General features: G+C 62.7%; 56 protein-coding genes and 1 pseudogene (2 of these 57 cut by a window edge). 32 read left to right on the forward strand and 25 right to left on the reverse strand.

Annotated elements, in window-relative coordinates; genetic code table 11:
* Positions 1 to 146, forward strand: the 3' end of a protein-coding gene (locus R6G97_RS01555) for an Lrp/AsnC ligand binding domain-containing protein (protein ID WP_043213006.1). 343 nt of this gene lie to the left of the window's left edge; 146 of the gene's 489 nt are visible here — the last part of the coding sequence; its start codon lies off the left edge, out of view; it ends in the stop codon at positions 144 to 146.
* Positions 147 to 149: 3 nt separating this feature from the next.
* On the opposite strand, the gene R6G97_RS01560 is transcribed toward R6G97_RS01555, so the two are convergent.
* Complete coding sequence (locus R6G97_RS01560; RefSeq protein WP_070572132.1) at positions 150 to 503, reverse strand: YkgJ family cysteine cluster protein; 354 nt, start codon at positions 501 to 503, stop codon at positions 150 to 152.
* Between the two features lie 180 nt (positions 504 to 683).
* Between R6G97_RS01560 and R6G97_RS01565 the strand changes: the two genes are divergently transcribed.
* Entirely contained in the window at positions 684 to 1,976 is a 1,293-nt protein-coding gene (locus tag R6G97_RS01565) for an NAD(P)/FAD-dependent oxidoreductase (protein WP_197852547.1), read from the forward strand.
* A gap of 36 nt (positions 1,977 to 2,012) precedes the next feature.
* On the opposite strand, the gene R6G97_RS01570 is transcribed toward R6G97_RS01565, so the two are convergent.
* Positions 2,013 to 2,243 (reverse strand): DUF1127 domain-containing protein, encoded by a 231-nt coding sequence (locus tag R6G97_RS01570; protein WP_043213001.1) that lies wholly within the window; start codon positions 2,241 to 2,243, stop codon positions 2,013 to 2,015.
* 179 nt (positions 2,244 to 2,422) lie between these two features.
* Here R6G97_RS01570 and R6G97_RS01575 point away from each other — a divergent pair, with 179 nt between their 5' ends.
* Positions 2,423 to 3,853, forward strand: coding sequence for an aminotransferase-like domain-containing protein (locus tag R6G97_RS01575; RefSeq protein ID WP_043212999.1), 1,431 nt, complete (start codon positions 2,423 to 2,425; stop codon positions 3,851 to 3,853).
* A 60-nt stretch (positions 3,854 to 3,913) separates the two neighbouring features.
* Positions 3,914 to 5,470, forward strand: coding sequence for a phospholipase D family protein (locus R6G97_RS01580; protein ID WP_317847726.1), 1,557 nt, complete (start codon positions 3,914 to 3,916; stop codon positions 5,468 to 5,470).
* 93 nt (positions 5,471 to 5,563) lie between these two features.
* Here the strand turns inward: R6G97_RS01580 and R6G97_RS01585 are convergent, their stop codons facing one another.
* The gene (locus R6G97_RS01585) at positions 5,564 to 6,703 is read right to left on the reverse strand and encodes an MFS transporter (RefSeq protein ID WP_043212996.1); all 1,140 of its coding nucleotides are present in this window, start codon (positions 6,701 to 6,703) and stop codon (positions 5,564 to 5,566) included.
* A gap of 170 nt (positions 6,704 to 6,873) precedes the next feature.
* Positions 6,874 to 8,367, reverse strand: coding sequence for an aldehyde dehydrogenase (locus R6G97_RS01590; RefSeq protein ID WP_043212993.1), 1,494 nt, complete (start codon positions 8,365 to 8,367; stop codon positions 6,874 to 6,876).
* A 195-nt stretch (positions 8,368 to 8,562) separates the two neighbouring features.
* On the opposite strand from R6G97_RS01590, the gene R6G97_RS01595 reads away from it, so the two are divergent.
* The gene (locus tag R6G97_RS01595) at positions 8,563 to 8,922 is read left to right on the forward strand and encodes a cupin domain-containing protein (RefSeq protein WP_317847727.1); all 360 of its coding nucleotides are present in this window, start codon (positions 8,563 to 8,565) and stop codon (positions 8,920 to 8,922) included.
* 107 nt (positions 8,923 to 9,029) lie between these two features.
* Here the strand turns inward: R6G97_RS01595 and rpmG are convergent, their stop codons facing one another.
* On the reverse strand, positions 9,030 to 9,185 hold the full coding sequence (rpmG, locus tag R6G97_RS01600) for a 50S ribosomal protein L33 (RefSeq protein ID WP_003253507.1): 156 nt from the start codon (positions 9,183 to 9,185) through the stop codon (positions 9,030 to 9,032).
* Positions 9,186 to 9,196: 11 nt separating this feature from the next.
* Positions 9,197 to 9,433, reverse strand: a complete 237-nt coding sequence (rpmB, locus tag R6G97_RS01605) for a 50S ribosomal protein L28 (protein WP_043212989.1) — start codon at positions 9,431 to 9,433, stop codon at positions 9,197 to 9,199.
* Positions 9,434 to 9,795: 362 nt separating this feature from the next.
* Between rpmB and R6G97_RS01610 the strand changes: the two genes are divergently transcribed.
* Positions 9,796 to 11,385, forward strand: a complete 1,590-nt coding sequence (locus R6G97_RS01610; RefSeq protein WP_043212986.1) for an ABC transporter substrate-binding protein — start codon at positions 9,796 to 9,798, stop codon at positions 11,383 to 11,385.
* Between the two features lie 48 nt (positions 11,386 to 11,433).
* Here R6G97_RS01610 and radC read toward each other — a convergent pair whose 3' ends face one another.
* The gene (radC, locus tag R6G97_RS01615; protein ID WP_043212984.1) at positions 11,434 to 12,114 is read right to left on the reverse strand and encodes a RadC family protein; all 681 of its coding nucleotides are present in this window, start codon (positions 12,112 to 12,114) and stop codon (positions 11,434 to 11,436) included.
* 125 nt (positions 12,115 to 12,239) lie between these two features.
* Between radC and coaBC the strand changes: the two genes are divergently transcribed.
* From coaBC to R6G97_RS01650, 7 genes and pseudogenes are all read left to right on the forward strand, one after another.
* A complete protein-coding gene (gene coaBC, locus R6G97_RS01620) occupies positions 12,240 to 13,451 on the forward strand; it encodes a bifunctional phosphopantothenoylcysteine decarboxylase/phosphopantothenate--cysteine ligase CoaBC (RefSeq protein WP_043212982.1) in 1,212 nt (403 codons plus the stop codon).
* Between the two features lie 5 nt (positions 13,452 to 13,456).
* Entirely contained in the window at positions 13,457 to 13,912 is a 456-nt protein-coding gene (dut, locus tag R6G97_RS01625; protein WP_043212979.1) for a dUTP diphosphatase, read from the forward strand.
* Positions 13,913 to 14,046: 134 nt separating this feature from the next.
* A pseudogene (locus R6G97_RS01630) lies at positions 14,047 to 15,420 on the forward strand (phosphomannomutase/phosphoglucomutase); the annotation flags it as partial.
* Positions 15,421 to 15,451: 31 nt separating this feature from the next.
* Positions 15,452 to 16,357 carry an acetylglutamate kinase gene (gene argB / locus R6G97_RS01635; protein WP_043212973.1) on the forward strand — a complete coding sequence of 302 codons (906 nt, stop codon included), beginning with the start codon at positions 15,452 to 15,454 and terminating at the stop codon, positions 16,355 to 16,357.
* 193 nt (positions 16,358 to 16,550) lie between these two features.
* Positions 16,551 to 17,231 (forward strand): CsgG/HfaB family protein, encoded by a 681-nt coding sequence (locus R6G97_RS01640; protein WP_043212971.1) that lies wholly within the window; start codon positions 16,551 to 16,553, stop codon positions 17,229 to 17,231.
* Positions 17,232 to 17,256: 25 nt separating this feature from the next.
* On the forward strand, positions 17,257 to 17,628 hold the full coding sequence (locus R6G97_RS01645) for a DUF4810 domain-containing protein (protein WP_090344208.1): 372 nt from the start codon (positions 17,257 to 17,259) through the stop codon (positions 17,626 to 17,628).
* On the forward strand, positions 17,625 to 18,284 hold the full coding sequence (locus tag R6G97_RS01650; protein WP_043212967.1) for a DUF799 domain-containing protein: 660 nt from the start codon (positions 17,625 to 17,627) through the stop codon (positions 18,282 to 18,284). The genes R6G97_RS01645 and R6G97_RS01650 overlap by 4 nt, the downstream gene beginning before the upstream one ends.
* A 105-nt stretch (positions 18,285 to 18,389) precedes the next feature.
* Here the strand turns inward: R6G97_RS01650 and pyrE are convergent, their stop codons facing one another.
* Positions 18,390 to 19,031 (reverse strand): orotate phosphoribosyltransferase, encoded by a 642-nt coding sequence (pyrE, locus tag R6G97_RS01655; RefSeq protein ID WP_043212965.1) that lies wholly within the window; start codon positions 19,029 to 19,031, stop codon positions 18,390 to 18,392.
* Positions 19,032 to 19,111: 80 nt separating this feature from the next.
* Between pyrE and R6G97_RS01660 the strand changes: the two genes are divergently transcribed.
* The gene (locus R6G97_RS01660) at positions 19,112 to 19,891 is read left to right on the forward strand and encodes an exodeoxyribonuclease III (RefSeq protein WP_317847728.1); all 780 of its coding nucleotides are present in this window, start codon (positions 19,112 to 19,114) and stop codon (positions 19,889 to 19,891) included.
* A gap of 51 nt (positions 19,892 to 19,942) precedes the next feature.
* Here the strand turns inward: R6G97_RS01660 and R6G97_RS01665 are convergent, their stop codons facing one another.
* Positions 19,943 to 20,314: a DUF4870 domain-containing protein gene (locus tag R6G97_RS01665; protein WP_043212961.1), complete on the reverse strand. Its 372-nt coding sequence runs from the start codon at positions 20,312 to 20,314 to the stop codon at positions 19,943 to 19,945.
* A gap of 25 nt (positions 20,315 to 20,339) precedes the next feature.
* On the reverse strand, positions 20,340 to 21,062 hold the full coding sequence (gene rph, locus R6G97_RS01670; protein WP_043212958.1) for a ribonuclease PH: 723 nt from the start codon (positions 21,060 to 21,062) through the stop codon (positions 20,340 to 20,342).
* 226 nt (positions 21,063 to 21,288) lie between these two features.
* On the opposite strand from rph, the gene R6G97_RS01675 reads away from it, so the two are divergent.
* A complete protein-coding gene (locus R6G97_RS01675; protein WP_043212955.1) occupies positions 21,289 to 22,152 on the forward strand; it encodes a YicC/YloC family endoribonuclease in 864 nt (287 codons plus the stop codon).
* Between the two features lie 13 nt (positions 22,153 to 22,165).
* Positions 22,166 to 22,822 carry a guanylate kinase gene (gene gmk / locus R6G97_RS01680; RefSeq protein WP_043212953.1) on the forward strand — a complete coding sequence of 219 codons (657 nt, stop codon included), beginning with the start codon at positions 22,166 to 22,168 and terminating at the stop codon, positions 22,820 to 22,822.
* 39 nt (positions 22,823 to 22,861) lie between these two features.
* Here the strand turns inward: gmk and R6G97_RS01685 are convergent, their stop codons facing one another.
* The 3 genes from R6G97_RS01685 to R6G97_RS01695 form a co-directional block, all read right to left on the reverse strand.
* Positions 22,862 to 24,406, reverse strand: a complete 1,545-nt coding sequence (locus R6G97_RS01685) for an APC family permease (protein ID WP_070572153.1) — start codon at positions 24,404 to 24,406, stop codon at positions 22,862 to 22,864.
* 112 nt (positions 24,407 to 24,518) lie between these two features.
* Positions 24,519 to 25,292 carry a gamma-glutamyl-gamma-aminobutyrate hydrolase family protein gene (locus R6G97_RS01690; protein WP_043209888.1) on the reverse strand — a complete coding sequence of 258 codons (774 nt, stop codon included), beginning with the start codon at positions 25,290 to 25,292 and terminating at the stop codon, positions 24,519 to 24,521.
* A gap of 4 nt (positions 25,293 to 25,296) precedes the next feature.
* Entirely contained in the window at positions 25,297 to 26,679 is a 1,383-nt protein-coding gene (locus R6G97_RS01695) for a glutamine synthetase family protein (protein WP_043209890.1), read from the reverse strand.
* A gap of 209 nt (positions 26,680 to 26,888) precedes the next feature.
* Between R6G97_RS01695 and R6G97_RS01700 the strand changes: the two genes are divergently transcribed.
* From R6G97_RS01700 to R6G97_RS01720, 5 genes are all read left to right on the forward strand, one after another.
* Positions 26,889 to 27,761: a LysR family transcriptional regulator gene (locus tag R6G97_RS01700; protein ID WP_043209893.1), complete on the forward strand. Its 873-nt coding sequence runs from the start codon at positions 26,889 to 26,891 to the stop codon at positions 27,759 to 27,761.
* A gap of 272 nt (positions 27,762 to 28,033) precedes the next feature.
* Positions 28,034 to 28,297 carry a DNA-directed RNA polymerase subunit omega gene (gene rpoZ / locus R6G97_RS01705; protein ID WP_008091595.1) on the forward strand — a complete coding sequence of 88 codons (264 nt, stop codon included), beginning with the start codon at positions 28,034 to 28,036 and terminating at the stop codon, positions 28,295 to 28,297.
* Positions 28,298 to 28,356: 59 nt separating this feature from the next.
* Entirely contained in the window at positions 28,357 to 30,465 is a 2,109-nt protein-coding gene (spoT, locus tag R6G97_RS01710; RefSeq protein ID WP_043209897.1) for a bifunctional GTP diphosphokinase/guanosine-3',5'-bis pyrophosphate 3'-pyrophosphohydrolase, read from the forward strand.
* Between the two features lie 21 nt (positions 30,466 to 30,486).
* Positions 30,487 to 30,867: a RidA family protein gene (locus R6G97_RS01715; protein WP_043209898.1), complete on the forward strand. Its 381-nt coding sequence runs from the start codon at positions 30,487 to 30,489 to the stop codon at positions 30,865 to 30,867.
* Between the two features lie 56 nt (positions 30,868 to 30,923).
* Positions 30,924 to 31,649, forward strand: a complete 726-nt coding sequence (locus R6G97_RS01720) for a hypothetical protein (protein ID WP_090344200.1) — start codon at positions 30,924 to 30,926, stop codon at positions 31,647 to 31,649.
* A 126-nt stretch (positions 31,650 to 31,775) separates the two neighbouring features.
* Here R6G97_RS01720 and R6G97_RS01725 read toward each other — a convergent pair whose 3' ends face one another.
* Positions 31,776 to 32,627 carry an SDR family oxidoreductase gene (locus R6G97_RS01725; protein WP_043209901.1) on the reverse strand — a complete coding sequence of 284 codons (852 nt, stop codon included), beginning with the start codon at positions 32,625 to 32,627 and terminating at the stop codon, positions 31,776 to 31,778.
* 191 nt (positions 32,628 to 32,818) lie between these two features.
* Between R6G97_RS01725 and exbB the strand changes: the two genes are divergently transcribed.
* The 6 genes from exbB to R6G97_RS01755 all read left to right on the forward strand — a co-directional run bounded on the left by exbB (position 32,819) and on the right by R6G97_RS01755 (position 39,592).
* Positions 32,819 to 33,781, forward strand: coding sequence for a tonB-system energizer ExbB (exbB, locus tag R6G97_RS01730; RefSeq protein WP_043210020.1), 963 nt, complete (start codon positions 32,819 to 32,821; stop codon positions 33,779 to 33,781).
* Positions 33,782 to 33,784: 3 nt separating this feature from the next.
* Positions 33,785 to 34,213, forward strand: a complete 429-nt coding sequence (gene exbD, locus R6G97_RS01735; protein ID WP_043209902.1) for a TonB system transport protein ExbD — start codon at positions 33,785 to 33,787, stop codon at positions 34,211 to 34,213.
* The gene (locus R6G97_RS01740; RefSeq protein WP_043209905.1) at positions 34,210 to 34,944 is read left to right on the forward strand and encodes an energy transducer TonB; all 735 of its coding nucleotides are present in this window, start codon (positions 34,210 to 34,212) and stop codon (positions 34,942 to 34,944) included. Before exbD ends, R6G97_RS01740 begins: the two co-directional genes overlap by 4 nt.
* 94 nt (positions 34,945 to 35,038) lie before the next feature.
* Positions 35,039 to 35,965, forward strand: coding sequence for a hydrogen peroxide-inducible genes activator (locus R6G97_RS01745; RefSeq protein WP_043209907.1), 927 nt, complete (start codon positions 35,039 to 35,041; stop codon positions 35,963 to 35,965).
* 3 nt (positions 35,966 to 35,968) lie between these two features.
* Positions 35,969 to 38,047 carry an ATP-dependent DNA helicase RecG gene (gene recG, locus R6G97_RS01750; protein WP_090344197.1) on the forward strand — a complete coding sequence of 693 codons (2,079 nt, stop codon included), beginning with the start codon at positions 35,969 to 35,971 and terminating at the stop codon, positions 38,045 to 38,047.
* 141 nt (positions 38,048 to 38,188) lie between these two features.
* Positions 38,189 to 39,592 (forward strand): aminoacyl-tRNA deacylase and HDOD domain-containing protein, encoded by a 1,404-nt coding sequence (locus R6G97_RS01755; RefSeq protein ID WP_043209911.1) that lies wholly within the window; start codon positions 38,189 to 38,191, stop codon positions 39,590 to 39,592.
* A 117-nt stretch (positions 39,593 to 39,709) separates the two neighbouring features.
* Here R6G97_RS01755 and R6G97_RS01760 read toward each other — a convergent pair whose 3' ends face one another.
* The 4 genes from R6G97_RS01760 to R6G97_RS01775 all read right to left on the reverse strand — a co-directional run bounded on the left by R6G97_RS01760 (position 39,710) and on the right by R6G97_RS01775 (position 42,074).
* Positions 39,710 to 40,084 (reverse strand): helicase, encoded by a 375-nt coding sequence (locus tag R6G97_RS01760; RefSeq protein WP_090344194.1) that lies wholly within the window; start codon positions 40,082 to 40,084, stop codon positions 39,710 to 39,712.
* 155 nt (positions 40,085 to 40,239) lie between these two features.
* Positions 40,240 to 40,539 (reverse strand): HU family DNA-binding protein, encoded by a 300-nt coding sequence (locus R6G97_RS01765; RefSeq protein ID WP_043209915.1) that lies wholly within the window; start codon positions 40,537 to 40,539, stop codon positions 40,240 to 40,242.
* 189 nt (positions 40,540 to 40,728) lie between these two features.
* Entirely contained in the window at positions 40,729 to 41,877 is a 1,149-nt protein-coding gene (locus R6G97_RS01770; protein WP_317847729.1) for an NAD(P)/FAD-dependent oxidoreductase, read from the reverse strand.
* Between the two features lie 29 nt (positions 41,878 to 41,906).
* Positions 41,907 to 42,074: a rubredoxin gene (locus R6G97_RS01775; protein WP_011536423.1), complete on the reverse strand. Its 168-nt coding sequence runs from the start codon at positions 42,072 to 42,074 to the stop codon at positions 41,907 to 41,909.
* 132 nt (positions 42,075 to 42,206) lie between these two features.
* Between R6G97_RS01775 and R6G97_RS01780 the strand changes: the two genes are divergently transcribed.
* Together R6G97_RS01780 and ubiA are read left to right on the forward strand one after the other, a co-directional pair.
* Positions 42,207 to 42,764 (forward strand): chorismate--pyruvate lyase family protein, encoded by a 558-nt coding sequence (locus R6G97_RS01780; protein ID WP_090344189.1) that lies wholly within the window; start codon positions 42,207 to 42,209, stop codon positions 42,762 to 42,764.
* Positions 42,764 to 43,654 carry a 4-hydroxybenzoate octaprenyltransferase gene (gene ubiA / locus R6G97_RS01785; protein ID WP_043209920.1) on the forward strand — a complete coding sequence of 297 codons (891 nt, stop codon included), beginning with the start codon at positions 42,764 to 42,766 and terminating at the stop codon, positions 43,652 to 43,654. The genes R6G97_RS01780 and ubiA overlap by 1 nt, the downstream gene beginning before the upstream one ends.
* Positions 43,655 to 43,742: 88 nt before the next feature.
* Here the strand turns inward: ubiA and R6G97_RS01790 are convergent, their stop codons facing one another.
* Positions 43,743 to 44,114 carry a COG4315 family predicted lipoprotein gene (locus tag R6G97_RS01790; RefSeq protein ID WP_317847730.1) on the reverse strand — a complete coding sequence of 124 codons (372 nt, stop codon included), beginning with the start codon at positions 44,112 to 44,114 and terminating at the stop codon, positions 43,743 to 43,745.
* A gap of 177 nt (positions 44,115 to 44,291) precedes the next feature.
* On the opposite strand from R6G97_RS01790, the gene phoB reads away from it, so the two are divergent.
* From phoB to R6G97_RS01805, 3 genes are all read left to right on the forward strand, one after another.
* Positions 44,292 to 44,981, forward strand: coding sequence for a phosphate regulon transcriptional regulator PhoB (gene phoB / locus R6G97_RS01795; protein WP_003253341.1), 690 nt, complete (start codon positions 44,292 to 44,294; stop codon positions 44,979 to 44,981).
* A 194-nt stretch (positions 44,982 to 45,175) separates the two neighbouring features.
* Complete coding sequence (gene phoR, locus R6G97_RS01800) at positions 45,176 to 46,447, forward strand: phosphate regulon sensor histidine kinase PhoR (RefSeq protein WP_232092121.1); 1,272 nt, start codon at positions 45,176 to 45,178, stop codon at positions 46,445 to 46,447.
* Between the two features lie 244 nt (positions 46,448 to 46,691).
* Positions 46,692 to 48,032, forward strand: a complete 1,341-nt coding sequence (locus tag R6G97_RS01805; RefSeq protein WP_043209925.1) for a hemolysin family protein — start codon at positions 46,692 to 46,694, stop codon at positions 48,030 to 48,032.
* A gap of 66 nt (positions 48,033 to 48,098) precedes the next feature.
* Here R6G97_RS01805 and R6G97_RS01810 read toward each other — a convergent pair whose 3' ends face one another.
* The 6 genes from R6G97_RS01810 to R6G97_RS01835 all read right to left on the reverse strand — a co-directional run.
* On the reverse strand, positions 48,099 to 48,995 hold the full coding sequence (locus tag R6G97_RS01810; RefSeq protein WP_090344185.1) for a peptidoglycan DD-metalloendopeptidase family protein: 897 nt from the start codon (positions 48,993 to 48,995) through the stop codon (positions 48,099 to 48,101).
* A 245-nt stretch (positions 48,996 to 49,240) separates the two neighbouring features.
* Positions 49,241 to 50,155: a response regulator gene (locus R6G97_RS01815; RefSeq protein WP_043209926.1), complete on the reverse strand. Its 915-nt coding sequence runs from the start codon at positions 50,153 to 50,155 to the stop codon at positions 49,241 to 49,243.
* Between the two features lie 164 nt (positions 50,156 to 50,319).
* Entirely contained in the window at positions 50,320 to 51,090 is a 771-nt protein-coding gene (phoU, locus tag R6G97_RS01820) for a phosphate signaling complex protein PhoU (RefSeq protein WP_043209928.1), read from the reverse strand.
* A gap of 130 nt (positions 51,091 to 51,220) precedes the next feature.
* Complete coding sequence (gene pstB, locus R6G97_RS01825) at positions 51,221 to 52,054, reverse strand: phosphate ABC transporter ATP-binding protein PstB (protein ID WP_043209930.1); 834 nt, start codon at positions 52,052 to 52,054, stop codon at positions 51,221 to 51,223.
* Between the two features lie 102 nt (positions 52,055 to 52,156).
* Positions 52,157 to 53,827 (reverse strand): phosphate ABC transporter permease PstA, encoded by a 1,671-nt coding sequence (gene pstA / locus R6G97_RS01830; protein ID WP_317847731.1) that lies wholly within the window; start codon positions 53,825 to 53,827, stop codon positions 52,157 to 52,159.
* A 17-nt stretch (positions 53,828 to 53,844) separates the two neighbouring features.
* Positions 53,845 to 55,254: the 3' portion of an ABC transporter permease subunit gene (locus tag R6G97_RS01835; protein WP_070572176.1), read on the reverse strand. It continues 879 nt past the right edge of the window; only the last 1,410 of its 2,289 coding nucleotides appear in the window; its start codon lies beyond the right edge, outside the window; its stop codon occupies positions 53,845 to 53,847.

Below are 55,254 nucleotides of genomic sequence, written 5' to 3' on the forward strand. Positions count from 1 at the left end.
TGGTGAAGGCGCGCATTTCGGAGATGGCCTCCTACCGCAAGCTGCTCGGCGACATCCTGCTCAAGCTGCCCCACGTGCGCGAGTCCAAGAGCTACATCGTGATGGAAGAAGTCAAAGAGAGCCTCTGCCTGCCGATTCCGGAGTGAGGCTCAGACCAATACCTGGCGGGTGGTGGCAATGAACTGATGCACCAGTTCCTCGGCCTGCGGCTCGATCATCTGCTCAGGCCCCCGCCCTCGCGGGCAGGCCAGCCGTGGCGTGGTGCCGAACAGTCGGCAGATCATCGGGCGCTCTTGATAGACCGTGCAGCCATTGGGACCCAGGTGCACACAGTCGAGGCGCTCGAGCGCGGCGTCCTGCTCGGCGCGGGATTTGCGCGGCAGGCGTGCCATCTCCTCGGCTGAGGTCGTGACCGGGCCGCAGCAGTCGTGACAACCCGGCTCGCACTCGAAGGATGGAATCAGTTCGCGCAAAAAGTGGATCTTGTGGCTGTTGCAGGACATGGCGAGATAAGCAGCAGGAAAAAGTGAGGAAATTATAGGCCTGTTCGCAGGCAAATCTGCTCCCGCGCATCGAACCGGTAAGCGCGGTTTATCCACGAACGACGGCGCAGGCCTCGCAGTTGCCCACCTTGCACCTGCGACTTATCCTCGCCCTTTGGCCTTAGCACCGGGAAACGACAGATGATCCACAGCGCGCAGCACGCCGCCTCTTATTACGCCGCCAGCAGCGTGCCGCACCCCGACTACCCGGCGCTCGAAGGTGAGCACAGCGCTGATGTGTGCATCGTCGGCGGCGGCTATTCGGGCCTCAATACTGCCATTGAGCTGGCCGAGCGTGGTTTGTCCGTCATTCTGCTGGAAGCGCGCAAGATCGGCTGGGGTGCCAGCGGACGCAACGGCGGGCAATTGATCCGCGGCGTTGGCCATGGTCTGGAGCAATTCCTGCCCATCCTCGGCGAGCAAGGCGTACGCAACTTGAAACTCATGGGCCTGGAAGCAGTGGATATCGTCCGCGAGCGTGTCGAGCGCCATGCCATCGCCTGCGACCTGACCTGGGGCTACTGCGACCTGGCCAACAAGCCGGGTGAGCTGGAAGGCTTCGCCGAAGACGCCGAGGAACTGCACAGCCTCGGTTATCGTCATGAACTGCGCCTGGTACCGGCCTCGGACATGCACAGTGTGGTGGGCTCGGATCGCTACGTGGGCGGACTGATCGACATGGGTTCGGGCCATCTGCACCCGCTCAACCTGGCCTTGGGCGAAGCACGGGTCGCCGCCAGCCTGGGCGTGAAGCTGCACGAACAGTCTGAGGTGACGCGCATCGACTATGGCTCGCAGGTGCAGGTCCATACCGCCAAAGGGCGTGTGCGTGCCGGCACCCTGGTGCTGTGCTGCAATGCCTACCACAACGACCTGAATCGCGAGCTGGGCGGCAAGGTGCTGCCTGCCGGTAGCTATATCATTGCCACCGAGCCACTGGGCGAGGAACGTGCCCGCGAACTGTTGCCACAGAACATGGCGGTCTGCGATCAGCGAGTGGCGCTGGACTACTATCGCCTGTCGGCCGACCACCGCCTGCTGTTCGGCGGAGCCTGTCATTACTCCGGGCGCGACCCGAAGGACATCGCCGCCTACATGCGCCCCAAGATGCTCAAGGTATTTGCGCAACTGGCCGATGTGCGCATCGACTATCAATGGGGCGGCATGATCGGCATCGGCGCCAACCGCCTGCCGCAGATCGGGCGCCTGGCCAGCCAGCCGAACGTCTATTACGCCCAGGCGTACTCCGGCCACGGCGTGAACGCCACCCACCTGGCCGGGCGCCTGCTGGGTGAGGCCATCAGCGGCCAGCAGAGCGGTCGCTTCGACCTGTTCGCCCAGGTCCCACATATCACCTTCCCCGGCGGAAGGCTGCTGCGTTCGCCGCTGCTGGCCTTGGGCATGCTCTGGCATCGGCTCAAGGAGTTGGTCTGACTCCAGGCACTACCCCCGCTCCCACAACAATTGCGGTTAGTCCTTCCAGAAGGGTTTGCGCCCTTCTTCGCGAGCCTGCTCCCAGCTCAGTCCCACATCCTTCAGTTGGCTATCATCCAACTGCAACAAGACCCGGCGAGTGCGCCAGCGGTGCAGCATCAACCCCCAGCGCCCCAGCCCGGCCGGGGCGTTGTAGACCTTCGGCCGCAGGCCTTCTTCCAGTTCTTTAGCCAATAATTGCAAACGTACGTCGCTCACGCCGTCCATCGCCACGCTCTCCTGCTCTGATCGAACCCTGGAAAAAGCATGCCGTTTCGCGCCCTCGACAATACAGATCCAATACCGGCTTATTATTCCCATACAGAATTGGCAGAAACAGGACTGAATGGCGTATTTTCCACCCATCTGTACCGGTCCTAGTCGCAGACGGTTCCAAGGAGTATGCCGTGACCCTTTACCTCAACCTTGCCGAACTGCTTGGCGCACGCATCGAACAAGGCCTGTACCGCCCCGGCCAGCGCCTGCCATCGGTGCGTGCCCTGAGCCTTGAGCATGGGGTCAGCCTGAGCACGGTGCAGCAGGCCTATCGTCTGCTCGAAGACAACGGCCTGGTCTCGCCGCGGCCCAAGTCCGGCTATTTCGTCGCCGAGGACCGCAGCCTTCCTGCGCTGCCCGCCATGAGCCGCACCGCCCAACGTCCGGTGGATATTTCGCAGTGGGACCAAGTGCTGGAACTGGTGCGCAGCACGCCGCAAAAAGGCGTGATCCAGCTCGGTCGCGGCATGCCCGACATCGACAGCCCGACCCTCAAGCCCCTGCTGCGAAGCCTGGCCCAGCTCAGTCGGCGCCAGGACATGCCAGGTCTGTACTACGACAACATCCATGGCAACCTGGCCCTGCGCGAGCAGATCGCCCGGCTGATGCTCGACTCCGGCTGCCGCCTGGGCCCGGCCGACCTGGTGGTGACCACTGGCTGCCATGAGGCGTTGTCCACCAGCATCCGCGCCGTGTGTGAACCGGGGGATATCGTGGCCGTCGAAGCGCCCAGCTTCCACGGCGCCATGCAGACCCTCAAAGGCCTGGGCATGAAGGCCCTGGAGATTCCCACCGATCCACTCACCGGCATCAGCCTGGAGGCCTTGGAACTGGCGCTGGAGCAGTGGCCCATCAAGCTCATCCAGCTCACCCCCAGCTGTAACAACCCACTGGGCTACATCATGCCCGAGGCGCGCAAGAAGGCCCTGCTGAACCTCGCCCAGCGCTACGACGTGGCAATTCTCGAAGACGATGTGTACGGCGACCTGGCCTACACCTACCCGCGGCCGCGGACCATCAAGTCGTTCGATGAAGACGGCCGCGTGTTGCTGTGCAGCTCTTTCTCCAAGACCCTGGCTCCGGGCCTGCGGGTCGGCTGGGTGGCGCCCGGACGCTACCTGGAGCGCGTGCTGCACATGAAGTACATCAGCACCGGCAGTACCGCCAGCCAGCCGCAACTGGCCATCGCCGATTTCATCGAAGCCGGCCACTATCAGCCCCACGTGCGCCGCATGCGCAGCCAGTACCAACGCGGCCGCGACCAGATGAGCGACTGGGTGACACGGTACTTTCCGCCCGGCACGCGCGCCAGTCGGCCCCAAGGCGGGTTCATGCTGTGGGTTGAATTGCCGGAAAGTTTCGATACGCTGCGCCTGAATCGCGCTTTACTGGAGCAGGGGGTGCAGATCGCCGTCGGCAGTATCTTCTCGGCGTCGGGCAAGTACCGGCATTGCCTGCGCATGAACTTCGCCGCGCGGCCCACGCCCCAGATCGAAGCTGCGGTACGCAAAGTGGGTGAAACCGCCCTTCGTCTACTGGAAGCGGACGAAGACCCGGCGTAACTTTGCGCCGCCCTCCACGGTCCAAACCATAAAGCCTTTGCTGTACAGGACGTTCTTCACTTGAGACTCCAGCGAGCTCTGCCACTGTTGCTGGCGCTGCTGCTTGGCCTGTCGGGCTGCGCCAGCGTCAGTACGCCCCGCCAGGTCAGCCAGACGCTGCCGGCCAGCGAATCGGCGTTCGGCCGCTCCGTCCAGCGCCAGGCCGCGCCCTATGACGGGCGCTCGGGCTTTCGCCTGCTGCCCAACAGCAACGAGGCCTTTCGCGCCCGCGCCGAGCTCATCCGCAACGCCCAGGCGAGCATCGACCTGCAGTACTACATCGTCCACGATGGCTTGAGCACCCGAGCCCTGGTCCACGAGCTGCTGCGCGCCGCCGACCGCGGCGTGCGCGTGCGCGTGCTGCTCGACGACACCACCAGCGACGGCCTCGACACCATGATGGGCACCCTCGCTGCCCATCCCAACATCCAGATCCGCGTATTCAACCCCTTGCACCTGGGGCGCAGCACCGGCGCCACCCGCGCTGTAGGCCGGCTGTTCAACCTGTCGCGCCAGCATCGGCGCATGCACAACAAGCTGTTTTTGGTGGACAACAGCATGGCCATCGTCGGCGGTCGCAACCTGGGCGATGAATACTTCGACGCCGAGCCGAACCTCAACTTCACCGACATCGATCTGCTCGGCGTAGGCCCAGTGGCCGACCAGCTCGGCCACAGCTTCGACCAGTACTGGAACAGCGCCCTGAGCTTGCCGATCGGCGACTTTCTCTGGCGCCAGCCGGATGCCAACGACCTGCGGGCCAGCCGCAAGCGCCTGGAGATTTCACTGGCGCAAGCGCGGGTCAAGCATAAAGCCTTGTACGACCGCTTGATGGCCTACCAGTCCAATCCACGGCTGGACGCGTGGCGCAACGAGCTGATCTGGGCCCACAGCAAGGCCCTCTGGGATTCACCTAGCAAGGTACTGGCCCAAGGCGAGCCGGATCCACACCTGCTGATGACCCAGCAGTTGGCACCGGAGCTTGCCAATGTGCACCGCGAGCTGATCCTGGTATCGGCCTACTTCGTACCGGGCGAATCGGGCTTGCTGTACCTGACCGGCCGCGCCGATGCCGGTACGTCAGTCAAGCTGCTGACCAACTCCCTGGAAGCCACCGACGTCCCAGCGGTACATGGCGGCTATGCCCCCTATCGCCGCGCCCTGCTCGAGCACGGCGTGCAGCTGTACGAACTGCGCCGCCAACCCGGAGACCCGAGCGCTTACCGCAGCCTGCTTCTGTATGGCAGCTCGGATTCCAGTCTGCACAGCAAAGCCATTGTCTTCGACCGACGCAAGACCTTCATCGGATCGTTCAACTTCGACCCACGCTCGGTGTTGTGGAACACCGAGGTCGGCGTGCTGGTCGACAGCCCCGAGCTGGCCGAATACACCCGTGATCTTGCGGTGCAGGGCATGGCGCCAGCACTGAGCTATCAGGCCAAGCTGGTGGGGGACAAACTGGTGTGGGTGACCGAGGACAACGGCAAACGCCGCCTGCTCACCTCCGAGCCAGGCGGGCTGTGGCGGCGATTCAATGCCTGGATCAGCAAGGCGGTGGGGCTGGAGAAGATGCTGTGAGCCGCCGCCCCGTTCGCAGGTGAACCCTGCCCACAATTCAAGCAGCGCTATAGCGCCGCACCTGTGGCCCGCGAATCGGCTACAAACTCGCTATCAGGCCGAAGCAGGCTCGAAGGCATCGCGCCTGCGAGTCAACACGACCAACCCCGCCGCCCCTGCCGCCATCAGCCACGGCAATGCATGGCCACTGATCCATTGACTGCCGGCGCCAGCGATCAGCGGCCCTAGCAGGCAACCGATGCCCCACAGCTGCGCCACATGCGCGTTGGCGCGCACCAGTTCATCGTCCCGGTAGCGCTCACCGATCAGCACCAGCGACAGGGTGAAAAGCCCGCCGGCACTGGCCCCGAACAACACCCAGACCGGCCAGATCGCAGGTGTGTGCAAGGTCAGCGGAATGGCCAGACTCGAAACGAGCAGGGTCAAGGCGCAACCACTGAACAGCGTCCGCCGCGACATGTAGTCGGCCAGGGCCCCGATCGGCAGCTGCAGCACGGCATCGCCCACCACCACGGTGCTGACCATGAACAATGCGATCTCGGCGGTGAACCCTTGCTGCAGGCAGTACACCGGCAGCAAGGTCAGGATCATCGCCTCGAAGGCAGCGAACAGCGCAATGGCCCAGGCGATCACCGGCAGACGCCGGCAAAACCCGAACAGGTCGCCGAAGGTGACGCTGCATGCCTCGGTGCTGGGTGCACCGCCGCGGCCCAGCAGCAGCAAGGGTGCGAACAGCAGCAGCGCTGTGGCGGCCCAGAATCCAAAGTCATCGTCCGAGCCCAAGAACCCCAGCACCAAGGGGCCAGCAAGCTGGCTCAGGGCATAGCTGCTGCCATACAGCGCCACCAACCGACCGCGCCACTGCTCGACCACCAGTTGGTTGATCCAGCTTTCACCCAGGATGAACACCACCGTCAGGGCCATGCCGATCACCAGGCGCAATGCCAGCCACAGCGCATAACTGGGCAGCACGGCTACAAGGCCGATCGATAACGCACCGCCCCACAGGCACAGGCGCATCGCCGCTGGCACACCGACCCAACCCGCCAGGCGGCTGGCCAGGCTGGCCCCGAGTAGCACACCGAGCGCGGGCATCGCGGCCATCACGCCGATGGCGAACCCACCGTAGCCCCAGCCCTCCAGGCGCAAGGACACCAGCGGCATGCTCACGCCGAGCGCGAGCCCGACACTGAGCACCGACGCCAGCACGGCAAAATAGGTTCCCCAACGCATGACAGCCTCCCAGGCAGATCTTGAACAGCAAAGACGACAAAGCCGGGACGGCATGGGCCGGCCCGGCTAGTTGCTTTCAGGGCTGCTGCGCAGCCCATCGTGGGTAACCGCTCCTACGAATCCTGTGGGAGCGGTCACCCACGAAAAGGGCCGCCCAGCGGCCCGCTGGATTACAGCTTGATCCAGGTCGCTTTCAGCTCGGTGTACTTCTCAAGTGCGTGCAGCGACTTGTCACGACCGTTGCCCGATTGCTTGAAGCCACCGAACGGCGCGGTCATGTCACCACCATCGTACTGGTTGACCCACACGCTGCCGGCGCGCACGGCACGAGCGGTGTTGTGGGCCTTGGAGATGTCGGCAGTCCAGATGCCAGCCGCCAGGCCGTACGGGGTGTCGTTGGCAATCGCCACGGCTTCCTCGGCGGTGTCGAAGGTGATGACCGACAGCACAGGGCCGAAGATCTCTTCCTTGGCGATCTTCATGGCGTTGGTCACGCCGTCGAAGATGGTCGGCTCGACGTAAGTACCGCCGGTTTCTTCCAGAATACGCTTGCCGCCCGCGAGCAGCTTGGCACCATCCTGGTGACCGGCGTCGATGTACGACAGCACGGTGTTCATTTGCTGGGTGTCCACCAGAGCACCGACGGTGGTCGACGGATCCAGCGGGTTGCCCGGCTTCCAGGCCTTCAGGGCCTCGACCACCATCGGCAAGAACTTGTCCTTGATCGAGCGCTCGACCAGCAGGCGCGAACCTGCGGTGCAGACTTCGCCCTGGTTGAAGGCGATGGCGCTGGCAGCGGCTTCGGCGGCGGCCTTGAGGTCAGGGGCGTCGGCGAAGACGATGTTCGGGCTCTTGCCGCCGGCTTCCAGCCAGACGCGCTTCATGTTCGACTCGCCCGCGTAGACCATCAGCTGCTTGGCAATCTTGGTCGAGCCGGTGAACACCAGGGTGTCGACGTCCATGTGCAGGGCCAGGGCCTTGCCCACGGTGTGGCCGTAGCCTGGCAGCACGTTCAGCACGCCTGCCGGGATGCCCGCTTCGATCGCCAGCTGGGCGATACGAATGGCCGTCAGCGGCGATTTTTCCGATGGCTTGAGGACGATGGAGTTACCAGTGGCCAGGGCCGGGCCGAGTTTCCAGCAGGCCATCAGCAGTGGGAAGTTCCACGGCACGATCGCGCCGACCACGCCCACAGGCTCGCGGGTCACCAGACCCAGCTGATCGTGCGGAGTCGGGGCGACTTCGTCGTAGACCTTGTCGATGGCTTCGGCAGTCCAATGGATGGCGTTGGCGGCACCTGGGACGTCGATGGTGGAAGAGTCACCGATCGGCTTGCCCATGTCCAGGGTTTCCAGCAGGGCCAGTTCTTCGACGTTCTTGCGCAGCAGGTCGGCGAAGCGGATCAGGGTAGCCTTACGCTTGGCCGGAGCCTGGCGCGACCAGACGCCGGATTCGAACACGGCGCGGGCATTTTCGACGGCGCGGTTGGCGTCGGCCAGATCGCAGCTGGCAACCTTGGCCAGGAAGCGTCCGTCCACCGGGCTCAGGCAGTCGAAGGTTTCACCGGATGCGGCATCGGTGTATTCGCCGTTGATGAAGGCGCGACCTTCGATCTTCAGTTGCTGGGCACGCTGTTCCCAATCCGCACGAGTCAGGGTGGTCATACGAAACTCCTCCTCTTGTTAAGGTGCAACGCCGTACTGAGGACATCACGGCGTGTCAATAATTCTGGCCGGGTGACAAGCGCACACTGGCACCCGACACCCTAAACCAGCCGGTGGAAACTATCAATATATTTGACACGAAAGGCCTAAACGCCTACTGATGTGCATTTTATTAAACAACAAAAGGGAATCACCATGAGCATCGGCACCATCATCGACTTCGCTCAGGCACTCACCGAGGCCGAACGCTACCGTCCAGCGGCGGAAAAAATCCTCAAGGGCGAGCCCGACCAGGCGGTCTACAACCACTATTCCAGCCCCTGCGGCCAGTTCGCCGCCGGCGTGTGGGAAGGTGAGGTGGGCCAGTGGAAGGTGAACTACACCGAGCACGAATACTGCGAGATCACCCAGGGTGTCTCGGTACTGCGCGACCAACAGGGCAATGCCAAGACCCTGCGCGCCGGCGATCGGTTCGTCATCCCGGCCGGCTTCAAGGGCACCTGGGAAGTGCTGGAGCCCTGCCGCAAGATCTACGTCATGTTCGAACAGAAGTAAGAGTCGCAGGTGAAGGGCATCATCGAAAGTTTCCTCTTCCGCCCTGAACGCCGGACATAAAAAAACCCGCTTCCGAGGAAGCGGGTTTTTTTCAGGTTGCCGATCAATTACTTGATCTTGGCTTCCTTGTAGACCACGTGCTTGCGGACGACCGGATCGTATTTCTTGATCTCGATCTTGTCCGGAGTGGTGCGCTTGTTCTTGTCGGTGGTGTAGAAGTGGCCGGTACCGGCACTCGAAACCAGACGGATCAATTCACGCATGATGTTCTCCCTTAAACCTTGGCGCCAGCACGACGGATGTCGGCCAGAACGGCATCGATACCGCGCTTGTCGATGATACGCATGCCCTTGGCGGAAACGCGCAGACGCACGAAACGCTTCTCGGACTCAACCCAGAAACGGTGGTGCTGCAGGTTTGGCAGGAAACGACGACGGGTTTTGTTGTTTGCGTGGGAAATGTTGTTCCCGGTTACCGGACCCTTACCGGTAACTTGACAGACTCTCGACATGCCTCAGCCCTCTAAAACCACATGCCCAACCCGGCATGGGTTGGCCGCTTAATCTCTCAGTCTATGGCGCCAGGCGCCGTGTTTCCGGGGGTCCTATCGACCGAATCGGCTTGCGCGACAGACCGTGCCCCTAGAAAAGAGCGCTGCTTTATACCAGAAAGACTCGACCACAACAACAGAAGATACGCATCCTGATAGGGCCGAGCGCGCCCGGCCAGCATAGCGACAAGGCTGGCGTGCTGTCGACCGCTCGTCGCCGGGCAGGCGAAAAAGAAGGTGGCCATTTATCAATGCGCACACTAGGGTAGGACCTTTCCTCAGCTGCACAGTCAGATGGGCCCCGGATCAGTCAAGGAGTCACCATGCGTGTCGCCGCCCTATCGTTGTTGTTCACCTCCCTGTTCGCCGCAGGCCTCGCCCAGGCGGCGCCCCTCTCCGTTTGCACCGAGGCCAGCCCCGAAGGCTTTGACGTCGTCCAGTACAACTCGCTGACGACCACCAACGCCTCGGCCGATGTGCTGATGAATCGTCTGGTGGAATTCGATGCCAGCCAGGGCAAGGTGGTGCCCAGCCTGGCTGAAAGCTGGACAGTGTCCGATGACGGCCTGATCTATGACTTCAAGCTGCGCAATGGCGTGAAATTCCATACCACATCCTGGTTCAAACCCAGCCGTGACTTGGACGCCGACGATGTGCTGTTCAGCTTCCAGCGCATGCTCTACCCCGCCCACGCCTGGCACAAGACAGCGCCTGGAGGGTACCCGCATGCCCAATCGCTGCAGCTGGCCAGCCTGATCAAGCTGATCGAAGCGCCGGAACCGCACACGGTACGCTTCACCCTGACCCACCCGGACGCGACCTTCCTGGCGACCCTGAGCATGGGTTTCGCCTCGATCTATTCCGCCGAGTATGCCGACAAGCTGCTCAAGGCCGGCACCCCGGAAAAGCTCAACAGCCAGCCGGTCGGCACCGGACCGTTCGTGTTCCAGCGTTTCCAGAAGGACGCGGTGGTGCGCTATCGCGCCAACCCCGACTATTTCGCGGGCAAGCCCGCCGTCGACCCGCTGATCTACGCCATCACCCCAGACGCCAACGTACGCCTGCAGAAACTCAAACGCGGCGAATGCCAGGTGGCCCTCTCGCCCAAACCGTTGGATATCACCGAAGCTGGCAAGGACGGTAATCTCAAGACCGCAAGTGTCCCGGCGTTCATGACGGCGTTCGTCGCCATCAACAGCCAGCACCCACCGCTGGACAAATCCGAGGTGCGCCAGGCCATCAACCTGGCCTTCGACAAGCCCGCCTATCTCAAGGCCGTGTTCGAAGGCACCGCCATCGCGGCCAATGGCCCCTACCCGCCCAACACCTGGAGCTACGCCAAGGACTTGCCTGGCTACGCCATGGACCTTAAAAAAGCCAAGGCGCTGTTGGCCAAGGCAGGGCTTGCGGACGGTTTTGCCACGACGATCTGGACCCGCCCCTCAGGCAGCCTGCTCAATCCAAACCCGAGCCTGGGTGCACAGATGCTCCAGGCGGATCTTGCGAAGATCGGTATCAAGGCCGAGATCCGCGTGATCGAATGGGGCGAGCTGATCCGCCGGGCCAAGGCTGGCGAGCATGATCTGCTGTTCATGGGCTGGGCCGGCGACAACGGCGATCCGGACAACTTCCTCACCCCGCAGTTTTCCTGCGCGGCGGTCAAGTCCGGTACCAACTTCGCGCGTTTTTGCGATAACCGCCTGGATCAGCTGATCAGCGCCGGCCGCACCACTAACGACCAGAGCGTGCGCAGCCGTTTGTATCAACAGGCGCAGACGCTGATCCAGCAGCAGGCACTGTGGTTGCCACTGGCCCATCCGACTGCCGCCACGCTGCTGCGCCAGGGTGTGGAGGGTTACCAAGTGAGCCCGTTCGGGCGATTGGATTTCAGCAAGGTTTCCGTCACGCGCTAAGTCATTGGCCGGGGCGCTTTGCGCCCCATCGCTGGCCATAAAGCAGCCTTAGGCCTCGAACCACCCCTGCTCGATCATCGACAGCGGCTCACCGTCCCCGACGATGACATGATCGAGCACCCGCACATCGATCAACGCCAATGCCCGTTTGAGCACCAGCGTCATGTGCACGTCATCCTCGCTGGGCTCGCTATGGCCTGACGGATGGTTGTGGCAAAGGATCAGGGCGGCGGCGTTGTGCAACAGCGAGCGCCGCACCACCTCACGCGGGTAGACGCTCGCCCGGTTGATCGTCCCCCTGAACAGGACCTCGAACGCCAGCGGCCTGTGCTTGGTGTCCAGAAACAGACAGCCGAACACTTCGCTAGCTTCGTGACGCAGCCTGGACTTCAGATAACGCCGCACAGACGCCGGATTCTCCAGAACGGCTTCACGCGAGATGGATTCATCCAGATAACGTCTGCCGATCTCCAGCAACGCTTGCAACTGCGCATATTTCACCAACCCCAGGCCCGGTTCGCGCAGCACGGCATCGCGGTCTGCCTCGAGAAACTGCCTGAGTCCGCCGAAGCGCATCAAAAGCCCCCGCGACAGGTCCAGCACATTTCGCCCGGCAACTCCCGAGCCCAGCAGCACAGCGAGTAATTCAGCGTCCGACAGCACGGCCGCACCGCGCTGCAACAGCTTCTCCCGTGGCCGCTCGTCCGCTGGCCATTCCCTGATGTTCATACCCCTCCTTGCGTGTTACTGCGGTGCGTTTAGGCCCTGTGTTAATCTATCCCGCTCCGTAGATGCGACGATCTGCCGCAGGCAGCAGTCGTCGTCGCCCGCTTTCACTGGAAAAAGGCAAGCCTATGCAGCGGCTGTATCGCAAGCGCATCGTTCTCGGCGTGGGTGGCGGCATCGCCGCCTACAAGAGCGCCGAGCTGATTCGCCGACTCCTGGAACACGGCGCGCAGGTGCGCGTTGTCATGACCCGCGGTGGTGCCGAGTTCATCACGCCACTGACCCTGCAGGCACTGTCAGGCCACCCGGTGCACATGGATCTGCTCGACCCCGCGGCCGAAGCGGCCATGGGGCACATCGAACTGGCCAAGTGGGCCGACCTGGTATTGATCGCCCCGGCCACCGCCGACCTCATGGCACGCCTGGCACAAGGCATGGCCGATGACCTGCTGACCACCCTGGTACTGGCTACCGATGCCACTGTTGCCGTGGCGCCAGCCATGAACCAGGCCATGTGGCGCGACGCGGCCACCCAGGCCAACCTCGAACTGCTCAAGAGCCGCGGCATCCAGGTATTCGGCCCGGCCTCCGGCAGCCAGGCCTGTGGCGACGTTGGCCTTGGTCGCATGCTCGAAGCCACGGATCTAGCCTGGTGCGCAGCCGAAAGCTTCAAGCGCCAGTCGCTGACCGGCAAGCATGTGCTGATCACCGCCGGCCCCACCCAGGAAAACATCGACCCGGTGCGCTACATCACCAATCATAGCTCCGGGAAGATGGGCTTCGCCCTGGCCGAGGCGGCTGCCGAAGCCGGGGCTCGGGTGACCCTCGTCACAGGCCCCGTGCACCTAGCGACGCCCGATCGCGTCAACCGGATCGACGTGGTGAGCGCGCGGGACATGCTCGCGGCCTGCGAGGCCGCCATGCCCTGCGACTTGTTCATCGCCTCGGCAGCGGTCGCGGACTACCGCCCTGAAGTCGTTGCCCCGCAAAAGCTCAAGAAAGACCCTACGACCGGCGACGGCATGCTGCTGCAGATGGTGCGCAATCCAGATATCCTTGCGACCATCGCTGGCCGCACCGATCGTCCGTTCAGCGTCGGCTTCGCCGCCGAGACCGAACACTTGCTCGATTACGCCACGCGCAAGCTCAAGGACAAGAACCTCGACCTGATCGTCGCCAATGATGTGGCCAACCCCAGCATCGGCTTCAACAGCGAGGAAAATGCCCTGACCGTCATCGACCGCCAGCAGCACCAGACCCTCTTCGCGCAGACCAGCAAGGGCAAGATCGCCCGACAACTGGTCGCCTTCATCGCCGAACGGCTCAACCAGGTTCAATAAGTTACATGCACGCTCTTCAAGCCAAGATCCTCGACCCTCGCCTGGGCAATGATTTCCCTCTGCCGCAATACGCCACCCCCGGCTCCGCCGGCCTGGACCTGCGCGCCATGCTCAAGGAAGACACTGTCCTGGAGCCGGGCCAGACCCTGCTGATTCCCACTGGCCTGTCGGTATATATCGGCGACCCGGGCCTGGCCGCAATGATCCTTCCGCGCTCGGGCCTGGGCCACAAGCACGGCATCGTGCTGGGCAACTTGGTCGGCCTGATCGACTCGGACTACCAGGGCGAGCTGATGGTCTCCTGCTGGAACCGAGGCCAGACGCCCTTCACCATCGCCATCGGCGAGCGTATCGCGCAGCTGGTGCTGGTGCCTGTGGTGCAGGCGCATTTCGAGATCGTCGAGTCCTTCGACGAGAGCCAGCGCGGGGCTGGCGGCTTCGGTCACTCCGGCAGCCACTGAGACCGCTTGACGACCGTTGGGCCATGGATGGCGAACTCTCTGGCCAAAGCATCGTCCAAGCGTTCAGTTTGCGCCTGCCCAGAAGCCTTTGATTATTGGAGCACCCAGAGATGAACGACATGGCCCACCTGGTACCCGCACTGCCCGAGAGCATCTTCCGTGCCTACGACATCCGTGGCGTTGTCGGCAAAACACTGACCGGCGAGACTGCCTATTGGATCGGCCGTGCCATCGGCGCCCAAACCCTCGCCCAGGGCGAGCCGCAGATCTCGGTTGGTCGCGATGGCCGCCTGTCCGGACCGATGCTGGTCGAGCAGCTGATCAAGGGCCTGGTCGACGCCGGTTGCCAGGTCAGCGACGTCGGCCTGGTCCCGACTCCAGCGCTGTACTACGCCGCCAATGTGCTGGCCGGCAAGTCCGGTGTGATGCTTACCGGCAGCCACAATCCGCCTGACTACAACGGCTTCAAGATCGTCATCGCTGGCGACACCTTGGCCAACGAACAGATCCAAGCCCTGCTGACCCGCCTGAAAACCAACGACCTGAGCCGTGGCGAGGGCCGCGTCGAACGTGTCGAGATCCTGGAGCGTTACTTCCAGCAGATCGTCGGCGACGTGAAGCTGGCCAAGAAACTCAAGGTGGTGGTGGACTGCGGCAATGGCGCCGCTGGCGTCATCGCGCCGCAACTGATCGAGGCCTTGGGCTGCGACGTCATCCCGCTGTTCTGCGACGTCGACGGTAACTTCCCCAACCATCACCCGGACCCGGGCAAGCCAGAAAACCTCGAGGATCTGATCGCCAAGGTCAAGGAAACCGGCGCCGACATCGGCCTGGCCTTCGACGGTGACGGCGACCGCGTGGGCGTAGTGACCAATACCGGCACCATCGTCTATCCAGACCGCCTGCTGATGCTCTTCGCCCAGGACGTGCTGTCGCGCAACCCCGGTGCCGAAATCATCTTCGACGTCAAATGCACCCGTCGCCTGACACCGCTGATCGAACAGCACGGCGGTCGCGCCCTGATGTGGAAGACCGGGCACTCGCTGATCAAGAAGAAGATGAAACAGACCGGTTCTCTGCTGGCCGGCGAGATGAGCGGACACATCTTCATCAAGGAACGCTGGTACGGTTTCGACGACGGCATCTACAGCGCCGCACGCCTGCTGGAAATCCTCAGCAAGGCCGACCAGGACGCCGAAAGCCTGTTCGCGGCGTTCCCGAACGATATTTCGACGCCGGAAATCAACATTGATGTGACCGACGAGAGTAAATTCAGCATCATTGATGCACTGCAACGCGACGCCGACTGGGGCGATGCCAACCTCACCACCATCGACGGTGTGCGGGTCGACTACGCCCAAGGCTGGGGCCTGGTTCGCGCTTCCAACACCACCCCGGTGCTGGTGCTGCGCTTCGAGGCCGAAAGCGATGCCGAGCTCAAACGTATCCAGGCTGTCTTGCGCACGCAGTTGCTGCGTGTCGATCCAGCCCTGCAACTGCCGTTCTGACCGACTATCCGTTCCTTACCTGGAGCCCTGCATGACCCTCGATCGCGATGCCGCTTCCCATGTAGCCGAGGTTTTGTCCGAAGCACTGCCTTACATTCGCCGCTTTGTCGGCAAGACCCTGGTGATCAAGTACGGCGGCAACGCGATGGAGAGCGAAGAGCTCAAGACCGGCTTTGCCCGGGACATCGTGTTGATGAAGGCCGTGGGCATCAACCCGGTGGTCGTGCATGGCGGCGGCCCGCAGATCGGTGATTTGCTCAAGCGTCTCTCGATCGAGAGCCACTTCATCGACGGCATGCGAGTCACCGATTCGGCCACCATGGATGTGGTGGAGATGGTTCTGGGCGGTCAGGTAAACAAAGACATCGTCAACCTGATCAACCGACACGGCGGCAGCGCCATCGGCCTGACCGGCAAAGATGCTGAATTGATCCGCGCCAAGAAGCTCACCGTCACCCGCCAGACACCGGAGATGACCCAACCGGAAATCATCGACATCGGCCATGTGGGTGAAGTGGTGAGCGTCAATACCGACCTGCTGAACATGCTGGTCAAAGGCGACTTCATTCCAGTGATCGCACCGATCGGCGTGGGTGAGAACGGCGAATCGTACAACATCAACGCCGACTTGGTGGCCGGCAAGGTAGCCGAGGCGCTCAAGGCCGAGAAGCTGATGCTGCTGACCAATATCGCAGGCCTGATGGACAAGCAGGGCACCGTCCTGACCGGACTGACCACCGAGCAGGTCAACGAGCTGATCGCCGATGGCACCATCTACGGCGGCATGCTGCCGAAGATCAAATGTGCTTTGGAGGCAGTGCAAGGTGGGGTGAACAGCTCGCACATCATCGATGGTCGCGTACCGAATGCCGTGCTGCTGGAGATCTTCACCGACAGCGGCGTGGGCACATTGATCACCAACACCAAGCGTCACTGACCACTTGGTCTGTCAGATGGCTCTTACCATCTGGCGTCGATTCACGGAAAAAGGCGACCTCTAGGGTCGCCTTTTTTTATTCATCCTCACCGCACCCGCGCTTTAAGCTCCCGCCGCACATAAAGTTATTCTGCTTGGCGCCGAAAAGGTAATAGCATAGCGCCATCGTTTTACTTTCTAATGGAGATATCGCGTGAAATACGCATCACAAGGACTCGTGCTGGTAGCCGCTCTGGCTATCGGGTCCCTTTCCGGCTGCGCAACCGAAACCTCCACGGCAGTTGCCGTGCAGCAGGTAGAAAGCGTCAATCGTCCTTACAGCGGCCTTCGGGCGCCGATCGCCGTGGGTAAATTCGACAATCGCTCCAGCTACATGCGCGGCATCTTCTCCGACGGCGTTGACCGCTTGGGCGGCCAAGCCAAAACCATCCTGATCACCCATTTGCAGCAGACCAATCGCTTCAATGTGCTCGACCGCGACAATATGGGCGAGATCCAGCAAGAAGCGGCGATCAAGGGCCAAGCCCAGCGTCTCAAAGGCGCCGACTACGTGGTGACAGGCGATGTAACCGAGTTCGGCCGCAAAGAGGTCGGCGATCACCAGCTGTTCGGCATCCTGGGGCGCGGCAAGACCCAGATTGCCTATGCCAAGGTTGCACTGAACATCGTCAACATCAGTACCTCCGAGGTGGTCTATTCGAGCCAGGGTGCAGGCGAATATGCACTCTCCAACCGCGAGATCATCGGCTTCGGCGGCACCGCCAGCTATGACTCCACCCTCAATGGCAAAGTCCTCGACCTGGCCATGCGCGAAGCCGTGAACAAACTGGTCAATGCCGTGGAAAGCGGCCAATGGAAGCCACAAGCGCAGTAAGTGGATAGAACAAGGAAGAAGTTACATGACGACCTCACTCTCGGCCTGGCGCGCAGTCGCCGCGCTCTTGCTTGGCTGCACCCTGCTGGCAGGTTGCAGCGGCCCAAAGTCCTTGTACCAATGGGAGAGCTACCAACCCCAGGTATATGAGTACTTCAAAGGTGAGTCCTCGAAAGAGGAACAGGCCATCGCCCTTGAGCGTGACCTCGAAAAGATCAAAGCCAAGAACGGCGCGGTCCCGCCCGGCTATCACGCCCAACTTGGGCTGCTCTATTCCAGCCTGGGCAAGGACGATCAGATGATCCAGCAGTTGCGCACCGAAAAGGCACTGTTCCCTGAATCGGCGCCGTACATGGACTTTCTGATGAACAATGCCAGCAAGGGAACCAAGCAATGATCAGTCGCCTCACCCAACTGCTCGTGAGCGTCTGCGTGCTGGCGCTGCTCACCGGCTGCGCCGAGCGCAAGACCATCGATTACACGGCCTACAAACAAAGTCGCCCCAAATCGATCCTGATCCTGCCGCCACTGAACGAGTCCCCGGATGTCAAAGCCACCTACAGCATGCTGTCCCAGGTGACCTATCCGCTGGCTGAGGCAGGCTACTACGTAATGCCCGTGGCACTGGTTGACGAAACCTTCCGCCAGAACGGCCTGAGCACACCCGCCGATATCCATCAGCTGCCGCCCAACAAGCTGCATGAGATTTTTGGTGCGGATGCAGGCCTGTATGTCACCGTCAGCGATTACGGTACGCGCTATATGGTGCTCAGCAGCGCAACTGTCGTCACCGCCAGCGCCAAACTGGTGGACCTCAAGAGCGGAACCACCTTGTGGACGGGTAGCGCCAGCGCCTCGAGCGAAGAAGGTCGGCAGAATCAAGGCGGCCTGATTGGCATGCTGGTCACCGCAGCGATCAACCAGATCATCAGCAACGTACAAGATGATGCGGGCTACCCGATCGCGGGCATCACCAGCAGTCGTTTGCTCACGCCCCAGCCCAACGGCGGAATCCTCTATGGCCCCCGCTCGCCGAAGTACGGCACGGACTGAGCGCAGCCGCTATTGCGGCGGTTCGCCGCGAACGAGGCCTGAATAGCCTGCACAAAAAAGGCGACCTTCTCACGAAGGTCGCCTTTTTCGTTGCAACGCGGGGCGTCAGATCCCGTATTGCGCCCGATAGGCTTCGACAGCAGGCAGGTGCTGCTTGAGCTGTGGGTCATCGGCCAGGAACTCCAGCACCTGGGTCAGCGAAACGATGCTGACCACCGGGATGCCGAAGTCGCGCTCGACTTCCTGGATCGCCGACAGCTCGCCATTGCCACGCTCTTCGCGGTTCAGCGCGATCAGAACGCCAGCGGCCTTGGCCTTCTGCGCGTTGATGATCTGCATCACTTCGCGGATAGCGGTGCCAGCGGTGATCACGTCGTCGATGATCAGTACGTCACCGGCCAGCGGGGCGCCGACCAGGCTCCCGCCTTCGCCGTGATCCTTGGCTTCCTTGCGGTTGAAGCACCATGGCACATCGAGCTGGTGTTGCTCGGCCAGCGCCACAGCAGTGGCTGCGGCCAGGGGAATACCCTTGTAGGCGGGGCCGAACAGCACATCGAACGGGATCTTGCTGTCGACGATGGCCGCCGCGTAGCAACGCCCCAGTTGCGCCAGTGCAGAACCGGTATTGAACAGGCCGGCATTGAAGAAGTACGGGCTGGTACGCCCCGATTTCAGGGTGAACTCACCGAAGCGCAGAACCCCGCGATCGATGGCAAAACGAATGAAGTCGCGCTGATACGGCTGCATGAAGAGTCCCGGACACCACGGATTTAGCTAAATGAGTTGAGCTCGGGTATCATACACGCACGAGATTTTTGGGGCCATTTATGCGGATCATCAGTGTGAACGTGAATGGCATTCAGGCTGCGGCCGAGCGTGGATTGCTCAGCTGGCTGCAAGCCCAGAATGCCGACGTCATCTGCCTTCAGGATACCCGCGCCTCGGCCTTTGAACTCGACGACCCAGCTTTCCAGCTCGATGGCTATTTCCTTTACGCCTGCGACGCGGAGGTGCCAGCCCAAGGTGGCGTGGCACTGTACTCGCGGATGCAGCCCAAGGCAGTCATCACCGGCCTGGGCTTCGAGACAGCCGACCGTTACGGGCGTTACCTGCAAGCGGATTTCGACAAGGTAAGTATTGCCACCCTGCTGCTGCCTTCGGGCATGAACGGCGACGAGGACTTGAACCAGAAGTTCAAGTTGATGGACGACTTCGCCCGCTACCTGGACAAGCAGCGTCGCAAGCGTCGCGAGTACATCTACTGCGGCTCGCTGTACGTGGCGCAACAGAAGCTGGACATCAAGAACTGGCGCGACAGCCAGCAGTCGCCAGGCTTCCTGCCACCGGAGCGTGCGTGGATGGACGCAATCGTTGGCGACATGGGCTACATCGACGCCCTGCGCGAAGTCAGTCGCGAAGGTGACCAGTACAGCTGGTGGCCGGACAACGAGCAGGCCGAGATGCTTAACCTGGGTTATCGGTTCGATTACCAGATCCTTACCCCAGGCCTGCGCCGTTTCGTGCGCAACGCACGCCTGCCACGCCAACCGCGCTTCTCCCAGCATGCGCCACTGATCGTGGACTACGACTGGACACTGACGATCTAAGTCAGTCTGCCGCCCATTCGCGGGTTTACCCGCGAATGGGCCTCAAAAAACCTACTTGATTGGCCGCCAGATCAGCGGATAGCGATAAGGCTTGCCCTCGTTGGCCCTGACCCCCGCAAGGATGGCCAGGACCAGCACCGCTACCGTCAGGATGGCGAAGAGCACGATCCCCACCAAAACGAACATCAGCAGGAAGCAGATGAACCCTGCGATGGTCACGCTGATCTGGAAGTTCAGTGCCTCCTTGCCCTGCGCGTCGATGAACGGATCCAGCTCACGCTTCCAGATCCACATCACCAGCGGGCCCAGCAGGTGCCCAAGGGGCACCACCAGGCCCAGCAGCGCCGAGAGATGACAGAACATCGCCCATTGCCGGATCTCGGCGTTGGGTGGGGCGACCGGCAGGTCGTCAGGCTCGTTCATGTTCCACACCTCCTTGGCAGCCAGGTCAGTCGGCCAGCGACGCGTTCTGCAGTTCGAAGATCTCGGTCATGCCCTTTTGGGCCAGGGCCAGCATGGCGTTGAAGTCTTCAGGCTGGAACGGAGCGCCTTCGGCGGTGCCCTGGACCTCGATGAAGCCACCGGCGCTGGTCATGACCACGTTCAGGTCGGTCTCGGCGGCGGAGTCTTCCAAATAGTCCAGGTCGAGCACGGCCTCGCCCTGATACATGCCCACCGACACAGCGGCGATCATGTGCTTGAGCGGGTTGCCACCCTTGAGACCACCACGCTTCTTGATCACGGCCAGGGCGTCGCACAGGGCGACCATGGCACCGGTGATCGACGCAGTGCGGGTGCCGCCATCGGCCTGGATCACGTCGCAGTCGACGTACAGGGTGACGTCGCCCAGCTTGCTCATGTCCAGCGCGGCGCGCAGGGAGCGACCGATCAGACGCTGGATCTCCAGGGTACGACCACCCTGCTTGCCACGGCTCGCCTCGCGCTGATTACGCTCGCCGGTGGAACGCGGCAGCATGCCGTACTCGGCGGTCAGCCAACCCTGGCCCTGGCCCTTGAGGAAGCGGGGAACACCATTTTCGACGCTGACCGTGCAGACGACCTTGGTGTCGCCGAACTCGACCAGTACCGACCCCTCGGCGTGCTTGGTGTAGTTGCGGGTGATGCGGATCGAGCGGAGCTGATCGGCGGCGCGACCACTTGGACGTTTCATCTGGGATACCTGTACCGGGACTTGAATCTGGCGAGCATTATAAGGCCCGTCGCCCTGTGAGGACATGCCTATTGTCGCGCGCCGGGGCAGCCTGTCGTCTTTTCCCACCGGCCTTGCAGGCGCTCTGTAGCATGGGTGGATTGGGCGCCCGCACCGCACTGCGTTACAATCCCACGCCTTGGCCGAAAGGCTTTCCCGTTCATTCAGACTTCGCGAGGTACTCACCATGGTGCACAGCATGACCGCTTTTGCTCGCGTCGAGCGCGCTGGCAGCCAAGGCACCCTGGCCTGGGAACTGCGCTCGGTCAACCACCGCTACCTGGAGCCTCACCTGCGCTTGCCCGAGGCCCTGCGCGATCTGGAAGGCGCGGTGCGCGAAGGCCTGCGCCAAGGCCTTTCGCGCGGCAAGGTCGAATGCACCCTGCGCCTGAGCGAAGACAACGCCGGCAAGCCCCTTCAAGTCGACCGTGAGCGCGCCGCGCAACTGGTCGCCGCCGCCGAGACCGTCGCCGGTCTGATCAAGCAGCCCGCACCGCTGAACCCGCTCGAAGTCCTGGCCTGGCCCGGCGTGCTGGTGGCCGACGCCAGCGACCCTCAGGCGCTCAATGCCGAGGCCATGGCGCTGTTCAACGAGGCGCTCGCCGAGCTCAAGGCCGGCCGCCAGCGTGAAGGCCTGGAGCTGGCCCGCCTGATCAACGAGCGCCTGGACGGCATGACCGCAGAGGTCACCACCTTGCGCGCTCTGGTGCCTCAAATGCTGGCGGCCCAACGCCAGCGCATCCTCGACCGCTTCAATGACCTGCAGGCCGAACTCGACCCGCAGCGCCTGGAACAGGAGATGGTGTTGCTGGCCCAGAAAAGCGACGTGGCCGAAGAGCTGGACCGCCTCAGCACGCACATCACTGAAGTCCGGCGCGTACTCAAGTCCGGCGGCGCGGCCGGCCGGCGCCTGGACTTCCTGATGCAGGAGCTCAACCGCGAGGCCAACACCCTGGGCTCCAAGGCATTCGACCCGCGCAGCACCCAGGCGGCGGTCAACCTCAAGGTGTTGATCGAACAGATGCGTGAACAAGTACAGAACATCGAGTAAGGCCACCCCCACCATGAACCACAGCAGCGGCACTCTCTACATCGTCTCGGCCCCGTCCGGCGCCGGCAAGACCAGCCTGGTCACGGCACTGATCAAGGACGATCCACGCATCAGCGTCTCGGTTTCGCACACCACGCGCAACAAGCGCCCGGGTGAAGAACACGGCGTGAATTACCACTTCGTCAGCCATGACGAGTTCAAGGCCCTGATCGAGCGTAACGACTTCCTCGAGCATGCCGAAGTGTTCGGCAACTTCTACGGCACTTCGCGCAGTGCGCTGCAACAGGCCCTGGACCAGGGCCAGGACCTGATCCTGGAAATCGACTGGCAAGGCGCCCAGCAGGTACGCAAGCTGATGCCACAGGCGCTTTCGGTATTCATCCTTCCGCCGAGCCAGCAGGCACTGCGCCAGCGCCTGGACAACCGCGGCCAGGACAGCGAAGAGATCATCGAAGGCCGCATGAAGGAAGCGGTCAGCGAAATGGTGCACTACGACGAGTACGACTACGTCATCATCAACGATGACTTCGCCGTTGCATTGGAAGACCTCAAAGCCGTGTTCCGTGCGAACCGCGATGGTGACTCGCTGGCCACAGAACGCGCCGAGGCGCTCAAGCTGCACAAGCAACAGCAACGCCATGGAGCGCTGCTCAAGCAATTGATCGGCTGAAATCAAAAAGGGGCTGCGTTCGCAGCCCCTTTTCTTTCATTACTCCTGCAGTTGCAGGTTGGCCTGCTGGCGCAACGTTGCGCCCAGGAAGTAGGCCGGTGCGCGCCAGCGCGACAGCACCATCAACACGATCCCCAGTGCCGAGATGATTGCCGCGATCACGAACACCAAGCCAAGACCGGCAACGTGAGAACCGCTGCCGAAATCCGGCGAGGCGCTGTCGATCGCCGTGCGCACGAAGATGATCGACAGGATCACACCACCCACCAGCGGGCACAGGCCGCGCATGAAGAAGTGACGCAGGCTGCCGAACAGACTGTGGCGGAAGTACCAGACACAGGCATAGGCCGTCAGCGAGTAGTAGAAGCAGATCATCATGCCCAAGGCAGTGATGGTATCGGCCAGCACGTTCTCGCTCAGGGTGCGCATGGTCACGTAGAACAGACCAGCAGCAACGCCCGCGCAGATGGTAGCGTAGCGCGGGGTCTGCGAACGCGGGCAGACGCTGGCAAAGCGCTGCGGCACGGCACCGTAGTAGCCCATTGCAAGCAGGGTCCGCGCCGGCGACACGAAGGTCGACTGCAAGGACGCAGCGGTGCTAGCCAATACGGCAATGGACATCAGGATCGCCAGTGGGCCCATGACCGGACCGGCCAGGTGCGCAAAGACGTTCTCCTGGATACGCGGATTACCCAGACCCAGGCCGACATCACTGATTCCGGCGAACTGCAGGGTGGCGATGGCGGTGACCAGGTAGAGACCAAGGATCAGCAATACCGTCCAGGTGGCAGCCTTGCCCGGGACTTCGTCACTGCCGATCGACTCTTCGCTCACGGTCAGGCACACGTCCCAGCCCCAGAAGATGAAGATCGACAACGACAGACCTGCGGCGAACGCCGAGAAAGACTCCACGCCAAACGGGTTGAACCAGGCCAGATCGAATGCCAGCGGTGGCGGTGCGGTGGTCTCGCTGAAGGCGGCGAACGCAAAGCCGATCAACACCAGCAACTGCAAGGCCACCAGGCCGTATTGCACGGTCATCGTGGTGCCCATGCCACGGCAGCAGATCCACACCGCAAGGGCGATGAACACACAACAGGTGGTGATGTTCACCAACAAGTTGTCCGCCAATGCCGCCAGCTCCTGCTGACCGGTGATCTGTGCAATGAACAGATAGAAGAAATCGACGGCCACACCCGCCAGGTTGGACAACACGATGGTTGTGGCCACGACCAGCCCCCAGCCACCGATCCAGCCGATCATCGGCCCGAAAGCCCGCGCCGACCACGTAAAGGAAGTGCCGCTGTCCGGCTCCGCGGCATTGAGCTCGCGATAACCCAGCGCGACCAGCAGCATAGGCAGGAAGCCGACGATGAAAACAGCGGGAAGGTGGGCGCCCACCTCACGCACGGTGGGGCCAAGGGCGCCGGTCAGGGTATAGACAGGTGCAATCGTGGAGATGCCCAGCACCACGCTGGCCAGCAGGCCCAAACGGCCTTTTGCAAGGCCTTTACTGGCGCGCTGGGTGTTGCCTGCATCGGTCGCCACATCGGGTGGGCGGCCGGCTTCGGTGTATTCGCTCATGAGTCTTTGCCGTAACTATTGGTATTGTTTTCACGGACCTTGCGAACAAGGCCCGCTTTCACTCATTGAAAGCTGTTGCAGGGAGCGGGTCATCCAAGACCTTCGGGTAACGTCAGAGTGTTTTCTGGCGCGAACCCTCCCGTGCAGCATGGGCAATGCAGGCCTCGCGGAATGCCTGGAACAGGCGCCGGGAGACCGGGTTTTCGGCGAAACGCCATTCCGGGTGCCACTGCACGCCGAGCACGAAGCCCGGCGCATCAGGCATGGACACCGCTTCGATCAGGCCATCCGGGGCCCGTGCCTCGACGCGCAGGCCAGGGGCCAAACGGTCGATGCCCTGGCTGTGCAGCGAGTTGACCTCGAACTGCGCAGCCAGGCCCAAGCGCTCGAACAGCCCTCCCGGCGCAACGCCGACGGGGTGTCGAGGGCTGTATTGCACCTCAAGCGGTGCATCCTCAGGTTCTCGGTGATCCAGGTAGCCGGGCAGTTCCTGCACGCGCTGGTGCAGGGTGCCGCCGAGGGCGACGTTCAACTCCTGGAAACCACGGCAGATACAGAACACCGGTATACCGGCGGCAATGGCTGCCTGCAGCAACGGCAAGGTGAGACGGTCACGCGCGGTGTCGTGCCGGGTCCCTTCCGCGCTGGGGGCGCCATTGTAATGATGCGGCTCGACATTAGAAGGTGAGCCGGTAAAAAGAATGCCATCGAGCCGAGCGAGCAGCGCCTGTGTGTCGCTGCCACCGTCGCGGGCCGGCAATATCAACGGAAGCCCCGCAAAGCCGGCCGCCTCCACGTACTTGTCGCCCACAGTGTGCGACGAGTTTTTCCCCACCTGCTGGCGGCAGGCGCTGACACCGATCAGAGGGACCGCATTTGCGCTCATGGGCTTATACCGTGTGCAGGTACCAGTTGTACTCGAGGTCGGAGATCGACACTTCGAACTCGGCCAGCTCGCTTTCCTTGCAGGCCACGAAGATATCGATGTAGTCCGGGCTGATGTATTGGTTGAGCACCTCGCTGTCGTCCAGCGCGCGCAGGGCGTCACGCAGGTTGTTCGGCAGGCTCTGCTCCAGCTGCTCGTACGAGTTTCCTTCGATCGGCTCACCCGGCTCGACCTGGTTGGTCAGGCCGTGATGGATGCCGGCCAGAATGGCGGCGAGCATCAGGTAAGGGTTGGCGTCCGCGCCGGCCACGCGGTGCTCGATGCGCACGTTCTCGCTGCTGTCGGTGGGCACGCGCAAGGCGACGGTGCGGTTGTCCAGGCCCCAGCTCGGTGCGTTCGGCACATAGAACTGTGCGCCGAAGCGACGGTAGGAATTGATGTTCGGGCACAGAAACGCCATCGATGCCGGCATGGTTTCCAGCACACCACCAATCGCGTGGCGCAGCGCATCGCTCTTGAGCGGGTCTTCGTTGGCGAAGATGTTCTTGCCGGTCTTCTTGTCCAGCAGCGAGATGTGCACGTGCAAGCCGTTGCCTGCCTGGCCCGGGTAGGGCTTGGCCATGAAGGTGGTATCCATCTCATGGTCGTAGGCGATGTTCTTGATCAGGCGCTTGAGCAGGATCGCGTAGTCACACGCCTTGAGCGGATCGGCCACGTGGTGCAGGTTGACTTCGAACTGGGCCGGGGCGCTTTCCTTGACGATGGCGTCGGCAGGAATGCCTTGCTCCTTGGCCGCTTCCAGCATGTCTTGCAGGCAGTCGGCGTACTCGTCCAGATCATCGATCAGGTACACCTGGGTCGACTGCGGGCGCTTGCCGGAGATCGGGGAGCGCGGTGGCTGCGGACGGCCATTGAGGTTGTCCTGGTCGATCAGGTAGAACTCGAGCTCGAAGGCTGCGCAGATATCCAGGCCCAGCTCGTCGAATTTGGCGACCACTTGACGCAGCACTTCACGTGGGTCGGCGAAGAATGGGGCGCCGTCCAGCTCATGCATGGTCATCAGCAACTGAGCAGTGGGGCGCTTCTGCCAAGGCTCGTCGGACAAAGTGCCGGGGATCGGATAGCAGATGCGGTCAGCATCGCCGATGTCCAGGCCAAGGCCGGTGCTCTCGACGGTCGAGCCGTTGATATCCAGGGCGAACAACGACGCCGGCAGGTTGATGCCTTTCTCGTATACCTTGTGCAGGCTGGCGCGCTCGATGCGCTTGCCGCGTACCACACCGTTCATATCGGAAATCAGCAGATCGACGAACTGCGTGTCCGGATGAGCCTCTAGGAATTCATTCATCTCGCTGGAAGAACTGGCGCACGGGATTACCGACGTCATGGCTGTACATCCTTTGATTCGGGGCGGCGATGTGGAGGGATACTGCTGGCGCCTCGCGGGCGGCGATGGTTGCTACTGTTGTTCTTTTCACTGTCCCATCGTTGGGGATAGGGTGCGACCCGGTGTGCATTGATTCCCGGGGGCCGTTCCACTATAAAATGGCCTCAACGCAACAGACATTGGCATTTCGGCAAGCAGAGCGTGCAACAATGCAATATCAAATTACCCATGCCGACCTTTCGTTGGTCCTGGCCCTGGAGCGTGGTCGCTCGCTGGCCAAAGCCGCCGAACTGCTCAAAGTAGACGTCTCGACGGTGTTTCGCTCGATTCGCCGACTGGAGTCCGCACTGGGCACAGCACTGTTCGTCAAGAGTCGCAAAGGCTACCTGCCCACCGATACCGCCCAGGCCCTGGCAGAGCAGGCCGAGCGCGCCGAGCAGGCGCTCGATGCCGCACGCATCGCCCTGACCAGCGGGGAACAGGTCGTCAGCGGTACCGTTCGTCTGACATGTACTGAAGCCGTCATGCACAGCCTGCTGCTGCCAGCGCTGGCTGACTTCATGTCGAACTACCCTGCCCTGTCGCTGGAACTGGGCACCTCCAACACCTTCGCCAACCTCAGTCGACGCGATGCCGACATCGCGCTTCGCCTGACCAACACACCGCCCGAGCACCTTGTCGGCCGCTGCCTGGGCTCCACGTCCTACGTGGTCTGTGGCCAAGCGCAGTGGCGCGAGCGGCTGGGCGAATCGCATCACAGCGTACCGTGGATCGCCCCGGACGACTCGATGCAGGACCATCCCACAGTCGTCTGGCGCAACCAGCAGTACCCTGGCCTGAACCCACGCTACCAGTGCAGCAGCATGTCGACCATCGCCCAGCTGGTCAGCACCGGGCTTGGCGTCGCGGCATTACCGGACTACATGGTCGATGCCCTGCCCGAGGTTGAAGCCCTGAGCGGCCCCCTGCCCGGTTGCGATACCCAGCTGTGGCTGCTGACCCGCCCGGACTGCCGAGCGCTGCGCTCGGTACAGACCTTGTTCGAAGAGCTCACCCCGCGCCTGCGCGACGCCATGTTGTGATAACGCGCCAAGGAGGGTTGTCTGCCGTCTATGCATCCCGTTATCGTCAGGGTAGAGCGTGCCGGTGTCTGTTCCGGTGCTTTCGCGAACAAGTCCGCTCCCACAAGCACAACGCTGTGTCTGTGGGTTTACCCACGAAGCAGCCAGCACAGGCCCGACAGACCAGCACCTGACAAAACAGCGCTTCCCTATTGGCTGGTGATTTTTTAAACTATCGAGTCCGCCTGCCCACTCTGGGCTGCACGCTAACGCATTTGCTACTGAGGAAGACCATGGCCCGCGTAACTGTTGAAGACTGCCTGGAACACGTGGATAACCGCTTTGAGCTGGTCATGCTCTCGACCAAGCGCGCCCGTCAGCTGGCCACCGGCGGCAAAGAGCCGCGCGTTGCATGGGAAAACGACAAGCCGACCGTCGTCGCCCTGCGCGAGATCGCCGAAGGTATCGTCACTCCAGAGTTCATCGCCGCCGAAGAGATCGTAACGGAAGATCCAGTCTTCGCTGCGTTCGAGGACGAGAACAACGAGGCTGTCTGATCCATGCCCGGTCGACATCGTGCGGCACAAGGCCCTCTCCCTCGGCAGGAGGTGAACCCATGCCGGGTATAGAAGCCCTCGCCGAACGGCTGTCGACCTACCTCGGCCCCGACCAGGTCAATCTGGTCCGCCGGGCCTACTTCTACGCCGAACAGGCGCACGATGGCCAACGCCGCCGCAGCGGCGAGCCCTACGTGACCCATCCGCTGGCCGTGGCCAGCATCCTGGCCGACATGCACATGGACCATCAAAGCCTGATGGCCGCCATGCTGCACGATGTGATCGAAGACACCGGCATCGCCAAGGAAGCCCTCTGCCAGCAATTTGGCGAAACTGTCGCCGAGCTGGTCGACGGGGTCAGCAAGCTGACCCAGATGAACTTCGAGACCAAGGCCGAGGCCCAGGCCGAAAACTTCCAGAAGATGGCCATGGCCATGGCCCGGGACATCCGTGTGATCCTGGTCAAGCTGGCCGACCGCCTGCACAACATGCGCACCCTGGAAGTGCTCTCTGGCGAAAAACGCCGACGCATCGCCAAGGAAACCCTCGAAATCTACGCCCCCATCGCCAATCGCCTGGGCATGCACAATGTGCGCGTGGAATTCGAAGACCTCGGCTTCAAAGCGATGCACCCGATGCGTTCCTCGCTCATCCATCGCGCCGTCAAGAGCGCCCGTGGCAACCGCAAGGAAATCGTCGCCAAGATCGAACAGTCGCTGGCCAATTGCCTGGCCGCGGACGGCATCGAGGGCGAGGTCAGCGGCCGGCAAAAACACCTCTATGGCATCTACAAGAAGATGCGCGGCAAGCGCCGCGCCTTCAACGAGATCATGGACGTGTATGCCTTCCGCATCATCGTCGACAAGGTCGATACCTGCTATCGCGTGCTCGGTGCCGTACACAACCTGTACAAGCCGCTGCCCGGTCGCTTCAAGGACTACATCGCGATTCCCAAGGCCAACGGCTACCAGTCGCTGCACACGACGCTGTTCGGCATGCACGGCGTACCCATCGAGATCCAGATCCGCACTCGCGAAATGGAAGAGATGGCCAACAACGGGATCGCCGCCCACTGGCTGTACAAGTCCAACGAGGACGAACAGCCCAAGGGCAACCATGCCCGCGCCCGGCAATGGGTCAAGGGCATCCTCGAACTGCAGCAGCGTGCCGGCAACTCGCTGGAATTCATCGAGAGCGTCAAGATCGATCTGTTCCCGGACGAAGTCTACGTCTTCACGCCCAAGGGCCGGATCATGGAGCTGCCCAAAGGCTCCACCGCCGTCGACTTCGCCTACGCAGTGCACACCGACGTCGGCAACAGCTGCATCGCCTGCCGCATCAATCGCCGCCTGGCGCCGTTGTCCGAACCGCTGCAAAGCGGCTCGACAGTGGAAATCGTCAGCGCACCGGGCGCACGCCCCAACCCGGCCTGGCTCAACTTCGTGGTCACCGGCAAGGCGCGTACGCACATTCGTCACGCACTCAAGCAGCAACGCCGCTCCGAGTCGATCAGCCTGGGCGAACGCCTGCTGAACAAGGTGCTCACCGGTTTCGACAGCAGCCTGGAGAAAATCCCGCCGGAGCGCATCCAGTCCATTCTCAGCGAATACCGACTGGAACTGCTCGAGGATCTGCTCGAAGACATCGGCCTGGGCAATCGCATGGCCTATGTTGTGGCTCGCCGCCTGTTGTCCGCCGAAGGCGAGCAACTGCCCGCACCGGAAGGCCCACTGGCCATCCGCGGCACCGAAGGCCTGGTGCTCAGCTACGCCAAGTGCTGCACCCCGATCCCCGGCGACCCGATCGTCGGGCACCTGTCGGCGGGCAAAGGCATGGTCGTGCACCTGGAAAACTGCCGCAACATCAGTGAAATCCGCCACAACCCGGAAAAATGCGTGCAGCTCTCCTGGGCCAAGGACATCACCGGTGAGTTCAATGTCGAACTGCGTGTCGAGCTGGAGCACCAGCGCGGCCTGATCGCCTTGTTGGCCAGCAGCGTCAATGCCGCCGACGGCAATATCGAAAAAATCAGCATGGACGAACGCGACGGCCGTATCAGCGTGGTCCAACTGGTGGTCAGCGTGCATGATCGCGTGCACCTGGCCCGCGTGATCAAGAAGTTGCGTACCCTGACCGGCGTGGTCCGCATCACCCGCATGCGTACGTAGTCCGTCAACCAAGGAGTCATCATGACCAAGACCGTCATCAACAGCGACAAGGCCCCAGCCGCCATCGGCACCTACTCCCAGGCGATCAAGGCCGGCAACACCGTCTACATGTCCGGCCAGATCCCGCTGGATCCGAAAACCATGGAACTGGTCGAAGGCTTCGAAGCCCAGACCGTCCAGGTCTTCGAAAACCTCAAGGCCGTTGCCGAGGCCGCTGGCGGTTCGTTCAAAGACATCGTCAAGCTGAACATCTTCCTCACCGACCTGAGCCACTTCGCCAAGGTCAACGAGATCATGGGTCGTTACTTCGAGCAGCCTTACCCAGCGCGCGCCGCTATCGGCGTTGCCGCTCTGCCGAAAGGCTCCCAGGTCGAGATGGACGCGATCCTGGTCATCGAGTGATGCCTCCGGTGGCGGGCGCCCTGCCCGTCACCTTTCCTGCCCCAAGGTTTTACGCCATGCGCCATGCCCTGCCCCTTGCACTGGCAGCCCTGCTCCTGGGCGGCTGTGCCAGTCACAAACCTGAAGACTACAACGGCACCTGGATCAACCAGGACGCCATCGATGCCGCCGACGGCAGCAGCCTGCACCAGGCCCTGAGCAAAAAAGGGCCCGTACTCGAATGGAAAATCGACACCGCCAACCAGCAAGCCAGCTACAGCAACGGCTTCGAGGCAGTGGATGGTTACCTGAGCGCGAAGGAAGACCAGTGGCAGGCCAGCTTCACCGGCGGCCAGACCGAGCAACTGGACCTCAGTGGCGACAAACTGCGCGTCACCTCGCAAAACGGCAACAAGCAGACCTTCGTGAAGGTACCGACGGCCTCCGCCAACACACCGCTTGGCGGCAGTTTTGAAAAGGCCCTGTATACCGCCTATCTGGGTGGCGAGTGGAAGATCGTCGAGGGCCCGGGCAAGGGTGCGACGGTGCGCTTCGCCGACAACGGCAGCGTGACCGGCCTGCCGAATCTGGATCGCTACGCACTCTGCCTGGCAGGTGATTGCGCCGACATGGGCGGCGACAACGACAGCCTGTGGTTGGAGCGCAACCAACGAGGCGCGCCGTGGATATTCAAGCGCGACGGCGACACGCTGGAGATCCATCAAGCGGTCAATCGTGCCCAGCCAGACGAAAAGCCGCAGCTGGCCCCCGGCGCCCGGCAGTGGGTGCTTGAGCGCGACTGATTCGACCTCGCAAGTCCCTCGCTCCCACAGGCACCGCGGCACCCTCGATAACGCCACGGTGCCTGTGGGACGGGTTTAGCTGCGAAAACCCGAGGCGGTCCTGCAAGAAGCAGCCTTGATTGCGGTCTACCCTTTCAAGATCGCGGTGTACCCTTCCCTGTAGCTTGGATACTGCGGCGCCCATCCCAGCGCACGTGCTCGTGCATTGCTGCAGCGCTTGCTGCCGGTACGCCGAACGCGTTGCTCGTCCGACCATTCGCTCACGCCCATGTACTGGCGCAGCCAGCCCACTACCTCGGCCAAGGGTGCAGGGTCGTCATCAACGCCGATATAGCATGCGTCCAGCGCCACGTCCCGGGCGTCGGCCTGGAGCAGGAAGGCCAGCAAACCTGCCGCATCCTCGGCGTGGATGCGGTTGCCATACAGCGGCGGCTCCTCGGCCACCCGATAACCCTGACGCACCTGGCTGAGCAGCCATTCCCGACCCGGGCCATAGATGCCAGTCAGGCGCACGAGCGTTGCGGGCAGCCCGCTGTGCAGCGCCAAATGCTCGGCCTGCAGCATCACGCGGCCCGAATAGCTTTGAGGTTCGGTCACCGCGTCTTCGTCGACCCACTCGCCCTGCGCCTGCGCATACACACTGCTGCTGGACACGAACAGCAGCCGCCGGGGCTGCTGTCCACGCGCCTTTAGCCAATCGAGTACATGACGCAGACCGTCGACATAAGCGGCCTGGTATCCCGCCTCATCGTGTTGGCTGGCGGCCACGCAGTACACCAAATAGTCGGGCGAACGCTGGGGCCAGGCTGCCGGTATCGCAGGCTCGGAGAGGTCGGCGGCAATCGGCACGACGCCCGCAGGCAGGTGCTCGACCGAGCGTCGCAAGCCACTGACCTGCCAGCCCAGCGCCAGCAACTGGCGAGCTAGACGACCGCCTACATCACCGCAGCCAACGATCATCACGCAGGGTTCGGACATTTCAATCGCTCCACAGGCAAAGGTTCAGGCTAACCGGATTAATCGATAGGCGGCTAGACGATGGTTAAAAAAGGCAACTTTATTACTTCTGCTAACAAGAATTACTTGCAATAATGGCGCCCTATCTGTTCTCGGCCCGCCTCGAGGCCTTGGAGAACGTCACCTTTTTATCTTCATCAGGTCCGGCCAGCATGACACGTACACAATCCTCCGCTTCGCCAACCACGTCGCGCGCATGGCGCGCCATCGCCGCGCTGACCCTCAGCCTGGTGCTGGCCCCGGCCGCCATGGCCGATGAGCCTGCCACCGCAGCCACCAGCGCCCCCGCTGCCGCTGCAGCACCTGCCGCCCCGGCTCCAACCGGTGAAACCCAGGCCCCCGCTGCTACCCCCAATGCCCAGGCACCTGCGGACGAGAACGTCCAGGCCCTGGTCGAAGACACCTCTCTGGGCATGGCACACGATCTTTCTCCCTGGGGCATGTATAAGAACGCCGACGTCGTCGTCAAAGCCGTGATGATCGGCCTGGCCATCGCCTCGCTGATCACCTGGACCATCTGGATCGCCAAGGGCTTCGAGCTGATGGGTGCCAAGCGCCGACTGCGTGGCGAAATCGCCTTGCTGAAGAAAGCAGCCAGCCTCAAGGAAGCGAGCGACGCCGCCAACAAGGCAGGCACCCTGGCCCACACCTTGGTCCATGATGCGCTGGACGAAATGCGCCTCTCGGTCAATGCCCGTGAGAAGGAAGGCATCAAAGAGCGCGTCAGCTTCCGCCTGGAGCGCCTGGTCGCCGCCAGCGGCCGCAGCATGAGCAGCGGCACCGGCATGCTTGCCACCATCGGTTCCACTGCGCCTTTCGTCGGTCTGTTCGGTACCGTCTGGGGCATCATGAATAGCTTCATCGGCATCGCCAAGACCCAGACCACCAACCTGGCCGTAGTCGCCCCTGGCATCGCCGAAGCCCTGCTGGCCACCGCCCTGGGCCTGGTCGCGGCCATTCCGGCCGTGGTCATCTATAACGTCTTCGCCCGCTCGATTGCCGGCTACAAGGCCCAGGTCTCCGACGCCTCGGCCCAGGTACTGCTGCTGGTGAGCCGTGACCTGGACCACCAGGGTGGCGAGCGCGTTGCCCCGCACATGGTGAAAGTGGGGTAAGCCATGGGCCTGCATCTGAACGAAGGTGGCGACGACCTCGCCGAAAACCACGAAATCAACGTCACGCCTTTCATCGACGTCATGCTGGTGCTGCTGATCATCTTCATGGTCGCCGCCCCGCTGGCTACCGTCGACATCAAGGTCGACCTACCAGCCTCGACCGCCAAGCCGGCGCCGAGGCCCGAGAAGCCGGTGTTCGTCAGCGTCAAGACCGACAAGAAACTCTATGTCGGCGATGACGAGGTGGCCCAGCGCGACCAGCTTGGTGCAATGCTCGATGCCAAGACCAAGGGTGACAAGGAAACCACGATCTTCTTCCAGGCCGACAAAGGGGTTGATTACGGCGACCTGATGGAAGTGATGAACACCATGCGCGCCGCCGGCTACCTCAAGGTCGGCCTGGTCGGTCTCGAAACGGCAGCCAAGCAATGACAACGACACGGTCCAACCTGGCGCGCTACGGCGTAAGCCTGGCGATCGTGCTGGGCGTGCATGTGCTGGCGGTGCTACTGACCCTGAACTGGTCCGTGCCCCAGGCCGTCGAGCTACCACCGGCAGCCATGATGGTCGAGCTGGCGCCGCTGCCCGCACCGGCACCGCCACCACCGCCCAAGGCCGCACCGCAGCCTCCGGCACCGGTCGAAGAGCCTCCGCTACCCAAGCTGGTAGAGGCGCCCAAGCCGAAGATCGCCATCGCCAAACCACCCAAGCCCAAGGCCAAGCCTCAACCGCCCAAGCCTGAGAAAAAACCTGAGCCGCCGAAGGATTTGCCACCGGCCAAGGAACAGGTCGCGGACACGCCGCCCAGCAACACGCCACCGCAGAAATCGGCGGCACCAGCGCCGAGCATCGCGTCCAATAGCAATGCGCTGCCGACGTGGCAGAGCGACTTGCTGCGCCACCTGGCCAAGTACAAGCGGTATCCGGAAGACGCTCGCCGCCGTGGTCTGCAAGGCATCAACAGGCTGCGCTTCGTGGTAGACGCCGAAGGCAAGGTGTTGTCGTTCTCGCTGGCCGGTGGTTCGGGCAGTGCGGCGCTGGACCGAGCGACCCTGGAAATGATCCGCCGGGCGCAGCCAGTACCCAAGCCGCCGAAGGAATTGCTGAACAATGGCCAGATCGAAGTCGTGGCGCCGTTCGTCTACTCGCTGGACCGTCGCTGATACTTTTGTTTCTGTCACAAAACAGCAAGTCTGATAACGTGCGTCTATCGATTGCAGCCGCTATGCTGGGGCCGCAACTTCATGGACGCACGTTATGACCCTCACAGAATTACGCTACATCGTCACACTCGCCCAGGAGCAGCATTTCGGCCACGCCGCCGAGCGTTGCCATGTCAGCCAGCCGACCCTGTCGGTCGGTGTGAAGAAACTCGAGGACGAGCTTGGCGTGCTGATCTTCGAGCGCAGCAAGAGCGCGGTGCGCCTGACCCCGGTCGGCGAAAGCATCGTCGCCCAGGCGCAGAAGGTTCTGGAGCAGGCCCAAGGTATTCGCGAACTGGCCCAGGCCGGCAAGAACCAACTCACCGCGCCGCTCAAGGTCGGTGCCATCTATACCGTCGGCCCCTATCTCTTCCCGCACCTCATTCCTCAGCTGCACCGGGTCGCCCCGCAGATGCCGCTGTACATCGAAGAGAACTTCACCCACGTACTGCGCGAAAAACTGCGCAACGGCGAGCTGGACGCGGTGATCATCGCCCTGCCGTTCAACGAGGCGGACGTGCTGACGCTGCCGCTGTACGACGAGCCCTTCTACGCGCTGATGCCCGCCGATCACCCTTGGACCGCCAAGAAGACCATCGACACCGCCATGCTCAATGACAAGAGCCTGTTGCTGCTCGGCGAGGGCCACTGCTTCCGTGATCAAGTGCTGGAGGCCTGCCCGACCATCAACAAGGGCGGCGAAGGCTCCAAGCACACCACGGTCGAATCCAGCTCGCTGGAAACCATCCGCCACATGGTCGCCTCCGGCCTTGGCGTGTCGATCCTGCCGCTGTCGGCCGTACACAGCCACCATTACGCCCCAGGCGTGATCGAGGTGCGCCCACTCACGGCGCCTTCGCCTTTCCGTACCGTCGCCATCGCCTGGCGCGCCAGCTTCCCGCGGCCCAAGGCCATCGAGATCCTCGCCGACTCGATCCGCCTCTGCTCGGTCGCCAAGCCGCCTGCGGAAAAATCGGCCTGACCCATGACCGAGCTGTCGACTGTCCCGGTGACCGCCCTCAAGGGTGTTGGCGAAGCCATGGCCGAGAAACTGGCCAAGGTCGGCTTGGAGAACCTGCAAGATCTGCTGTTCCACCTGCCGCTGCGCTATCAGGATCGCACCCGCGTGGTGCCCATCGGGGCTTTGCGTCCCGGTCAGGACGCGGTGATCGAAGGTGTGGTCAGCGGCGCCGACGTGACCATGGGCAAGCGCCGCAGCCTGGTGGTGCGCCTGGGAGATGGAACCGGCGTGCTGAGCCTGCGTTTCTATCATTTCAGCAATGCCCAGAAAGAAGGCCTCAAGCGTGGCACCCATTTGCGCTGCTACGGCGAGGCCCGCCCCGGTGCGTCGGGGCTTGAGATCTATCACCCGGAGTACCGGGCGCTCAATGGCAACGAACCGGCGCCACCAGTCGAACAGACCCTGACGCCCATCTATCCGAGTACCGAAGGCCTGACACAGCAACGCCTGCGCCTGTTGTGCCAGCAGAGCCTGGCCATGCTCGGCCCGCGCAGCCTGCCGGACTGGCTGCCCGAAGAACTGGCCCGGGATTACCACCTGGCGCCGCTGGACGATGCGATCCGCTACCTGCACAACCCACCGGCCGACGCCGACCTCGACGAACTCGCCGAAGGCCAGCACTGGGCCCAGCATCGCCTGGCCTTCGAAGAGCTGCTGACCCATCAGCTCTCCCAACAGCGCCTGCGCGAAAGCCTGCGCGCCCTGCGAGCCCCGGTATTGCCCAAGGCCAGCCGCCTGCCAGCGCAATACCTGGCCAACCTGGGCTTCAGCCCCACCGGCGCCCAGCAGCGAGTCGGCAACGAAATCGCCTACGACCTCAGCCAGCCCGAGCCGATGATGCGCCTGGTGCAGGGCGATGTCGGCGCAGGCAAGACGGTAGTCGCGGCCCTTGCCGCCTTGCAGGCCTTGGAAGCCGGCTACCAGGTGGCCCTCATGGCGCCTACCGAGATCCTCGCCGAACAGCATTACCTGACCTTCAAACGCTGGCTCGAGCCCTTAGGCATCGAGGTGGCCTGGCTGGCGGGCAAGCTCAAAGGCAAGGCGCGCGCCAGCGCCTTGGAGCAGATCGCCAGCGGTGTGCCGATGGTGGTCGGCACCCATGCGCTGTTCCAGGAAGAAGTGAAGTTTCGCCGCCTGGCCCTGGCGATCATCGACGAGCAGCACCGGTTTGGCGTACAGCAGCGTTTGGCCTTACGCCAGAAAGGCGTGGACGGCGCGCTGTGCCCGCACCAGTTGATCATGACCGCCACCCCGATTCCGCGGACGCTGGCGATGAGCGCCTACGCCGACCTGGACACCTCCATCCTCGACGAGTTGCCCCCTGGCCGTACCCCGGTGAACACCGTGCTGGTGGCCGACAGCCGGCGCTTCGAAGTGGTCGAGCGGGTACGCGCGGCCTGCGCCGAAGGGCGCCAGGCGTATTGGGTCTGTACCCTGATCGAAGAGTCGGAAGAACTGACCTGCCAGGCGGCAGAAAGCACCTTCGAAGAGCTGGGCAGCGCCCTGGGCGAACTGCGTGTGGGCCTGATCCACGGACGCATGAAACCGGCGGAAAAAGCCGCGGTGATGGCCGAGTTCAAGGCCGGCAATCTCCAGTTGCTGGTGGCGACCACCGTGATCGAGGTGGGCGTGGATGTGCCCAATGCCAGCCTGATGATCATCGAGAACCCCGAGCGCCTGGGCCTTGCCCAGTTGCACCAGCTGCGCGGTCGGGTGGGCCGGGGCAGCGCGGTCAGCCATTGCGTGCTGCTCTATCATCCGCCCCTGTCGCAGATCGGCCGTGAACGCCTGGGTATCATGCGCGAAACCAATGACGGCTTCGTCATCGCCGAGAAAGACCTGGAGCTGCGCGGCCCCGGCGAAATGCTCGGCACCCGCCAGACCGGTCTGCTGCAGTTCAAGGTAGCGGATCTGATGCGTGACGCAGACCTGCTCCCTGCCGTGCGTGATGCAGCCCAGGCGCTGCTGGCCCGTTGGCCCGACCATGTCAGCCCACTGTTGGACCGCTGGCTGCGCCATGGCCAACAGTACGGACAGGTGTGATACCGATCACGAAATGCACCCAAACCTAGAGGCCTGTTTTGCAGCCTCACGCTGCCTGGGCCACCATCGAAGCATAATGGATCCAGTTATCGCGCCGGGTGGTTATACTTCGCGTTTAAAAGAAAACCTTGGACTCAGACCATGACTGAAGTTGCCCTGGATACTTCGACCCCACACGCACCCTCTGTCATTCGGCTGTTGCTCGACAAGCTCGGCGTGCCCTACCGCGAAGTGCCCGAGCATGCGCAGCTACCGGTCAACGCTCGAGTCCAGGCGATCCTTCTCGACGACGAAGTCGGCGCTTTGATGGTGCTGTTCCCGCAGAGCCAATTGCTGGACTTGAACCGCCTGACCGAGCTTACCGGTCGCAAGCTGGTGGCCGTGCCGGTCGCACGCCTTGCGCACATGCTCGACAAGCATGCCCTCAAGACCCTGCCGGGGATCCCGGCACTGACCAGCTACCCCTGCCTCTACGAAGCCAGCCTGCTGAAAGTCGACAATCTGCTGATCCAGTCCGGTGAGCCCGGCTTGCTGCTTGAGATCCCACGCGAAGCGTTCAAAGGCATGTTGAGCAAAGCCAGCGCGGGTAACTTCGGCGAACAGACCCACGACATCCGGCCCAACCTCGACCGCCCGCACGATGACCCCCAGGAAATCACCCGCGCCGTCCAGGCCTTCACCGCACGACGCATCCAGCAACGCCTCGAGCAGACCATCGAGATTCCTCCGCTGGCGGACACCGCACAGAAAATCATTAAACTGCGCGTCGACCCCAATGCCAGCATCGATGACATCACCGGTGTCGTGGAAACCGACCCGGCCCTGGCCGCTCAGGTGGTCAGTTGGGCAGCCTCGCCTTACTACGCCTCGCCCGGCAAGATCCGTTCGGTGGAGGATGCCATCGTGCGCGTACTGGGCTTCGACCTGGTGATCAACCTGGCCTTGGGCCTGGCGCTAGGCAAGACCTTGAGCCTGCCCAAGGACCACCCTCAGCAAACCACGCCCTACTGGCAGCAGTCGATCTACACCGCTGCGGTTATCGAAGGCCTGACCCGTGCCATGCCCCGAGCCGAGCGACCTGAGGCCGGCCTGACCTACCTGGCGGGCCTTCTGCACAATTTCGGGTATTTGCTGCTGGCGCACGTGTTTCCGCCGCACTTCTCGCTGATCTGCCGCCATCTGGAGGTCAATCCGCACCTGTGTCACACCTACGTGGAGCAACACCTGCTGGGCATCAGCCGCGAACAGATCGGCGCCTGGCTGATGAAGCTGTGGGACATGCCTGAAGAGCTGTGCACCGCGCTGCGCTTCCAGCACGACCCGAGCTATGAGGGGGAGAATTCGGCGTTCCCCAACCTGGTGTGCCTGGCGATTCGCCTGTTGCGGGCCCGCGGTATCGGCTCAGGGCCTCAGGAGGAGATTCCCGAGGCCTTGCTGGAACGGCTGAGCCTGACCCGGGAAAAGGCCGACGATGTCGTGAACAAGGTGCTGGAGGCCGAGGCGTTGCTGCGCGAACTGGCCTCGCAGTTCCATGCCCCGCATTAAGCGGTGAGCAGCTGTGGGAGCAACCGTCTTGTGCATCGGCCTGCTCAGGTAAACCCGTGCCCTCTAGAGGGTCGGGCTTACCCGCCGAGAAGACAACAGGAAAAGCCGCTCCCCGTATCAACCCTTCTTCTTGGGCTTGAGGTATTTCATCAGGCCCTGGAACCAGATGACCAGCGCCGGATTGCCCTTGATCTGGATACTCTTGTCCTGAATGCCTTGCATGAAGGCCAGCTGCTTGTTGCTGGCCTGGAGCGTGGCGAAGCCAAAGGCTGCGTCCTTGAAGGCAATGGCGAAGGCCGGCTGCGGGTGCAGGCCCCCTTTACTGCTGATGCGCTCGCCGCTGACGATGAAATGCCGGCTAATCCGGCCATCGAGGGTCTGCATCTGGAACACCAGATCCTTGTCACGCAATTGTTGCTGGAACGCCGGATTGTTGCGGCTGGCCCTGGCCATCAACAGGCCCATGGCCCAGAGCAGGAAGCGAAACTTCATCAACACGCCTCGACTAAAAAGTGACTGAGCGGCGCAGTTTATCCTTTTATTGGTCGCTCAATGCAAATCTGCTGTTTCGATGATTTTCCAGGTACCTGAATGCACAACGGGCGCCCAGGGCGCCCGTTTGGATAACCACTGTTATCGATGAAGGGTCATTTGCCTTTTTTCGCAGGCTTGGCGGGTTGGTTGACGCTGTCGCGCAGGTTCTTGCCGGGCTTGAAGGCAACAGTGTTGCTGGCTTTGATCTTGACGGGCTGGCCGGTCTGCGGGTTCTTGCCGGTGCGGGCGCCACGATGACGTTTTTCAAAAGTACCGAAACCGACCAGGGTGACCGTGTCCTTGTCCAGCGCACCGGTGATGCTGTCGAGGATCGCATTCAAGACCTGGTTGGCCTTTTCCTTGGTCAAGTCGGCCTTTTCGGCGATAACAGCGGCGAGTTCTGGTTTACGCATAGTGAAGCCTCTTATACGGGATTTCTTGTTGTTATTGCCGTGCTGCTTCGCGAAGCAGCGTTCAAGGCACCGCAGGCTCTAATCTGCGGCAGACGGGAGTGAGAATGGCACGCTCACCGAAGCCGCGCCAGTACTTGGGTGGCCATTGTCGCTTCAAGAACAGGACATACCCGACAGAGCGCCCGCTATTTACGCCATCAGGGGTGGCAACTGCCGATTGAGCGCCAGCTTTTCCATAACCGCCGTGCCGGTCAACGCATAGCCCAGCAGCTGGCCAGAGGCATCGCGGCAGAGCACCTTGAGGTCGGCGCCCTGCCCCTCGACCTGCCAGACACCTTCGCGCCCAAGTGGGGGCGGGGACACCACCAGCGGGCACGCTGGGGTTTTAACGGTCACTGGCATCGGCCCATAGGCGACAGCGGTAGGGTTGCCAGCGAGCGTCTGGGCCAAAGCACGGGCGCAGGTCATCAGCGGCATGACATAGAGCAGGTTGATTCCATCGACCTCGGCGCAATCGCCCAGGGCGAAGATATTGGCGTGGGAGGTGCGCAACTGCCGGTCCACCACCACACCCCGGTTTGTCTGCAAGCCCGCGGCAGCGGCAAGGTCCGTGCGCGGGCGCAGGCCGATGGCCAAGACCACCAGGTCACAGGCGATCACGCGGCCATCGGACAGGTGTGCCTCCAGGCCTTGTTCATCGCGCTGCAGGCGGGTCAGCACCGGCCCCAGATGAAAGCGGACCCCAAGCCCCTCCAGGCCCGCCTGTACCGCACTGGCCGCAGCAGGGTGCAGTAGGGTTGGCATCACTTGCTCACAAGGGGCGACCACATCGACTTCGAAGCCGCCAAGGCTCATGTCGTTGGCGAACTCGCACCCGATCAGGCCAGCGCCGAGGATCAGCACCCGGTGTTTGCCTGCCGCCGCGGCCCGAAAGCGCCCATAGTCTTCAAGATCATTGATGGGGAAGACCAGGTCAGCCGCATCGCCCTCGATCGGCACTTGGACCGTCTGTGCACCCCACGCCAGGATGAGATCGCGGTACTCGACCGCCTCTTCACCGATCCACAGACGCTTGTGGCCAGGATCGATGCCACTGATGGGAGTATGGGTGCGGATTTCGGCCTTGAGCTGTTCGGCCATGGCGCCCGGCTCGGCCATGCACAGGCCGTCGGCATCCTTCTGCTTGGCAAAGCCGGTGGAAAGCATGGGCTTGGAGTAGGAACGGCCATCGTCGGCAGTGATCAGCAACAGCGGCGTATCGCTGTCGAGCTTGCGAAACTCCCGGGCCAGATTGTAGCCCGCAAGGCCGGTACCGATGATCACCACGGGGGACGTCATGTCATGCTCCTCTCGTTGAACAGGTGTGATCAGCCGATGGCGATCATTTCGAAATCACTCTTGCCGACACCACAGTCGGGGCACAGCCAGTCTTCCGGCACGTCTTCCCAGCGGGTGCCCGGGGCGATGCCGTCATCCGGCCAGCCTTCGGCCTCGTCGTAGATCAGGCCACAGACAATGCATTGCCACTTCTTCATCTCGTTCTTCCTCATCTGGATCAGGCGCGGCGGTACCGCAGGGGCTTTGTACTGGCCCTTCCAGCAGTATGCAAGCAACAGCGGCAAACATGCTAAGCTCGCCGCCTCTCTGGCTGTAACAAGCATACCGACGTGCCGTACGAAACCCCGCAAGCAGCCGCTGTCGCGTGGCTGCCGTATTCACAGCTGGCTGCCGGCATCGAACCGTCGATTCTCGACTGGCTCTTCGATCAAGGCTCTCTGACCCGCCGCCTGACCCACCTCTCCCGTGACCATTTCGCCGTCACCCCCCTGTTCGAGGGCTGGCAGCCCCTGCGCGATGACGAATGCCAAGCCTTGGGCCTGGCTCCTGGCGAAGAAGGCTGGGTGCGCGAAGTCTACTTGCGCGGCCATGACCAACCCTGGGTGTTCGCCCGCAGCGTGGCCGGGCGCAGCGCCCTGGAGCGCGGTGGCCTGAACCTCGAGACGTTGGGCAGCCGCTCGCTGGGCGAGCTATTGTTCTGCGACCAGGCCTTCACCCGTCACCCCATCGAAGTGTGCAGTTATCCACAGGCTTGGCTGCCGCCCGAAGCGCGCCATGCCAACCTGTGGGGGCGGCGTTCGCGGTTTGCCCGCGATGGCCTTGACCTGCTGGTGGCCGAGGTGTTCCTGCCGGCCCTATGGCAAGCGGCCAAGGAGGAAATCCGCTGATGTACCTGCAACTGCTCAAGTCGTTCAACCGCCTGCATCCCCGGGCCTGGGACTTCATCCAGCTCAGCCGCATGGACCGCCCGATCGGCATCTACCTGCTGCTGTGGCCCACCCTTTCTGCAGTGTGGATCGCCGGCAACGGCTCGCCGACGCTGGCCAATGTGCTGATCTTCGGCCTGGGCGTGGTACTGATGCGTGCCGCCGGATGCTGCATCAACGACTTCGCCGACCGCAAGGTCGATGGCCATGTCAAACGCACCGCCGACAGGCCGCTGGCCAGCGGCCGGGTAAGGCCTCGCGAAGCGCTGATGCTGTTCGCGATCCTGGTGGGAGTGAGTTTCCTGCTCGTGCTGTGCACCAATGCCCGCACGGTATGGCTGTCGTTCGGCGCGGTGGCATTGGCGTTCTGCTACCCATTCATGAAGCGCTACACCTACTACCCCCAGGTGGTGCTGGGTGCGGCTTACTCGTGGGGTATCCCCATGGCGTTCACCGCCGCAGGGGGCGAGCTGCCGGCCAGCGCCTGGCTGTTGTACATCGCCAATTTGCTGTGGACCGTGGGCTATGACACCTATTACGCGATGGTGGACCGGGACGACGACCTGAAAATCGGCGTGAAATCCACGGCAATCCTCTTCGGCGAAGCCGACCGGACCATCATCCTGACCCTGCAAATGCTGTCGCTGGGCTGCCTGTTGCTGGCGGGCAATCGCTTCGACATGGGGGGATGGTTCCACCTGGGCCTGCTTGCGGCAGCTGGGTGCTTTGCCTGGGAATACTGGTCAACGCGCAAGCTGGACCGGGAATCGTGCTTCAAGGCCTTCCTGCACAATCACTGGGCAGGGATGCTGATCTTCATCGGTGTGGTGGTGGACTACGCATTGCGCTGAGCCCTGCACCATCGCTGTGGGACGGGTTTAGCCGCGAATCGATGGTGATTGCACCTTCGCATTCGCGGGTAAACCCGCTCTGTAAGGTTCAAGGCTTGGCGATATGCCAGACGTCCTTCACGCCGTCACCGGTCTTGTCCCCGGCTTTCTTGTCCTTGATGAAGGTATACAGCGGCTTGCCGTCATAAGCCCACTGCTTGGTCCCGTCATCGCGGGTGACCTGGGTCCACTTGTCCTTGGCGGGCTCGTCTCCGGCCTTGACCATCAACGGCGGCCAGTTCTTGGCGCACTCGCCGTTGCACATGGACTTGCCGTCGGCATCCTTGTCGAAGGTGTAGAGGGTCATGCCAGCATGATCGACCCACATGCCATCCTTTTCCATCGCGTGGTGGGCCGATGCCACCCCCGGTAGCGCCAGCGCAGCGAAAAGGGCCATCCAGCTCAGCGTATGTCGTGTCATTGGAATCACCATGGTTTCGGGGGGTGTAAATGAGGTTTCGCCACCGCCGTGGCGGCCCCTTCAAGCCTAGTCCAGTCATGGAATGTCGCCAGAATCGCCAATGTCCTGTCACACAGCTGCAATAATTCCGTTATCTAATGCGGGCCAAGACACAGTTCCTGGGAGAGGTTTTACGCAATGGTTGGCAGAAACATTCTGATCGTCGACGACGAAGCGCCCATTCGCGAGATGATCGCCGTTGCATTGGAAATGGCCGGCTATGACTGCCTGGAAGCGGAAAACTCCCAGCAAGCCCATGCCATCATCGTCGATCGCAAGCCGGACCTGATCCTGCTCGACTGGATGCTGCCCGGCACCTCGGGTATCGAGTTGGCCCGGCGCCTGAAGCGCGATGAACTGACCGGCGACATCCCGATCATCATGCTCACCGCCAAGGGTGAAGAGGACAACAAGATTCAGGGACTGGAAGTCGGCGCCGACGACTACATCACCAAGCCGTTCTCGCCTCGTGAGTTGGTCGCGCGTCTCAAAGCCGTACTGCGCCGCACCGGCCCCAGCGACAGCGAGGCGCCGATCGAAGTGGGCGGCCTGCTGCTCGATCCGATCAGCCACCGCGTGACCATCGACGGCAAGCCCGCCGAAATGGGCCCTACCGAATACCGCCTGCTGCAGTTCTTCATGACCCACCAGGAGCGCGCCTACACCCGGGGCCAGTTGCTCGACCAAGTCTGGGGCGGCAATGTCTATGTCGAGGAACGCACCGTCGACGTGCATATTCGTCGCCTGCGCAAGGCATTGGGTGAAGCCTACGAAAATCTGGTACAAACCGTCCGAGGCACCGGCTACCGCTTCTCGACCAAGAGCTAGCTGCAAGCGCCAAGCTTCAGGCGGCACGCGCCGGCAGCGCCGAACAGCTTGCCGCCAGGCTTGGAATAAAGGACTGAACAGCACCACCGATCCGCTTCTTCTTGCAGCTTGAAGCACACAGCTTGCAGCTTGAAGCTGGATCCGAAGGATCCCCTCAATTGAACCAGAACTGGCACGCGACCTTGATTCGCCACATGCTGCTGCTGATCACCGTCTGCCTGATCGGCGGGCTGGTCAGCGGCTACTACGGCTGGAGCCTGGCCATCGGTCTTGCGCTCTACCTGGGTTGGACCCTCAAGCAACTGCTGCGCCTGCACGACTGGCTGCGCAATCATCAGCCCGACGAAGCCCCGCCCGATGGCTACGGCCTGTGGGGCGAGGTGTTCGACAGCATCTACCACCTGCAACGTCGCGATCAGCGGGTGCGCGGCCGCCTGCAGGCGGTGATCGACCGGGTGCAGGAATCCACCGCGGCGCTGCGCGATGCGGTGATCATGCTCGACAGCGAAGGCAACCTCGAATGGTGGAACCGCGCCGCTGAAACCCTGCTGGGCTTCAAGACTCCACAGGATGGCGGCCAGCCGGTGACCAACCTGGTGCGCCACCCGCGCTTCAAGGAGTACTTCGAATCGGAGAACTACGTCGAGCCGCTGGAGATCCCCTCCCCGATCAACGACCGGATGCGGGTCCAGCTTCACATCACCCGCTATGGCAACAACGAGCACCTGATGCTGGTACGCGACGTCACCCGCATCCATCAGCTCGAGCAGATGCGCAAGGATTTCGTCGCCAACGTCTCCCACGAGCTGCGCACCCCCCTGACGGTCATCACAGGGTACTTGGAAACCCTGCTGGACAACGTCGACGACGTGAACCCACGCTGGGGCCGGGCGCTCCAGCAGATGAGCCAGCAAGGCGCACGGATGCAGACACTGCTCAACGACCTGCTGCTGCTGGCCAAGCTCGAAGCCACCGACTATCCCTCGGACAATCAGCCCGTGGCCGTCGAGGCCCTGCTGCAATCGATCAAGGGCGACGCTCAAGCGCTGTCCGGCCCACGCAACCAGCGCATCACGCTGGAGGCAGCGCCTGGCGTGCGCCTCAAGGGCAGCGAGTCGGAACTGCGCAGCGCCTTCTCCAACCTGGTGTTCAACGCCGTGAAGTACACCCAGGACGAAGGCAACATCCGCATTCGCTGGTGGGCGGACGAGCAAGGTGCTCACCTCTCCGTGCAGGACTCCGGCATCGGCATCGATGCCAAACACCTGCCCCGCCTGACCGAGCGCTTCTACCGGGTCGACTCCAGCCGCGCCTCCAATACGGGCGGCACAGGGCTTGGCCTGGCGATCGTCAAGCACGTGCTGCTGCGCCATCGTGCACGCCTGGAGATCAGCAGCGTGCCAGGCCACGGCAGCACCTTCACCTGCCATTTCGCACCTGCCCAAGTGGTGACGAACAAAGCCTGAAACCACGGCACCGCAGGCGCGATTTTACCCGCCGACGCCGTCACAGCCGGTGCATGACCTGGTTAGCGGCTGAACCCGCTCCCACGAGGTGCGTGCCAGCCGTGCAGGCGGCGTTGCCACCAACGGGGTGATAGCGCGCCCTTTGCTTTTGCAGCTTCAACCGCTACATTGGATCCCCTGTGCCAGCCAACGCTGGCACTTTTTTTCTCCCTAATTCAAAGACGGACCCTGTAAAAACTCCATCATGGACCCTTCCCCTGGTTTCAGCTTCATCTCCCTCTTCGCCGACTTCGGCATGATTCTCTTTGCCTTCCTTCTGGTGCTGCTCAACGGCTTCTTCGTTGCCGCCGAGTTCGCCATGGTCAAGTTGCGCGCGACCCGCGTCGAGTCGATCGCCGAACTGCACGGCTGGCGCGGCAGCATCCTGCGCAAGGTTCACAACCAGCTGGACGCCTACCTGTCGGCCTGCCAGCTGGGCATCACCCTGGCCTCCCTGGGCCTGGGCTGGGTCGGTGAGCCGGCCTTCGCGCACCTGCTCGAGCCGCTGCTAGCCGCCGTTGGCGTCGATACGCCGGAGCTGGTCAAAGCGATCTCGTTCTTCGTCGCCTTCTTTGTGATCTCCTACCTGCACATCGTGGTCGGCGAGCTGGCGCCCAAGTCCTGGGCGATCCGCAAACCCGAGCTGCTGTCGCTGTGGACGGCGGTGCCGCTGTACCTGTTCTACTGGTTGATGTACCCGGCGATCTACCTGCTCAACGCCAGCGCCAACACCATTTTGCGTATCGCCGGCCAGGGCGAGCCTGGACCGCACCACGAGCATCATTACAGCCGCGAAGAACTCAAGCTGATCCTGCATTCGAGCCGTGGCCAGGACCCAAGCGACCAAGGCATGCGTGTACTGGCTTCGGCGGTGGAGATGGGCGAACTGGAAGTGGTCGACTGGGCCAACTCCCGCGAGGACATGGTCAGCCTCGATGCCAAGGCACCGCTCAAGGAAATCCTGGCGATGTTCCGTCGCCACAAGTTCAGCCGCTACCCGGTCTACGACGCCGAGCGCGAAGAGTTCGTGGGGCTGTTGCACATCAAGGACCTGCTGCTGGAACTGGCCGAGATGGACCACTTCCCAGAAACCTTGGACCTGGACGACCTGGCTCGCCCGCTGGAGCGCGTCTCGCGGCACATGCCGCTGTCCCAGCTGCTGGAGCAATTCCGCAAGGGCGGCGCGCACTTCGTGCTGGTCGAGGAAGCCGACGGCAAGGTGATCGGCTACCTCACCATGGAGGACGTGCTGGAAGTGCTGGTCGGCGACATCCAGGACGAGCACCGCAAGACCGAACGCGGCATCCTCGCCTACCAGCCGGGCAAGCTGCTGGTACGTGGCGACACGCCATTGTTCAAGGTCGAACGGCTGCTGGGGGTGGATCTGGACCACATCGAGGCCGAGACCCTGGCAGGTCTGGTCTATGAAACGCTCAAGCGCGTACCGGAGGAAGAGGAAGTGCTGGAGGTCGAAGGCCTGCGCATCATCATCAAGAAGATGAAAGGGCCGAAGATCGTGCTGGCCAAGGTACTAAAGCTCATCTAACTGCTCTGGGGGCGCTTTGCGCCCCATCGCTGGCTGGCGCCAGCATCCACAGCGCCCCCTGCAAGCTCAAGGGTTGCCAGCGGTGAAGTCTGGCATCCCTCCGATCGGTCGGTCGAACTGGTAGGGGATCGACTCCAGCGCCAACCCCACGTTGCGCTGCACCACGAAATGCAGGTGGGGCCCGGTGCTGTTGCCGGTATTGCCCGACTTCGCCAATGGCGCCCCCTGCAACACCCGCTGCCCTTCGCTGACCACCACCGACCCGCGCATCAGATGCAGATAGACACCCATGGTGCCATCCGGGTGCAGGATCCTGACGAAGTTGCCCGCCGGGTTGTTGCCACGGCCCGTCTGGTTGTTCTCGATCTTCACCACCACCCCGCCCCGCGCCGCGACGATCGGCGTGCCTTCGGGCATGGCGATGTCCATGGCGTAGCGCCCTTTGGGGCCAAAGTGGCTGAAGCGCCCGTTCGGGCCCTGGCTCAGCCGGAACGGCCCTCCTTGCCAGGGGAACGGATAGCGAAACGCCTGTGGGCGCCGCGCGGGGTCACCCAGGGCATAGCGCAGTTTCGAATCGTATTTCACCCGCTCGCCAGGCAGTGCCGCCAGTACCGTCAGCACCTGAGTCGAGCGCGGCGGCACCACGCGCCGGACGATCCGGGGCGCACTGCCGCCCTGGACATTGGCCAGGCGCTGCAAACGCAGCTCGACCTCCACCGGCGCGAACAGATCGTTACGCACGAAAAAGCGCGTACCGCCCGCAAAATCGACTGTACGCAAACGCACCTGGCGCTCCAGCCGCTCGAACATCGGCTCGCGCAGCACGAACGCTTTGGCACCAGGGCTTGGGTGTTCAGAGTAGGAGACCACGCCGTAAGCATCGGTGGTCTTGTACAGCGTCATGCCCACGCTCGACGCCGAGACCGTGAGCAAGGCACAGAACAGCAGCAGACGAGTTGGCATGGCGGTGGCTTTTTGACAGTTATTGTGTCTGGAAGCCTAGCAGTCGGATTTCAAAGGGGTATTGCAGTTGGTCGGGAAATGAGCAATTGGCCATCACTGGCGCCCCGCTTCACCCGCGAAAAGGGGCAAAGCCCGTGGTATCCATGGACGGTGGCTGCTTCACAAGTAAAACCCGCTCCCACACGTGCTCCGCGGATACCTGTGGGCGGGTTTACCTGCGCGCAGCCGCGCTCCGGATTGGCGATCTAGGCGCCGGGGGTGAAGTGCTTCTGCGCGGTTCCGCGGGCGATCAGGCGCGACAGGTAGTCGAGCTTCTGCGCATCCTGGTCGACGAACTTGAACGTCAGTTGCAGCCAGTCACTTTCAGGCTTGGGCTCCAGGGCGGCGATGGCGTGCAGGTAGCCATTTAGCCGGGCGACTTCGGCGTTCTCGCCTTGCTCCAGGTCCAACACCGCCCCTTCGAGCACCTGTGGCAGCGTGGGGCTGCGACGAACCACCAGCAAGGCTTCCTTGAGGCTCAATGCCTTGATCACGCAGGGCTGGGTACCGCTGGACAAGCGCAACTGCCCCTGGCCACGTCCACTCTGGGCGGCGGCGGCGGCCGTCTTCGGGGTCGGCGCGTTGATCAGCGGTTTGCCAGGCGCAGGTGCCGGCGCAGCGGCAGCAGCCACCGGAGCCTTGACCGTCTCGGGGCGACCGCCGGTCAGGGCACTGAGCGAGTCATTGGCAAATGCCGAGTTGACCCGCGCCGGTGCGCTGGCCATCAGGCTGTCGAGCTTGCCGAGCTTGGTCAGCGACTTCTTCACCTTGGTCAGCAGTTGCTCGTTGGTGAACGGCTTGCCCACAAAGTCGGAAACACCGGCCTGGATGGCCTGGATCACGTTTTCCTTGTCGCCACGGCTGGTCACCATGATGAACTGCAAGTCCTTGTACTCCGGCTGCTGCCGGCACCAGGTGAGCAGTTCCAAGCCAGACATCTCCGGCATTTCCCAATCGCACAGGACCAGGTCGAACCGCTCCTTGCCCAGCATGGCCATGGCCTTGCGGCCGTTGACCGCATCTTCGATGACGATGCCTGGGAAGGCATTGCGCAGACACTTCCTCACCAGGTCACGGATGAATGGCGCATCATCCACGACCAGCACATTGACCTTACTCATCGATACTCCTCTTGAACCCCGACTAGCATACCGCCGACTGATGGCCATTTGCCAAACCACTGGTCACGCCGGGACTCCTCTGGTCATTCGCGGGTGCCTGCTGGCTGCTCGACCGCAAACGAAAACGCCCGGCCTAGGCCGGGCGTCGATGCTCGGGAGCAATCCTACTTATCGTCCGATTCGGCCGGAACATTAGCGATTTCGCCATCGTCGGCCGCTTCGCCCAGCACTTCGGCCTTCATGCGTTTGAGGCCCATGTGACGCACGTCGGTGCCGCGCACCAGGTAGATCACCAGTTCCGAGATATTGCGCGCATGGTCGCCGATGCGCTCCAGCGAACGCAGGGCCCAGATCACGCTCAGAACGCGGGAGATCGAGCGCGGATCTTCCATCATGTAGGTGACCAGTTCACGCAGGGCGGTCTTGTACTCGCGGTCGATGGTCTTGTCGTACTGGGCCACCGAGAGGGCGAGATCCGCATCGAAACGGGCGAAGGCGTCCAGCGCGTCACGCACCATGTTGCGGACCTGGTCACCGATGTGGCGCACTTCGACGTAGCCGCGTGGCGACTCGCCTTCCTCGCACAGCTGAATGGCGCGGCGGGCGATCTTGGTCGATTCGTCGCCGATGCGCTCCAGGTCGATCACCGACTTGGAGATGCTGATGATCAGACGCAGGTCAGAAGCCGCCGGCTGACGACGGGCGAGGATGCGCACGCACTCCTCGTCGATGTTGCGCTCCATTTGGTTGATCTGCTCGTCGACTTCACGCACCTGCTGGGCCAGGCCCGAGTCGGCCTCGATCAACGCGGTGACGGCGTCGTTGACCTGCTTCTCGACCAGGCCACCCATCGCCAGGAGGTGGCTGCGAACCTCCTCGAGCTCGGCGTTGAACTGCTGGGAGATGTGGTGGGTAAGGCTCTCTTTGTTGATCATGCTTTCGCTCCGCGAAGTTGCAAGCCCCAAGCTGCAAGCTTCAAGTGGTTCGTGTCGTTCCCTGGCGCCGCGCTAACCGCTTTTTCTGGCAGCTGGCAGCTTGATGCTTGCAGCTGCGCCAAAGGCGCCCTTAGCCGTAACGACCGGTGATGTAGTCTTCGGTCTGCTTCTTCGCCGGATTGGTGAACAGCGTGTCGGTATCCCCGAATTCGACCAGTTTGCCCATGTACATGAAGGCGGTGTAGTCCGATACGCGGGCCGCCTGCTGCATGTTGTGGGTCACGATGACGATGGTGTATTTGGATTTCAGTTCGTAGATCAGTTCTTCGACCTTCAGCGTCGAGATCGGGTCCAGCGCCGAGCAAGGTTCGTCGAGCAGCAGCACCTCCGGCTCAACGGCAATGGTACGGGCAATGACCAGACGCTGCTGTTGACCACCGGACAGGCCCAGGGCCGAGTCGTGCAGGCGGTCCTTGACCTCATCCCACAGGGCCGCGCCCTTGAGGGCCCACTCGACGGCTTCGTCGAGCACGCGCTTTTTGTTGATGCCCTGGATGCGCAGGCCGTAGACCACGTTTTCATAGATGGTCTTGGGGAACGGGTTGGGCTTCTGGAACACCATGCCGACGCGGCGGCGCAGCTCGGCCACATCCTCGCCCTTGCGGTAGATGTTGTTGCCGTACAGGTTGATCGCGCCTTCCACGCGACAACCGTCGACCAGGTCGTTCATGCGGTTGAAGGTGCGCAGCAAGGTCGACTTGCCGCAGCCGGACGGGCCGATGAAGGCGGTCACGCGCTGCTTGGGAATGTTCATCTTCACGTCGTACAGCGCTTGCTTGTCGCCGTAAAACAGGGACAGACCCGGGACTTCGATGGCCACGGTTTCTTCGGCCAGGCGCAGGCTCTGCTTGTCGCGGCCCAGGGCGGACATGTCGATGCCGTGGGCGTGGGATTCGTGCTGCATGTTCTCACTCCGTTCGTAGCTGCAAGCTTCGAGCTGCAAGCTGCAAGTTGGGTCAAAGCGGCAATCTGCTTGGAGCTTGCCGCTTGAAGCTTAAAGCTGAAATCAGCTGTCGAGGGCCTTGTACTTCTCGCGCAGGTGGTTACGGATCCACACCGCCGAGAGGTTGAGGGTCGCGATCACCAGCACCAGCAGCAGCGCGGTGGCGTACACCAGCGGCCGCGCGGCCTCGACGTTCGGGCTCTGGAAGCCGACGTCGTAGATGTGGAAGCCCAGGTGCATGATCTTCTGGTCCAGGTGCAGGTACGGGTAGTTACCGTCCACCGGCAGCGATGGCGCCAGTTTCACCACACCCACCAGCATCAGCGGCGCCACTTCGCCCGCGGCACGGGCCACGGCGAGGATCATGCCGGTCATCATGGCCGGACTGGCCATTGGCAGAACGATCTTCCACAGGGTCTCAGCCTTGGTCGCGCCGAGCGCCAGGGAGCCTTCGCGCACCGTACGTGGGATGCGCGCCAGGCCTTCCTCGGTGGCCACGATCACTACCGGCACTGCCAGCAGCGCCAGGGTCAGCGAGGCCCACAGCAGGCTCGGGGTACCGAGGGTCGGCGCCGGCAGGGCTTCGGGGAAGAACAGGCGGTCGATCGAGCCACCCAGCACATAGACGAAGAAGCCCAGGCCGAACACGCCATAGACGATCGCCGGAACACCCGCCAGGTTGTTCACTGCAATACGGATCAGGCGAGTCACCGGGCCCTGCTTGGCATATTCACGCAGGTAGACCGCCGCCAGTACACCGAACGGGGTAACGATCACGGCCATGATCAGGGTCATCATCACGGTGCCGAAGATGGCCGGGAAGATACCGCCTTCGGTATTGGCTTCACGCGGGTCGTCGCTCAGGAACTCCCACACCTTGCTGAAGTACACGCCCAGCTTGGTCATGACAGACATGCCGTTGGGCTGGTAGGCATGGACCACCTTGCTCAGGTTGATCTCCACTTCGCGGCCATTGCCGTCGCGGGCCACCAGGCTGTCGCGGGCGAATGCCTGGTGCAGGCCGGTCAGGCGCTCTTCGATGGCCTTGTAGCGAGCGTTGAGCTCGGCACGCTCAGCGTCCATGTCCGCCTGGGCGGCAGCGTCCAGCTTGCCGTCCAGCTCGAGCTTGCGAGCCTGCAGGCGCAGACGCTCAAGACCATGGTTGATGGCACCGATGTCTTTCTTCTCAAGGGTCTGCAGCTCTCGGGCCAGCTGGTCGGCGCGCTTGAGGCGACTCTGCAGCTCAGCCCAGGCGGCAGGGCCTTCGGCGACCACACGGCCTTCTTCCTTGACGCTCGCCAGGTAGCCATAGAAATTGCCCCACTCGCGGCGCTCCAGGGCAATCAAGTCGGCCGGCTTCTGCTGGTCGACCAGCCAGTCGCCTACCAACCAGGTGAAGTCGCTGCCGTTGAGGTCGCGGTTACCCACCTTGACCAGCTCGCGGGTCATGAACTCCGGGCCTTCGTCCGGAACCGGCAAGCCGGCGCCCTTGAGGCGGGCACGTGGCACTTCTTCTTTCTGCACCACCTCTGCGATGATCACATGATCGCCCTGGCCCGGCACCTTGTAGGTGGCCTGGATCAGGTCGGCTGGCCAGAAGTGGCCCAGGCCGCGGACGGCGATAACGGCGAGCAGGCCGACGGTCATGATCACCGCCATGGCGACCGCGCCACCGCTGATCCAGACGCCAGGGGCGCCGCTCTTGAACCAGCCTTTGAGGGAATCCTTTTTCACGGATCTCTACCTTTCTATCAAAGCGACGAGTATTTCTTGCGCAGACGCTGGCGAATCAGCTCGGCCAAGGTGTTCATGATGAATGTGAACATCAGCAGCACGAGGGCAGCGAGGAACAGCACACGGTAGTGGCTGCCGCCGACTTCGGATTCGGGCATTTCCACCGCCACGTTGGCGGCGAGGGTGCGCATGCCTTCGAACAGGTTCAGCTCCATGACCGGGGTGTTGCCGGTGGCCATGAGCACGATCATGGTCTCGCCCACCGCACGGCCCATGCCGATCATCAGCGCCGAGAAAATACCCGGGCTTGCGGTGAGGATGACCACGCGGGTCAGGGTCTGCCAGGGTGTCGCACCCAGGGCCAGGGAGCCCAGTGTCAGGCTGCGTGGCACACTGAATACAGCGTCTTCGGCAATGGAGTAGATGTTCGGGATGACGGCGAAGCCCATGGCGATACCCACTACCAGGGCGTTGCGCTGGTCATAGGTGATGCCCAGGTCATTGGTGATCCACAGACGCATGTCGCCGCCGAAGAACCAGTTCTCCATGAACGGGCTCATGAACAGGGCGAACCAACCGATCACCAGGATGACCGGGATCAGGATCGCCGCCTCCCAACCGTCCGGGATACGCAGGCGGATCGACTCCGGCAGGCGGCTCCAGGCAAAGCCGGCGGCGAGGATGCCGATCGGCAGGATCAGCAGCAGGCTGAACACACCTGGCAGGTGCCCTTCCAGGTACGGTGCCAGGAACAGGCCGGCGAAGAAACCGAGAATCACCGTCGGCATCGCTTCCATCAACTCGATGACCGGCTTGACCTTGCGGCGCATGCCCGGAGCCATGAAGTAGGCGGTGTAGATAGCGGCGGCGATGGCCAGAGGCGCGGCCAGGATCATCGCGTAGAAGGCGGCCTTCAGGGTGCCGAAGGTCAGCGGCGACAGGCTCAGCTTGGGCTCGAAATCGGTGTTGGAGGCCGTGGACTGCCAGACGTACTTCGGCTCGTCATAGTTCTCGTACCAGACCTTGCCCCACAGCGCGCTGAAAGACACTTCCGGGTGCGGGTTCTTCAGGCTCAGTGGCAACAGCTTGCCGCCTTGCTCGATGATGATGCGGTTGGCGCGTGGCGACAGGGCCAGCACGCCGGCGCCTTCCGCGACCGGCTCGACCAGCAGGGTGCGGTGGGCGGTACTGTGGAACACGCCCAGCTTGCCTTCGCTGTCCAGGGCGACGAAGCCCTTGCGACGCTCTTCGGCATCGATCTGCACGACCGGCGCCTTGCCCAGTTGGAAGCTACGGATCAGCTTGAAGCGCGACTCGCCATCCGGGTCGCGAGCCATGAACCACTGGCTCAGGCCACCCTTGGAATCACCGAAGATCAGCGAGATGCCGCCGACCAGTTGGGCGCTGGCAGTGATTTCGGTGTCGCC

This window comes from Pseudomonas sp. HTZ2 (genome assembly GCF_033173945.1).
In the GTDB taxonomy this organism is placed as follows: Bacteria; Pseudomonadota; Gammaproteobacteria; order Pseudomonadales; family Pseudomonadaceae; genus Aquipseudomonas; species Aquipseudomonas guariconensis.

What these genes read in the sequence shown, in the direction of transcription:
- R6G97_RS01560 (WP_070572132.1), bottom strand. Translation starts at nt 503, where the DNA reads ATGTCCTGCAACAGCCACAAGATCCACTTTTTGCGCGAACTGATTCCA.
- R6G97_RS01565 (WP_197852547.1), top strand. Translation starts at nt 684, where the DNA reads ATGATCCACAGCGCGCAGCACGCCGCCTCTTATTACGCCGCCAGCAGC.
- R6G97_RS01570 (WP_043213001.1), bottom strand. Translation starts at nt 2,243, where the DNA reads ATGGACGGCGTGAGCGACGTACGTTTGCAATTATTGGCTAAAGAACTG.
- R6G97_RS01585 (WP_043212996.1), bottom strand. Translation starts at nt 6,703, where the DNA reads ATGCGTTGGGGAACCTATTTTGCCGTGCTGGCGTCGGTGCTCAGTGTC.
- R6G97_RS01590 (WP_043212993.1), bottom strand. Translation starts at nt 8,367, where the DNA reads ATGACCACCCTGACTCGTGCGGATTGGGAACAGCGTGCCCAGCAACTG.
- R6G97_RS01595 (WP_317847727.1), top strand. Translation starts at nt 8,563, where the DNA reads ATGAGCATCGGCACCATCATCGACTTCGCTCAGGCACTCACCGAGGCC.
- rpmG (WP_003253507.1), bottom strand. Translation starts at nt 9,185, where the DNA reads ATGCGTGAATTGATCCGTCTGGTTTCGAGTGCCGGTACCGGCCACTTC.
- rpmB (WP_043212989.1), bottom strand. Translation starts at nt 9,433, where the DNA reads ATGTCGAGAGTCTGTCAAGTTACCGGTAAGGGTCCGGTAACCGGGAAC.
- R6G97_RS01610 (WP_043212986.1), top strand. Translation starts at nt 9,796, where the DNA reads ATGCGTGTCGCCGCCCTATCGTTGTTGTTCACCTCCCTGTTCGCCGCA.
- radC (WP_043212984.1), bottom strand. Translation starts at nt 12,114, where the DNA reads ATGAACATCAGGGAATGGCCAGCGGACGAGCGGCCACGGGAGAAGCTG.
- coaBC (WP_043212982.1), top strand. Translation starts at nt 12,240, where the DNA reads ATGCAGCGGCTGTATCGCAAGCGCATCGTTCTCGGCGTGGGTGGCGGC.
- dut (WP_043212979.1), top strand. Translation starts at nt 13,457, where the DNA reads ATGCACGCTCTTCAAGCCAAGATCCTCGACCCTCGCCTGGGCAATGAT.
- argB (WP_043212973.1), top strand. Translation starts at nt 15,452, where the DNA reads ATGACCCTCGATCGCGATGCCGCTTCCCATGTAGCCGAGGTTTTGTCC.
- R6G97_RS01645 (WP_090344208.1), top strand. Translation starts at nt 17,257, where the DNA reads ATGACGACCTCACTCTCGGCCTGGCGCGCAGTCGCCGCGCTCTTGCTT.
- R6G97_RS01650 (WP_043212967.1), top strand. Translation starts at nt 17,625, where the DNA reads ATGATCAGTCGCCTCACCCAACTGCTCGTGAGCGTCTGCGTGCTGGCG.
- pyrE (WP_043212965.1), bottom strand. Translation starts at nt 19,031, where the DNA reads ATGCAGCCGTATCAGCGCGACTTCATTCGTTTTGCCATCGATCGCGGG.
- R6G97_RS01660 (WP_317847728.1), top strand. Translation starts at nt 19,112, where the DNA reads ATGCGGATCATCAGTGTGAACGTGAATGGCATTCAGGCTGCGGCCGAG.
- R6G97_RS01665 (WP_043212961.1), bottom strand. Translation starts at nt 20,314, where the DNA reads ATGAACGAGCCTGACGACCTGCCGGTCGCCCCACCCAACGCCGAGATC.
- rph (WP_043212958.1), bottom strand. Translation starts at nt 21,062, where the DNA reads ATGAAACGTCCAAGTGGTCGCGCCGCCGATCAGCTCCGCTCGATCCGC.
- R6G97_RS01675 (WP_043212955.1), top strand. Translation starts at nt 21,289, where the DNA reads ATGGTGCACAGCATGACCGCTTTTGCTCGCGTCGAGCGCGCTGGCAGC.
- gmk (WP_043212953.1), top strand. Translation starts at nt 22,166, where the DNA reads ATGAACCACAGCAGCGGCACTCTCTACATCGTCTCGGCCCCGTCCGGC.
- R6G97_RS01685 (WP_070572153.1), bottom strand. Translation starts at nt 24,406, where the DNA reads ATGAGCGAATACACCGAAGCCGGCCGCCCACCCGATGTGGCGACCGAT.
- R6G97_RS01690 (WP_043209888.1), bottom strand. Translation starts at nt 25,292, where the DNA reads ATGAGCGCAAATGCGGTCCCTCTGATCGGTGTCAGCGCCTGCCGCCAG.
- R6G97_RS01695 (WP_043209890.1), bottom strand. Translation starts at nt 26,679, where the DNA reads ATGACGTCGGTAATCCCGTGCGCCAGTTCTTCCAGCGAGATGAATGAA.
- R6G97_RS01700 (WP_043209893.1), top strand. Translation starts at nt 26,889, where the DNA reads ATGCAATATCAAATTACCCATGCCGACCTTTCGTTGGTCCTGGCCCTG.
- rpoZ (WP_008091595.1), top strand. Translation starts at nt 28,034, where the DNA reads ATGGCCCGCGTAACTGTTGAAGACTGCCTGGAACACGTGGATAACCGC.
- spoT (WP_043209897.1), top strand. Translation starts at nt 28,357, where the DNA reads ATGCCGGGTATAGAAGCCCTCGCCGAACGGCTGTCGACCTACCTCGGC.
- R6G97_RS01715 (WP_043209898.1), top strand. Translation starts at nt 30,487, where the DNA reads ATGACCAAGACCGTCATCAACAGCGACAAGGCCCCAGCCGCCATCGGC.
- R6G97_RS01720 (WP_090344200.1), top strand. Translation starts at nt 30,924, where the DNA reads ATGCGCCATGCCCTGCCCCTTGCACTGGCAGCCCTGCTCCTGGGCGGC.
- R6G97_RS01725 (WP_043209901.1), bottom strand. Translation starts at nt 32,627, where the DNA reads ATGTCCGAACCCTGCGTGATGATCGTTGGCTGCGGTGATGTAGGCGGT.
- exbB (WP_043210020.1), top strand. Translation starts at nt 32,819, where the DNA reads ATGACACGTACACAATCCTCCGCTTCGCCAACCACGTCGCGCGCATGG.
- exbD (WP_043209902.1), top strand. Translation starts at nt 33,785, where the DNA reads ATGGGCCTGCATCTGAACGAAGGTGGCGACGACCTCGCCGAAAACCAC.
- R6G97_RS01740 (WP_043209905.1), top strand. Translation starts at nt 34,210, where the DNA reads ATGACAACGACACGGTCCAACCTGGCGCGCTACGGCGTAAGCCTGGCG.
- R6G97_RS01745 (WP_043209907.1), top strand. Translation starts at nt 35,039, where the DNA reads ATGACCCTCACAGAATTACGCTACATCGTCACACTCGCCCAGGAGCAG.
- recG (WP_090344197.1), top strand. Translation starts at nt 35,969, where the DNA reads ATGACCGAGCTGTCGACTGTCCCGGTGACCGCCCTCAAGGGTGTTGGC.
- R6G97_RS01755 (WP_043209911.1), top strand. Translation starts at nt 38,189, where the DNA reads ATGACTGAAGTTGCCCTGGATACTTCGACCCCACACGCACCCTCTGTC.
- R6G97_RS01760 (WP_090344194.1), bottom strand. Translation starts at nt 40,084, where the DNA reads ATGAAGTTTCGCTTCCTGCTCTGGGCCATGGGCCTGTTGATGGCCAGG.
- R6G97_RS01765 (WP_043209915.1), bottom strand. Translation starts at nt 40,539, where the DNA reads ATGCGTAAACCAGAACTCGCCGCTGTTATCGCCGAAAAGGCCGACTTG.
- R6G97_RS01770 (WP_317847729.1), bottom strand. Translation starts at nt 41,877, where the DNA reads ATGACGTCCCCCGTGGTGATCATCGGTACCGGCCTTGCGGGCTACAAT.
- R6G97_RS01775 (WP_011536423.1), bottom strand. Translation starts at nt 42,074, where the DNA reads ATGAAGAAGTGGCAATGCATTGTCTGTGGCCTGATCTACGACGAGGCC.
- ubiA (WP_043209920.1), top strand. Translation starts at nt 42,764, where the DNA reads ATGTACCTGCAACTGCTCAAGTCGTTCAACCGCCTGCATCCCCGGGCC.
- R6G97_RS01790 (WP_317847730.1), bottom strand. Translation starts at nt 44,114, where the DNA reads ATGACACGACATACGCTGAGCTGGATGGCCCTTTTCGCTGCGCTGGCG.
- phoB (WP_003253341.1), top strand. Translation starts at nt 44,292, where the DNA reads ATGGTTGGCAGAAACATTCTGATCGTCGACGACGAAGCGCCCATTCGC.
- phoR (WP_232092121.1), top strand. Translation starts at nt 45,176, where the DNA reads ATGCTGCTGCTGATCACCGTCTGCCTGATCGGCGGGCTGGTCAGCGGC.
- R6G97_RS01805 (WP_043209925.1), top strand. Translation starts at nt 46,692, where the DNA reads ATGGACCCTTCCCCTGGTTTCAGCTTCATCTCCCTCTTCGCCGACTTC.
- R6G97_RS01810 (WP_090344185.1), bottom strand. Translation starts at nt 48,995, where the DNA reads ATGCCAACTCGTCTGCTGCTGTTCTGTGCCTTGCTCACGGTCTCGGCG.
- R6G97_RS01815 (WP_043209926.1), bottom strand. Translation starts at nt 50,155, where the DNA reads ATGAGTAAGGTCAATGTGCTGGTCGTGGATGATGCGCCATTCATCCGT.
- phoU (WP_043209928.1), bottom strand. Translation starts at nt 51,090, where the DNA reads ATGATCAACAAAGAGAGCCTTACCCACCACATCTCCCAGCAGTTCAAC.
- pstB (WP_043209930.1), bottom strand. Translation starts at nt 52,054, where the DNA reads ATGCAGCACGAATCCCACGCCCACGGCATCGACATGTCCGCCCTGGGC.